General features: G+C 62.7%; 52 protein-coding genes and 5 pseudogenes (2 of these 57 only partly in view). 32 read left to right on the forward strand and 25 right to left on the reverse strand.

The annotated features are described in order from the left end of the window. The 3 genes from RMR04_RS00295 to RMR04_RS00305 form a co-directional block, all read left to right on the forward strand. Nucleotides 1-577: the end of an FAD-dependent oxidoreductase gene (locus RMR04_RS00295; protein ID WP_311909418.1), read on the forward strand. 1,067 nt of this gene lie to the left of the window's left edge; the window shows 577 of its 1,644 coding nt (coding positions 1,068-1,644); the start codon falls outside the window, past its left edge; its stop codon occupies nucleotides 575-577. Beyond that, on the forward strand, nucleotides 567-767 hold the full coding sequence (locus RMR04_RS00300; RefSeq protein ID WP_311909419.1) for a DUF2783 domain-containing protein: 201 nt from the start codon (nucleotides 567-569) through the stop codon (nucleotides 765-767). The genes RMR04_RS00295 and RMR04_RS00300 overlap by 11 nt, the downstream gene beginning before the upstream one ends. Before the next feature lie 623 nt (nucleotides 768-1,390). After that, nucleotides 1,391-2,308: a GGDEF domain-containing protein gene (locus tag RMR04_RS00305; RefSeq protein ID WP_311909420.1), complete on the forward strand. Its 918-nt coding sequence runs from the start codon at nucleotides 1,391-1,393 to the stop codon at nucleotides 2,306-2,308. Nucleotides 2,309-2,474: 166 nt separating this feature from the next. Here the strand turns inward: RMR04_RS00305 and RMR04_RS00310 are convergent, their stop codons facing one another. The 10 genes from RMR04_RS00310 to RMR04_RS00355 all read right to left on the reverse strand — a co-directional run bounded on the left by RMR04_RS00310 (nucleotide 2,475) and on the right by RMR04_RS00355 (nucleotide 11,340). Then, on the reverse strand, nucleotides 2,475-3,440 hold the full coding sequence (locus RMR04_RS00310; RefSeq protein ID WP_311909421.1) for an MBL fold metallo-hydrolase: 966 nt from the start codon (nucleotides 3,438-3,440) through the stop codon (nucleotides 2,475-2,477). A gap of 50 nt (nucleotides 3,441-3,490) precedes the next feature. Next, entirely contained in the window at nucleotides 3,491-4,681 is a 1,191-nt protein-coding gene (locus RMR04_RS00315; RefSeq protein ID WP_311909422.1) for an alpha/beta hydrolase family protein, read from the reverse strand. A gap of 92 nt (nucleotides 4,682-4,773) precedes the next feature. Next, nucleotides 4,774-5,304, reverse strand: a complete 531-nt coding sequence (locus RMR04_RS00320) for a VOC family protein (protein ID WP_311909423.1) — start codon at nucleotides 5,302-5,304, stop codon at nucleotides 4,774-4,776. A gap of 139 nt (nucleotides 5,305-5,443) precedes the next feature. Further along, entirely contained in the window at nucleotides 5,444-6,244 is an 801-nt protein-coding gene (locus RMR04_RS00325) for a helix-turn-helix transcriptional regulator (protein ID WP_311909424.1), read from the reverse strand. 183 nt (nucleotides 6,245-6,427) lie between these two features. Further along, nucleotides 6,428-7,267 carry an aldose epimerase family protein gene (locus RMR04_RS00330; RefSeq protein WP_311909425.1) on the reverse strand — a complete coding sequence of 280 codons (840 nt, stop codon included), beginning with the start codon at nucleotides 7,265-7,267 and terminating at the stop codon, nucleotides 6,428-6,430. After that, nucleotides 7,264-8,352 (reverse strand): mandelate racemase/muconate lactonizing enzyme family protein, encoded by a 1,089-nt coding sequence (locus RMR04_RS00335; RefSeq protein WP_311909426.1) that lies wholly within the window; start codon nucleotides 8,350-8,352, stop codon nucleotides 7,264-7,266. The genes RMR04_RS00330 and RMR04_RS00335 overlap by 4 nt, the downstream gene beginning before the upstream one ends. 96 nt (nucleotides 8,353-8,448) lie before the next feature. Then, nucleotides 8,449-9,249, reverse strand: coding sequence for a transporter substrate-binding domain-containing protein (locus RMR04_RS00340; RefSeq protein ID WP_311909427.1), 801 nt, complete (start codon nucleotides 9,247-9,249; stop codon nucleotides 8,449-8,451). Between the two features lie 29 nt (nucleotides 9,250-9,278). After that, nucleotides 9,279-10,007 (reverse strand): amino acid ABC transporter ATP-binding protein, encoded by a 729-nt coding sequence (locus RMR04_RS00345; protein ID WP_311909428.1) that lies wholly within the window; start codon nucleotides 10,005-10,007, stop codon nucleotides 9,279-9,281. Continuing rightward, nucleotides 9,991-10,638: an amino acid ABC transporter permease gene (locus RMR04_RS00350; RefSeq protein ID WP_311909429.1), complete on the reverse strand. Its 648-nt coding sequence runs from the start codon at nucleotides 10,636-10,638 to the stop codon at nucleotides 9,991-9,993. Before RMR04_RS00350 ends, RMR04_RS00345 begins: the two co-directional genes overlap by 17 nt. Nucleotides 10,639-10,656: 18 nt before the next feature. Beyond that, nucleotides 10,657-11,340, reverse strand: a complete 684-nt coding sequence (locus RMR04_RS00355) for an amino acid ABC transporter permease (RefSeq protein ID WP_311909430.1) — start codon at nucleotides 11,338-11,340, stop codon at nucleotides 10,657-10,659. 194 nt (nucleotides 11,341-11,534) lie between these two features. On the opposite strand from RMR04_RS00355, the gene RMR04_RS00360 reads away from it, so the two are divergent. From RMR04_RS00360 to RMR04_RS00385, 6 genes are all read left to right on the forward strand, one after another. Next, a complete protein-coding gene (locus tag RMR04_RS00360; protein WP_311909431.1) occupies nucleotides 11,535-12,272 on the forward strand; it encodes a FadR/GntR family transcriptional regulator in 738 nt (245 codons plus the stop codon). 188 nt (nucleotides 12,273-12,460) lie between these two features. Next, complete coding sequence (locus tag RMR04_RS00365) at nucleotides 12,461-13,198, forward strand: RraA family protein (protein WP_311909432.1); 738 nt, start codon at nucleotides 12,461-12,463, stop codon at nucleotides 13,196-13,198. Further along, on the forward strand, nucleotides 13,195-13,668 hold the full coding sequence (locus tag RMR04_RS00370; protein WP_311909433.1) for a nuclear transport factor 2 family protein: 474 nt from the start codon (nucleotides 13,195-13,197) through the stop codon (nucleotides 13,666-13,668). The genes RMR04_RS00365 and RMR04_RS00370 overlap by 4 nt, the downstream gene beginning before the upstream one ends. Before the next feature lie 169 nt (nucleotides 13,669-13,837). After that, entirely contained in the window at nucleotides 13,838-13,978 is a 141-nt protein-coding gene (locus RMR04_RS00375) for a YciI family protein (RefSeq protein ID WP_311909434.1), read from the forward strand. 85 nt (nucleotides 13,979-14,063) lie between these two features. After that, complete coding sequence (locus RMR04_RS00380; protein WP_311909435.1) at nucleotides 14,064-15,581, forward strand: aldehyde dehydrogenase (NADP(+)); 1,518 nt, start codon at nucleotides 14,064-14,066, stop codon at nucleotides 15,579-15,581. Nucleotides 15,582-15,710: 129 nt separating this feature from the next. Further along, nucleotides 15,711-17,387, forward strand: coding sequence for an IclR family transcriptional regulator domain-containing protein (locus RMR04_RS00385; RefSeq protein ID WP_311909436.1), 1,677 nt, complete (start codon nucleotides 15,711-15,713; stop codon nucleotides 17,385-17,387). A gap of 12 nt (nucleotides 17,388-17,399) precedes the next feature. Here the strand turns inward: RMR04_RS00385 and RMR04_RS00390 are convergent, their stop codons facing one another. The 3 genes and pseudogenes from RMR04_RS00390 to RMR04_RS32040 form a co-directional block, all read right to left on the reverse strand. Continuing rightward, on the reverse strand, nucleotides 17,400-18,176 hold the full coding sequence (locus tag RMR04_RS00390; RefSeq protein ID WP_311909437.1) for a transporter substrate-binding domain-containing protein: 777 nt from the start codon (nucleotides 18,174-18,176) through the stop codon (nucleotides 17,400-17,402). 410 nt (nucleotides 18,177-18,586) lie between these two features. Beyond that, nucleotides 18,587-18,817: pseudogene (locus tag RMR04_RS00395) on the reverse strand (tripartite tricarboxylate transporter permease); the annotation flags it as partial. Beyond that, complete coding sequence (locus RMR04_RS32040) at nucleotides 18,763-19,005, reverse strand: tripartite tricarboxylate transporter permease (RefSeq protein ID WP_410492126.1); 243 nt, start codon at nucleotides 19,003-19,005, stop codon at nucleotides 18,763-18,765. The pseudogene RMR04_RS00395 and the gene RMR04_RS32040, both read right to left, overlap by 55 nt. Nucleotides 19,006-19,017: 12 nt before the next feature. Here RMR04_RS32040 and RMR04_RS00400 point away from each other — a divergent pair, with 12 nt between their 5' ends. The 6 genes from RMR04_RS00400 (at nucleotide 19,018) to RMR04_RS00425 (ending at nucleotide 23,976) form a co-directional block, all read left to right on the forward strand. After that, the gene (locus tag RMR04_RS00400) at nucleotides 19,018-19,164 is read left to right on the forward strand and encodes a hypothetical protein (protein ID WP_311909438.1); all 147 of its coding nucleotides are present in this window, start codon (nucleotides 19,018-19,020) and stop codon (nucleotides 19,162-19,164) included. A 150-nt stretch (nucleotides 19,165-19,314) separates the two neighbouring features. After that, on the forward strand, nucleotides 19,315-20,229 hold the full coding sequence (locus tag RMR04_RS00405; RefSeq protein WP_410492127.1) for an amino acid ABC transporter substrate-binding protein: 915 nt from the start codon (nucleotides 19,315-19,317) through the stop codon (nucleotides 20,227-20,229). A 6-nt stretch (nucleotides 20,230-20,235) separates the two neighbouring features. Then, a complete protein-coding gene (locus RMR04_RS00410; protein ID WP_311909440.1) occupies nucleotides 20,236-20,964 on the forward strand; it encodes an amino acid ABC transporter permease in 729 nt (242 codons plus the stop codon). Further along, nucleotides 20,961-21,650: an amino acid ABC transporter permease gene (locus tag RMR04_RS00415; RefSeq protein WP_311909441.1), complete on the forward strand. Its 690-nt coding sequence runs from the start codon at nucleotides 20,961-20,963 to the stop codon at nucleotides 21,648-21,650. The genes RMR04_RS00410 and RMR04_RS00415 overlap by 4 nt, the downstream gene beginning before the upstream one ends. 20 nt (nucleotides 21,651-21,670) lie before the next feature. Then, nucleotides 21,671-22,399, forward strand: coding sequence for an amino acid ABC transporter ATP-binding protein (locus tag RMR04_RS00420; RefSeq protein WP_311909463.1), 729 nt, complete (start codon nucleotides 21,671-21,673; stop codon nucleotides 22,397-22,399). A gap of 281 nt (nucleotides 22,400-22,680) precedes the next feature. Next, entirely contained in the window at nucleotides 22,681-23,976 is a 1,296-nt protein-coding gene (locus tag RMR04_RS00425; protein WP_311909442.1) for an aspartate aminotransferase family protein, read from the forward strand. Nucleotides 23,977-24,388: 412 nt separating this feature from the next. On the opposite strand, the gene RMR04_RS00430 is transcribed toward RMR04_RS00425, so the two are convergent. Both RMR04_RS00430 and RMR04_RS00435 read right to left on the reverse strand, forming a co-directional pair. Beyond that, on the reverse strand, nucleotides 24,389-25,783 hold the full coding sequence (locus RMR04_RS00430; RefSeq protein WP_311909443.1) for an aminomethyl transferase family protein: 1,395 nt from the start codon (nucleotides 25,781-25,783) through the stop codon (nucleotides 24,389-24,391). Nucleotides 25,784-25,848: 65 nt separating this feature from the next. Continuing rightward, complete coding sequence (locus RMR04_RS00435; protein WP_311909444.1) at nucleotides 25,849-26,715, reverse strand: methylenetetrahydrofolate reductase; 867 nt, start codon at nucleotides 26,713-26,715, stop codon at nucleotides 25,849-25,851. 267 nt (nucleotides 26,716-26,982) lie between these two features. Here RMR04_RS00435 and RMR04_RS00440 point away from each other — a divergent pair, with 267 nt between their 5' ends. The 6 genes and pseudogenes from RMR04_RS00440 to RMR04_RS00465 all read left to right on the forward strand — a co-directional run bounded on the left by RMR04_RS00440 (nucleotide 26,983) and on the right by RMR04_RS00465 (nucleotide 32,864). Further along, a complete protein-coding gene (locus RMR04_RS00440) occupies nucleotides 26,983-28,140 on the forward strand; it encodes an ABC transporter substrate-binding protein (protein WP_311909445.1) in 1,158 nt (385 codons plus the stop codon). Nucleotides 28,141-28,235: 95 nt separating this feature from the next. Next, nucleotides 28,236-29,402 (forward strand): 4-hydroxybenzoate 3-monooxygenase, encoded by a 1,167-nt coding sequence (locus tag RMR04_RS00445; protein WP_311909446.1) that lies wholly within the window; start codon nucleotides 28,236-28,238, stop codon nucleotides 29,400-29,402. 129 nt (nucleotides 29,403-29,531) lie between these two features. Further along, a pseudogene (locus RMR04_RS00450) lies at nucleotides 29,532-31,277 on the forward strand (ABC transporter permease); the annotation flags it as partial. A 115-nt stretch (nucleotides 31,278-31,392) separates the two neighbouring features. Then, nucleotides 31,393-31,863 (forward strand): annotated as a pseudogene (locus tag RMR04_RS00455) (ATP-binding cassette domain-containing protein); the annotation flags it as partial. Nucleotides 31,864-31,950: 87 nt separating this feature from the next. Further along, nucleotides 31,951-32,154 (forward strand): ABC transporter ATP-binding protein C-terminal domain-containing protein, encoded by a 204-nt coding sequence (locus RMR04_RS00460; RefSeq protein WP_311909464.1) that lies wholly within the window; start codon nucleotides 31,951-31,953, stop codon nucleotides 32,152-32,154. Beyond that, nucleotides 32,151-32,864, forward strand: coding sequence for an ABC transporter ATP-binding protein (locus RMR04_RS00465; RefSeq protein ID WP_311909447.1), 714 nt, complete (start codon nucleotides 32,151-32,153; stop codon nucleotides 32,862-32,864). The genes RMR04_RS00460 and RMR04_RS00465 overlap by 4 nt, the downstream gene beginning before the upstream one ends. A gap of 285 nt (nucleotides 32,865-33,149) precedes the next feature. On the opposite strand, the gene RMR04_RS00470 is transcribed toward RMR04_RS00465, so the two are convergent. Both RMR04_RS00470 and RMR04_RS00475 read right to left on the reverse strand, forming a co-directional pair. After that, nucleotides 33,150-33,560, reverse strand: a complete 411-nt coding sequence (locus tag RMR04_RS00470) for a GntR family transcriptional regulator (RefSeq protein ID WP_311909448.1) — start codon at nucleotides 33,558-33,560, stop codon at nucleotides 33,150-33,152. Nucleotides 33,561-33,715: 155 nt separating this feature from the next. After that, nucleotides 33,716-34,375, reverse strand: a complete 660-nt coding sequence (locus tag RMR04_RS00475; RefSeq protein WP_410492128.1) for a GntR family transcriptional regulator — start codon at nucleotides 34,373-34,375, stop codon at nucleotides 33,716-33,718. 164 nt (nucleotides 34,376-34,539) lie between these two features. Here RMR04_RS00475 and dctP point away from each other — a divergent pair, with 164 nt between their 5' ends. From dctP to RMR04_RS00500, 5 genes and pseudogenes are all read left to right on the forward strand, one after another. After that, a complete protein-coding gene (gene dctP / locus RMR04_RS00480; protein WP_311909450.1) occupies nucleotides 34,540-35,559 on the forward strand; it encodes a TRAP transporter substrate-binding protein DctP in 1,020 nt (339 codons plus the stop codon). Between the two features lie 193 nt (nucleotides 35,560-35,752). After that, nucleotides 35,753-36,025, forward strand: a pseudogene (locus RMR04_RS00485) (TRAP transporter small permease); the annotation flags it as partial. A gap of 198 nt (nucleotides 36,026-36,223) precedes the next feature. Continuing rightward, nucleotides 36,224-37,533, forward strand: a pseudogene (locus RMR04_RS00490) (TRAP transporter large permease). Nucleotides 37,534-37,745: 212 nt separating this feature from the next. Beyond that, complete coding sequence (locus tag RMR04_RS00495; RefSeq protein ID WP_311909451.1) at nucleotides 37,746-39,140, forward strand: malonyl-CoA decarboxylase; 1,395 nt, start codon at nucleotides 37,746-37,748, stop codon at nucleotides 39,138-39,140. Nucleotides 39,141-39,202: 62 nt separating this feature from the next. After that, complete coding sequence (locus RMR04_RS00500) at nucleotides 39,203-40,729, forward strand: malonate--CoA ligase (protein ID WP_311909452.1); 1,527 nt, start codon at nucleotides 39,203-39,205, stop codon at nucleotides 40,727-40,729. A 371-nt stretch (nucleotides 40,730-41,100) separates the two neighbouring features. On the opposite strand, the gene RMR04_RS00505 is transcribed toward RMR04_RS00500, so the two are convergent. Continuing rightward, the gene (locus RMR04_RS00505) at nucleotides 41,101-41,943 is read right to left on the reverse strand and encodes a GntR family transcriptional regulator (RefSeq protein WP_311909453.1); all 843 of its coding nucleotides are present in this window, start codon (nucleotides 41,941-41,943) and stop codon (nucleotides 41,101-41,103) included. A 375-nt stretch (nucleotides 41,944-42,318) separates the two neighbouring features. Here RMR04_RS00505 and purU point away from each other — a divergent pair, with 375 nt between their 5' ends. Together purU and folD are read left to right on the forward strand one after the other, a co-directional pair. Then, nucleotides 42,319-43,185 carry a formyltetrahydrofolate deformylase gene (purU, locus tag RMR04_RS00510; RefSeq protein ID WP_311909454.1) on the forward strand — a complete coding sequence of 289 codons (867 nt, stop codon included), beginning with the start codon at nucleotides 42,319-42,321 and terminating at the stop codon, nucleotides 43,183-43,185. A gap of 2 nt (nucleotides 43,186-43,187) precedes the next feature. Beyond that, the gene (folD, locus tag RMR04_RS00515; RefSeq protein ID WP_311909455.1) at nucleotides 43,188-44,063 is read left to right on the forward strand and encodes a bifunctional methylenetetrahydrofolate dehydrogenase/methenyltetrahydrofolate cyclohydrolase FolD; all 876 of its coding nucleotides are present in this window, start codon (nucleotides 43,188-43,190) and stop codon (nucleotides 44,061-44,063) included. On the opposite strand, the gene RMR04_RS00520 is transcribed toward folD, so the two are convergent. From RMR04_RS00520 to RMR04_RS00545, 6 genes are all read right to left on the reverse strand, one after another. Further along, on the reverse strand, nucleotides 44,056-44,817 hold the full coding sequence (locus tag RMR04_RS00520) for an aldolase/citrate lyase family protein (protein WP_311909465.1): 762 nt from the start codon (nucleotides 44,815-44,817) through the stop codon (nucleotides 44,056-44,058). The genes folD and RMR04_RS00520 overlap by 8 nt on opposite strands. Nucleotides 44,818-44,825: 8 nt before the next feature. Further along, nucleotides 44,826-45,608 (reverse strand): 2-oxo-hept-4-ene-1,7-dioate hydratase, encoded by a 783-nt coding sequence (hpaH, locus tag RMR04_RS00525; protein ID WP_311909456.1) that lies wholly within the window; start codon nucleotides 45,606-45,608, stop codon nucleotides 44,826-44,828. 16 nt (nucleotides 45,609-45,624) lie between these two features. Next, nucleotides 45,625-46,518 (reverse strand): dioxygenase family protein, encoded by an 894-nt coding sequence (locus tag RMR04_RS00530; RefSeq protein ID WP_311909457.1) that lies wholly within the window; start codon nucleotides 46,516-46,518, stop codon nucleotides 45,625-45,627. A 744-nt stretch (nucleotides 46,519-47,262) separates the two neighbouring features. Next, entirely contained in the window at nucleotides 47,263-48,120 is an 858-nt protein-coding gene (locus tag RMR04_RS00535; RefSeq protein WP_311909458.1) for a shikimate dehydrogenase family protein, read from the reverse strand. Next, on the reverse strand, nucleotides 48,117-49,139 hold the full coding sequence (locus tag RMR04_RS00540) for an NAD-dependent epimerase/dehydratase family protein (RefSeq protein ID WP_311909459.1): 1,023 nt from the start codon (nucleotides 49,137-49,139) through the stop codon (nucleotides 48,117-48,119). The genes RMR04_RS00535 and RMR04_RS00540 overlap by 4 nt, the downstream gene beginning before the upstream one ends. 159 nt (nucleotides 49,140-49,298) lie before the next feature. Further along, complete coding sequence (locus RMR04_RS00545; protein ID WP_311909274.1) at nucleotides 49,299-50,021, reverse strand: FadR/GntR family transcriptional regulator; 723 nt, start codon at nucleotides 50,019-50,021, stop codon at nucleotides 49,299-49,301. A 243-nt stretch (nucleotides 50,022-50,264) separates the two neighbouring features. Here RMR04_RS00545 and RMR04_RS00550 point away from each other — a divergent pair, with 243 nt between their 5' ends. Further along, nucleotides 50,265-51,077 (forward strand): transporter substrate-binding domain-containing protein, encoded by an 813-nt coding sequence (locus tag RMR04_RS00550; RefSeq protein ID WP_311909275.1) that lies wholly within the window; start codon nucleotides 50,265-50,267, stop codon nucleotides 51,075-51,077. Nucleotides 51,078-51,227: 150 nt separating this feature from the next. Here RMR04_RS00550 and RMR04_RS00555 read toward each other — a convergent pair whose 3' ends face one another. Continuing rightward, nucleotides 51,228-52,712: a MocR-like pyridoxine biosynthesis transcription factor PdxR gene (locus tag RMR04_RS00555; protein ID WP_311909276.1), complete on the reverse strand. Its 1,485-nt coding sequence runs from the start codon at nucleotides 52,710-52,712 to the stop codon at nucleotides 51,228-51,230. A gap of 174 nt (nucleotides 52,713-52,886) precedes the next feature. Here RMR04_RS00555 and RMR04_RS00560 point away from each other — a divergent pair, with 174 nt between their 5' ends. From RMR04_RS00560 to RMR04_RS00570, 3 genes are all read left to right on the forward strand, one after another. Next, on the forward strand, nucleotides 52,887-53,678 hold the full coding sequence (locus RMR04_RS00560; protein ID WP_311909277.1) for a YggS family pyridoxal phosphate-dependent enzyme: 792 nt from the start codon (nucleotides 52,887-52,889) through the stop codon (nucleotides 53,676-53,678). Between the two features lie 82 nt (nucleotides 53,679-53,760). After that, nucleotides 53,761-54,663, forward strand: coding sequence for a dihydrodipicolinate synthase family protein (locus RMR04_RS00565; protein WP_311909278.1), 903 nt, complete (start codon nucleotides 53,761-53,763; stop codon nucleotides 54,661-54,663). A gap of 222 nt (nucleotides 54,664-54,885) precedes the next feature. Then, nucleotides 54,886-55,942: the 5' portion of an L-lactate permease gene (locus tag RMR04_RS00570; RefSeq protein ID WP_311909279.1), read on the forward strand. It continues 407 nt past the right edge of the window; 1,057 of the gene's 1,464 nt are visible here — the first part of the coding sequence; the start codon lies at nucleotides 54,886-54,888; its stop codon lies off the right edge, out of view.

Raw genomic sequence — 55,942 nt, forward strand, 5'->3', positions numbered from 1 at the left:
CCTCGAGCGCCGGGCGGCCGCCGTTCACAACACCAGGGTCGCATCCCGCAGTCTGAGCTTCGTCTCGCCAGCCACCGCTCAGGAACGCCTAATCCAGGAACAGGTCATAGCGTTGGCGCGCCGCTATCCTTTTGCGCGATCTCTCGTGAACACGGGCAGGCTGTCGGAGGCTTTCACGTATCCGCGCTCCGACTTTGTCGCAGACGGCGGGGGAGCGTCGGTGCCCAACGCGGCCTTCGTTTGCGGGGACGGCAGGGCGGGCACGCTCGTCGACATCGTGGGGGGAATTCCGAGCTTCGTTCTGCTCACGCGTGATGGTGCGCCACCGGCGGCCGTGGACCCGCTGTTAAGGGTGTTCACCGTCGGACCTGGCGAGGAAGCCGACATCAGGGATCCGGCGGGGGACCTCGGCGGACTGCTGGGTCTTGCCGGGCACGAGGGGGTTCTTGTCAGGCCGGATCTACACGTTGCTGGTTATCTCGACGACGTGGGGGCCGAAAACGTTGCCGTGCTGTTGGGGAGAGCGCTTGGCGCGCGGGCGCCCGGCATTGCCGAGGAACTTCCCAATGAACCTTGAAACGATCGCGATTCCAGATCCTGACGACTTCTACGAGGCCCTCTGCCGAGAGCATGGAGGGAAGACCCTTGAAGAGAGCGCCGCATTGAACATCAGGCTCGTCTTCTTGTTGGCAAACCAGATCAAGGATCGGAGCGTCTTGGTCGAGTGCCTAAAGGCAGCTGGTGAGTCCGGGAGCCGAAAGTCCTAGGCAGGTGGACCGGCCTGTCCACGACTCCAGATCATGCTCTTTGCGTTGGATCTGGATCCCCCTCGGCGACCTTGCTGGTCGCGTTGGCGCGGGTTTGATCATGGATGCGCTTAGCCATTTCGGGCGAGACGCCCCGAATGCGGGCTGCGCTCCTCTAGTTCATGCGAATTTGAATTGGCGGCACTGGGTCCGGCTTGGCGACCTGGGGTTCCTTCGTGCTCGGCCTGCCATGCTCAATGCAGGGCGTTGGCGGCGCGTCGGCGACTAGGACGCGCCCTTTTGCCGCGTCGTTGGCCGCAGCAGCGTGCAACCCTTGGAGTGGGCGTTTGATAAAATGCCCTGCCTAGGAACCCAGGGACCGGGCATCGACGGTCTACATCGGCGGTTTCCGAGTGACGTTGCATCACCTTTGCAAGCGCCTCGCCATGGATCGCCGGCCGCAGGCAGATCATAACTGCGACCGCATTGAAACTGCAAAGCTCACCATTTGGAAACGAAGCTCCTGCATCGTGAAGATTAGCAGGAACATACCCATGATCTTCTCGCGGCTTGCAAATGCGCTCCGGCGGCGGAACGCACCCCCACCACCAAGAGCGAGTTCCGAGGACGAGCCCTTCCGACAGATGGCCGAATGCAGCGCCGACATGATCCTCCGCCTAGGTCCGGATCATCGCCCGCGCTACATTTCGCCCTCTTGCGAAGCGATCATGGGCTGGTCGCCCGAGGAACTGATGGGCAGCGGTCCGGAGAAGGTCATCGTTGCCGAGGACTTGCATATCTTTTTCGAGGCAGTCGAAGCTCTGATGGCCGGAAAGGAGCTTGGCGGCGTCGATACGTTCAGATTTCATCACAAAGACGGACGGATACTTTGGGGAGAGGCCAGCAGGCGACTCTTGCGCGACCCGGCGACCGGCAAGTTGGGCGATATGGTCGTCATAATACGCGACGTGACTGAGCGGAAAGAGCTTGAAGAGAAGCTTTCCCGCATGGCTCTCGTCGATGTGTTGACGGGTCTTTCGAACCGCCGGGCCTTCGACGAGAAGCTCGACGCGGCTTGGCAGCAAATCCTCAGGAACGCTGGCCACATGTCGCTGCTACTCATCGACATCGACCATTTCAAGAGCTTCAACGACCAGTACGGACACCAAGTTGGCGATGACGCCCTACGCGCTGTCGCCGCTGCGCTGACCGGAGCTTTCCAAGGCGAGCCATGTACATTGGCTCGATATGGCGGCGAGGAGATCGCGGTGATCCTACCGGAAGTCGGCGCGCGGGGCGCCGCGTCGCTAGCGGAGCGCGCCCGGATTTCGATCGAGGCTCTTGGCATACCTCACGCAGGGAACATCGCCGGCGGGCTGGTGGTGACCATCAGCACAGGGGCCGCGACCGCCATGGCCCGAGCGGGAGGAACGGCGCGGATGCCCGAAGGTCTGCTCGCGGCCGCAGACATGGCTCTGTACAAGGCCAAACATATGGGCCGAAACAGAGTTGAAACGTCCCTTCTGCTTGCACCTGAAGGCGAACCGCAACCGCTCCAATGATCGCGCTTCGAAGGCGCGCGTCGCGATCGATACTGCGCTCATAGCCCGTCCACTCCGAGCGTCGCACACCGCCCGCGTCGTCTTTAGTTTGGCCCTGCCGGCGGCGGACGGCGCAGCTTCGCGCTACGGCCTGAGCATTCGTTGACCGTCGCCGCTGGCTGTCCGCTCAGGCCGATGCCAAGGTTTCAGGATGTACGGTCTTCCATAAAGCCTTGTCCCGTTCGGGCGTCCAGATCTGCGGGTGCTTCAGACCCCGAAGCTCGTCGTATGCCCGAGCCACGCCGAACGGTAGGATGTGATCGTAGACCGGCCAGTCGCCGTAGAGCGGGGTGATGCGCTCGCGCGCCAATTGGTAGCATCCCGGGAGGTCTGCCCCCCTATCAAGGCCTAGCTGTACGGTGCGCAGCAGCGTTACGAGGAAGTTCTTGTGGCTGTCAACGGCGTCGCTCACCGCCTGAAGCGTCGTGAGCGGGGCTCCGCGTCCCGGCACAAGGACCTTGGGAGAGAACGCCCGCAAACGCTCCAGCGTGTCGAGCCAGTCGTGGATGTAGGCGTCGCCGCAATAGATGCCCGTGCGGTTTTCGATGAGGTCGCCGCCGAAGAGAACGCCGCAGTCGGGGATCCAGCAGATGGAGTCGCCTGCGGTATGGCCCTTGCCGATATGCGTCAGGTGAATATGGCGTCGACCGACCCTGAGAGTCACTTCCTCGTCGAACAGGATATGGGGCTGGGTCAGACCGGGTATTTCCTCGAAGCCCTCGAAAAGCCGGGGCATGCGCTGCATCTCAGCCTCGAAGTCGCCCTGGCCGCGCTCGGTCAAGAGGGCGCCAGTGGCCTTGCTCGCCACGATGGCGGCATCGCCGAAGGCGGAGGCTCCCATGGCGCGCACGGCGTGGTAGTGGGTCAGGAACGCGTATCGTATCGGCTTGTCCGTGACGGTGCGTATGTCGGTGATCCATGCCCGCGCGGCCATCGGTGTCGCGCGAGTGTCGATGACGACGACATACTCGTCGCCCACCACGAAGCCGCAGTTGGGATCGTGCTGGCTTACATAGCCGTAGACGCCTTCGGCGAATTCGACGATCCGGGCCGTTTGGTTGGCGATGTCGGCTGTTGAGGCGAAGGCGACCATGACATTTCCTGTTCGTTGAGTTCGTCGCGTCGTTAAATGAAAAATTCCGGTCAGCCTGCAAACCCGTGCCTTCGGCTCCAGTCCCGGATGACTTCAAGGCACTCCCGAAGCAGCTCGGGTTGTCCGACGTAATAATGCGTGGCGCCTTTGATCACGACAAATTCCTTGTCCGCTGTGCCGAGGGCGTCGCGCACGATCGGATTATGCGTCGCCGGCACTGCATCGTCCGCGCTGTTTTCGATCTGCAGAACCGGAGTTCGGCGGATGCGGGATGCGTTGCGTGCCGCCGTCACGTGAGATCGGGTGAGGGACCACTGCGACAGCCAGGATCGAAGCGTCGAGAAACGGGCGAGGCCAGCCGGGGCTGAGTTGGCGATCCGGGGATCGCCGAGATAGGTCCACCCGGGACGCCGATCGTTGGGATCGAGCGTCGGGTCGAGCCAACGCACGTCGCACATCGTCCTGTGCACGACGAAAGCGCGCTCTCGCTCCCCGTCGTTCCGTTCGCGGAGCCGGGCGAGGGTGTCGACGGCCCAGGAAGTGATCCTGCCGTTGCGCTGCCGCTGCCGTTCACGGAAGGCCGCGACGAAGTCCGGTGAGAACGGTGGTCCATTCCGGAAGCCCTCCCGGTAGATGTCGAACTCGGGGTCGCGAGCGTCGGGATCGTTTTCTTCGATGACTGACGGATCAAGCCATTCGGTGAGCGTTTCGGCACGGCTGAGATGGGCGGCAATGAAGATCACCCCGTCTGCGGGCGTGAGGTCGGCACGCGTCAGGTCGTAAGGGTCGCCTGCCGGCGTCTCTGTGACCATGGGAGCCTCCGCCTCGGCTTGATAGAACAACGACAACGAGCCGCCTCCCGACCAGCCGACGAGCACGACCTTGCGATACTTCAGCTCATCCTTCGCGTAGCGGATATAGGCCCCCAAATCATAGGCTACCTTCTCCATGATCAAGGCGCTGTCGTTCTTCGCGTATCTGCTCCCGGCGCAGAGCACATGGATGCCCGCAGCCGCTAGGGCGGCCGGAATCGGCAATAGCTGCAGGGTCGAAGTGGGATGCATCAGCAGGAAGAGGGTATCCGAGGGGCAGTTTCTCGGCAGAAGGTGCTGTCCTTCAAGCACGACTTCGCCCTGATTGCCCGAGAACCCGTAGGTCTCGACCATGGCCAGCTTTTCCGGGAACCGTATGATGACCGGGATCCTGTCCCAGCTGGCCGCCGGCACCGCAATAGTTTGCATCGCAATCTCGTGGTTGATGGTTGGTGCCGGACGCGATCTGCGTCACGGGTCATCTTGGAGCCGGATCGAAGCTCGCGTCCGGCGCAGTGAGACTAGGCCCTCGCGGCGGCGCCCAGTCTTTTTTCCTTGAAACGGCTCCACGCTGCGATCTGGTCATGGGCGGTTCGCCTGGCCTCCTCGATGACGCCCGGCTGTTCGGTTCGCGTCGTCACCTCCAGGCGCAGGCCATTGGGATCGAAGAAATAGATCGACTGGATGAAGTCGTGATCGACGAGACCCTTCACGTCGATGCCCTTGGCCTGCAGGCGCGCCTTCATGGCGAGGACGTCGTCTACCGTCGGGACCTCGACCGCGAAATGCATGACCCAGTCGGGAGTGTTCGGGGAGGGTTGTGGCATCGCGTTCTCGCACAGGTCGAAGAAAGCGATGTAGGACCCGTCACGCATCTCGAAGAACATGTGGGCGTAGGGCTTCTCCTCGCCGGTGCTCGGCACCTTGTCGGCCTGCATGAAGTTGACGAGCGGGAGCCCGAGCAAGTCCTCATAAAACGCGCGGGTTTCCTCTGCGTCCCTGCAGGGGAATGAGAAGTGATACAGGCCCTTGATCGGCGGAAGGTCTGACATGCGGCTGCTCCTCTGGAGTGACTGGAAGCAGTCTGCCGTGGCCGCGGCACCGGATATGTCCTCCTTTCTCAGGGACAGGATTCGCCACAGGCGGTCCCTCGCCACGTCTCCTAGCGATCAGGGCCGTGGGGAGGGACCCTCATTCATCGAAAGTCGGCGTTCGTTTGAGGCCTCGCTCGTAAATCTCCTGCAGCTCACGCCGTGTCGAGATGTTCAGCTTATGGAACGCTCGCTTCTTGTAGGTAATGACGCTGCTCAGCTCGAGGGACACCTTGTTGGCGATCTCCTTGATCGCATCGCCGCGCAAGATCCCTGCACAGACCTCGGCCTCCCGGACGCTAAGACGGGGATCGGCAGCCCGGAGCGTGCGCTCGGTCGCGGCGTGCGAGGGCTTCAACGCGAGGGCCTCCAGCCGCAGGAGGCGATCGTGACTGCCGACGCAAGTGGCGACTGCTTTCGCCACCCGGTGGAAGCGTTCGAGCTCATCGTCCGCGAAACAACCGCTCGCCTCCCGACGATAGATGTTGAGGAAGATGACGTCCTTGTCGCGCGGGATGCAGGTCGAGATCCGTTCGATGACCCGGGGGTGGAGGTAGCAGATGCTTCTATAATCGCGATCAGGAATGTTCGACCAAGACTGACGTAGCGTGACGCTTTCCCCAGCCGGGACGCGAATGTCCATCATGGGATCGCGCCGCCAATACTCGTTGGCGTACCGCAAGGAGAGGCCGACCGGGCTCGTGTGATTGGCTCCAACGCCATCGGCGCAGATCAGGTCTACTCGACCAGCATCCGACTTGACGAAGGCTGAGAACATGTCCGCCTGGGCGACATGGCGAAGGCAGGCGAAAGCGCTTGCAGGGAACGTCTCGCGACCAATATCCGCAATGACGCCCAAGCACCCTTCATCCAAAACGCTTCCTGATTGAAACAAGGTCACGATTCCCTCCCCATGACGCGGGCCTGAAAAGGCCTTCTTCGTTTGGAGATCTTCTAGCATGTCGCCCTGTCGGCCGTAAGTCGATGTCCTCGAAGATGGTATGGCTCTCGCCCAAGGCGTCTTTTTCTCGACGCTCGATGCTAGGGACGGCCAGGGAGTCGGCTTGTGAACGGCGGTCTTTTGTTAGCCTATTTCCAGCCTGATCTGCGCCTGTAACGATTGGGCAGGCTGGATACGGGTCATGCCGCCTTCCTCCGCACCGGGACGGCGCTGCGGCTCGTTGAGAGCACCGGCAAGGTGGCTGACGGGTTCGATGCAGATGTAGGCCGAACCGGGTGCATGCAGTACGAGATGGTCCAGCCCGGATGCGGTGAGCATGACGCTCATGGTGGGATGCGAGAGTTCGACCTTCGTCCAGCTGGAAAGATAGGCGGTGGCTTGGCGGAGCGGTGCAACGACCTTTTCGCTGTGTCCGAGAGGCAGATAGTCTCCATCTATTGGCCAAATGGTCGAGGCGTCCGTGCGATGGGTGAAGGAGGTTGGAAAGTAGGGATGCCAGCCCAATCCGCCAGGCATTTCGTACGTGTCCTCGTTGCGGATCGCCAAGGCCACGGTGAGCCTCCCGGGCTCGAGCTCGAATCGCTGCTCGGCTGAAAACCGCCAGGGCCAGGCCGAATTGGCCTCGTGTGCCCATAGCAGCCTGGCTCGGTCGACATGAACCGATTCCGCGTTCCAGCAGCCCCTGTTGGCCATGCCATGCAAGGCGTTGGGCCAGGCGTCCGGGTGAACCGGGAGATGCCCCGCGCGGCCAAAATCGAACCGCCCCAGCCTGACACGGTTATGGAACGGAAGCATGGGATAAGCCCCACCTCTGGGCCATGCCTCAGGCTCAAAGCTCGTGTCCGTGATCGGCACCAGGATGTCGCCGAAAACATCGTGGTCGAACGACACGACCCGCCCGCCCCAGGACGGCCTGAGGACCAGTCGTAATTTTCCGGCTCGGAGAGTGACGTCGCCCATCATTGCACACGGTAACGCTGAATGACCTCAGGATCGGGGTCCAGGCCGAGGCCCGGTCCATCAGGCACTCGAATGACGCCCGCCTCCGGGATCGGCAAGGATCGATAGATCTGCGTCTCCGGCCAGACATAGAGGTACTCGAACAATGGCTCCGCCAGCAGTGCGGAGCCGATCTGAAGCGTCGCGAGATAGCCAGGACCGAAATAAGGGGAGTGCGGCATGATCGCGATGTCCTCGCGACTTCCCAGCATGGTGACGAGCTTCGCGATCTCGCTGAAGCCACCAACCTTGGTTACGCTAGGCTGCAAATATTTGACGCTGCCTGCCTCGATCAGGCTCTTGAACTGCCAGGCGGTACAAAGATTCTCACCAGACGAGAGCGCGACACGTCCGGAGAGTTGTGCCAGTTGTTCGAAATCCTCCGGCGGGAACGTCGGCTCCTCTAGCCACAGCGCTCCGATCTCCCCGAGCCAATCTGCCATCGATCGGGCTTCGTCCGTGGTCCAGCCGCAGTTTACATCGACCATCAATGCGGCGCCGTCGAGCACGGCGTGGCAAGCGGAGATCTCCGGGCGGGTGACCTCATGCAGTTTCACGTGGCGGAAGCCTTCGGAAATCGCTTGGCGCGTGAACCGTGATGCCGTCTCGGCATGACCGTAGCGGACGAGCGAGGCGTAGGCTGGCAACGTGTCGCGGCGGCGCTGGCCGAGCAGCATCGAGATCGGCAAGCCTGCGCTCTTCCCCTTTATGTCCCACAACGCGATATCGACGCCGGAAAGCGCGAAGATCGTAATTCCGTAGCGCCCGAACAGGCTCAGTCTACGCTGTAGCATGTCGGAGATGGCCGCCGGATCGTCCAGCTCGCAGCCGATGACCAACGGCAGCACGGTTTCATCCAGCATCGCCTTGACCGCCCCAGCGCAGAAATAGGCGAAGGCTTCGCCCCAGCCGACGAGACCGGAGTCGGTTTCCAGCCGCACCAGCACGATGTCGAGCCGGTTCCAGACGCTGGGCGTCATGCCTTCGCCGCGCCCCCCGTCGGAAAACGGGATCGCGAGGCGAAAGCTCTCTGCAGCGACAACCTTCATGCCTTTGTCTCCCGTCCGCGGGTCGGATTCGTCTTCGCGTAGCTGCCGCCAAAAACCTGTTTCATTTGCCTCTTCCAACCCGTGGTCGTCGCGATGTCAGGGGGCCGTCGCGGCTTCGACGACCCGCTTTGGCATCGCCATCCCGTGGGCTTGCTCGAAGAATTTCTGGAGCGTGCCGTCCGCCATGTTCGCCTTCACCCAGGCATCGACCCGGGCCTTGAGCGCGTCGTCACCTTTGCGCATGCCGATCCCATGCAGCCCCGTGCCGAGAATGACCTTGGGCTCGATCTTGAGTGCTGGGTCCTTCGTCATGATCGTCTGGTTCAGGCTCGTCGATTGGGCGATGAATTCGAGCTGGCGGGAGACGATGGCGGTCATGGCGGTCGACTCGTCCTCGAAGCGGACCACTTCCGTGCCGGCGGGAGCGATGGCGGAGACCTGAGTATCCATGACGGTGCCGCGTGCGACCGCGATGCGCTTGCCAACCAGATCCGCGGGCGCTGCGACCTTCGCACCGATCGGTCCCGAGACAGCCGTCTCGGTGCCGCCGTATGGCAGCGAGAATTCGATCACCTTCTTGCGCTCGTCGGTGATCGTCATCGCCGCGAAGACGAGGTCGACCTTGTTGGTCATGAGCAGCGGAATGCGATTTGCGCCGTTGGTTTCGACGATCTCCAACTTGAAACCGAGATCCTTCGCGAATTTCTCAGCGACCATGAGTTCGTATCCGGCGTAGCGGAGATTGCTGTCCTTGTAGGACCACGGCGGCACGTTGGGATCGAAGGCGATCCTGAGCGTGCCCGACTTGGTGATCCGATCGAGCGTCTGCGCCTGCGCGGACGGCACGAGGCAGGACGTCAGAACCGCGACGAAGGCGGCGAGAAGGATGCGTGACATGAGATCTCCCTGGGTGTTTTCGGCAGCTTTCACTGCTCGTGAGTGATGAAGTCGGCGAGTTCCGGAGTTTGGGGCTTGGCCAGGATTTCGGGGCCGCCCATTTCGTGGATCCGGCCGTCGCGCATGTAGACGACGCGGTCGGCCACGTTCCGGGCGAACTGCATCTCGTGCGTGACGAGGATCATGGTCATGCCGTCGGCCGCCAGCCGTTCCATGACGCGAAGGACCTCTCCCGTCAGCTTGGGGTCGAGCGCGGACGTCACCTCGTCGAAGAGCATCAGCTTGGGCTGCATGGCCAGGCTGCGAGCGATGGCCACGCGCTGCTGCTGCCCCCCGGACAACTGCTCGGGATAGGATGCGCGTTTCTCTGCCAGCCCGACCTTGCCCAGCACCTCCTCCGCAATGTCCAGCGCCTCCTTGCGGGATTTGCCGGCGACGAGATGCGGAGCCAGGGCGACGTTTTGCTCGGCGGTCAGATGCGGGAAGAGGTTGTAGCTTTGAAAGACGATACCCACGTCGCGTCGAAGCGCCTTCAGATCCACCTTCTGACGATGCAGTGCATGGCCGCAGACCCAGAGCTCGCCGCCCTCGATTGTCTCCAACCCGTCAATGCAGCGCAATGCGGTCGACTTGCCCGAACCGGACTGCCCGATGATGGCAACCACCTCGCCGCGATCCGCCGAGAAGGAAACGCCCTTCAGAATTTCAACGGAACCGAAGGATTTACGCATATCGACGAATTCAACGATTGCCGACATTGAACTTCCTCTCAAGTCTTCTGGATTGGACCGACAGCGGATAACAAATCAGAAAATAGAGCAGCCCCGCCAAGCCGAAGTATAGAAATGGCTCAAACGTGGCGTTGTTTATGACTTTCGCGTTGTAGGTCAGCTCGTGGTACCCAACGACCATCGACGATACGGACGTGTTCTTGACGATGATGACGAGGAAGCCGACGGTCGCTGGCGTCGCGATGCGTACGGCTTGGGGAAGGATGACGCGCCTCATGCGCTGCCACCGGCTGAGCCCCAGGCATTCCGCAGCTTCCCACTGCGGTTTCGCGACCGAAATCAGGCAGCCGTACCAGATTTGGCCAAGGTAGGCGCTCGCGAAGACGCTCATCGCCAGTGTTGCGGCAGCGAGCGGCGGAACCGAATCGAAGCCGAGCAGGAGCGGCCCGAAATAGGCGAGCCCCATCTGCACCAACAGCGGGATTCCCTGAAAGATCTGGATGTAAGCGATCGCGGCCATGGCCACGGTCCGAAGCGGCGATATCCGGGCGAGGGCGATTACGAAGCCCGCAACTCCCCCGCAGAGGATCGTAAGGAGGCTCAGCGTGATCGTGCCGAACATCCCGTTGAGAAGCGAAAGCAGGTACAGAGGCTGCATGATGTTTTGCCTGTCCTGCTAGAGCGCGGTGCCGAGCTTGCGCCGGCGCGGGAAGATCAGCTGGCCAAGAACCCAGAAGCTTCCTCTCAGAAGGAGGGTCAGCGCGAGGTAGATCGCGCCTAGCACGATGAAGACCTCGAAGTTGCGGTAGGTGAGCGACTGGACGCGGTTCGACACGCCGAACAGCTCCTCGACTCCGACGGCCGACAAAACCGAGGAGCCCAGCATCAGCAGGACGTAGAGCGAAACCAGGGACGGGTAGACGCGCTCCATTGCCGGCCTGAGGACGACATGAAGGAATATCTGGGCCTTCGACAGACCTAGGCAGCCTGCGGCCTCGATCTGACCGCGCTTGATGCTCTCGATGCCCGCGCGCATGACCTCTGTCGTGTAGGAGCCGATGTTCACGACCATTGCGATCACCACGCCGAGCATGATCGGGAGGCGAGCCCCGATGCTGGCGAGGCCGAAGATCAGGAAGTACGCCTGGATCAGCAATGGGGTGTTGCGGACGACCTCCACATAGCCGCCGACGACGAGGCGCAGCCACCGTGGCCCGCTCGTGCGCGCAACTGCGCACAATGTGCCGACAGTGAAGCCGGCCAGAGTGGCCCAGAATGTCAGGACGAGCGTGGTCCAGGCGCCCTGTAGGAGCATCGGCCAAGAGGCGAGGACGCTCCCGAAGTCGAATTCATACGCCATGTCGTTTTTCGCCCCAGCTCCCGACCGCGCCATGCGCGTCCGGAACCCGATAGGCGCCTCCTCCAAAATTTTGTCTGTTTCTTTTTCCCTAATCAATCTGACTGACCTGATCAAGTAGTCAGACTAATTTTCTTTGCGATTGACAAGGCGGCGCACCGGGATCACTCAGGAGGGCAAGTGGCAGGTAGGGAAAAATGGCGAGCAACACCGGCTCCGCGGAGGAAAAGCCCAATCTCGTGAGAGGGATCGCGGACCAGTTGCGGCGCGAGATCGCGAGTGGCGTCCATGGCGTGGGTGCGCGAATGCCAACGGAGCTCAAGCTGTCGGACAGCTTTCAGGTCAGTCGCTCTGTGGTGCGAGAGGCGATTGCGTCCCTGCGGGCGGAGGGACTGCTACGTTCCCGCCGGGGCTCCGGCATTTATGTCGAGCGAGCGGAGGCAGGGATTGGTACCTTCTCGCTCTCCGACCACACGCGGATCTCCACCATCATGGAGGTTTTGGAGTTTCGCATCGCGGTGGAAGTCGAGGCGGCGGCTCTTGCCGCCATGCGCAGCTCTCCTAGCCAGGACGAGGCGATCTTCGAACGGAATCGCGACATCCAGCGCGCACTGGCCGAAGGTCGCCCGACCAACGATGCCGACTTCGCCTTTCATCAGGCCGTCGCCGACGCCTCGGGCAACTCGCGCTTTCGCGATTTTCTCGACGTCATGGGCAACAACGGTATCCCTCGCCTCGCGATGAGGGGCGCGGCGTCTGACATCGCCGTCAGCCTTGAGCATATCGTCCCGGAACACGACCGGATCGCGCGCGCCATCGCGCACAGCGACAAGGATGCCGCGCGTGACGCGATGCGGTTCCATCTGGAGGGCAGTCTGCGCCGCTATCGCGATCTGATGCACGATCGCTCACCGGACGTCGAACGCCTTACGTGAGAAGGCGCGCCGTCTCGTCTGTCTTAATCCCACATTATGAGACCGATGGCAGCATCAAGAGATGTTTGTTGAGCTGAAGGCATCGCTTTTGGCGCCGGAAGGGCTAAAAATGGCTTACGTCGGACGGCGGCCGAGATCCAAGCCGGGCCCGTCTTACGATGTAGGATCGCAAAACCGAAGGGCCATCCATGTCCGACAAGATCGCCGTCTCGCCGGAGACACTCGACAAACTTAGAAAATGCGGCCAGGGGACTCTTACGACGCAGCTTTTCAGGCGCGGCTATCGTCAGCAGTTTCTGGTCGGGCTGACCCCCCTGAACCGCAAGGCCGGCTCCTTTGCCGGTGAGGCGTTCACCTTGCGTTTCATTCCCTCACGAGAGGACAAGGACTGGGATCTCGGCGATCTCAAGAAGCGCGGCGAGGACAACATCCAGTGGGAGGCCGTCGAGGCGATCGAGGCTGGGCAGGTCCTGGTGATCGACAGCCGCAATGACCCCCGCGCGGCTTCCGCCGGCAACATGCTGATGACCCGCATGATGCGCAAGGGTGTCGCTGCGGCGATCACCGACGGCGCCTTCCGCGACGGCACGGAAATTTCGGAGATGCCGTTCCCCGCCTATTGCCGCGCCAACACCGCCTCCACGCGTCCAGCCTATCATCGGGCCATCGCGATGCAGGAACCCGTCGGTTGCGCAGAAGTCGCCGTCTATCCCGGCGACATCATCGTGGGCGATTCCGATGGCGTGACGGTCATTCCGCGCCAGATCGCGGCGGAGGTCGCCGACGCTGCCTATGAGCAGGAGCGGCGCGAGAAGTTCCTTTTCACCAAGATCGATGCCGGCGCGCCTCTCTTCGGAACCTATCCGGCGGGGCCGGAGACGCTCGCGGAATATGACGCATGGCTTGCGGCGGGGAACGACCTATGAGCTCCGACACTCCGGCGGCCAAGGCCGAGGCGTTGATCCGCCACTATTTCGACATGTGCAACGCGGCTGACCGTCAGGGATTGATCGATTGCTTCACGCCCGACGGCGTCCACTATTTCCCGCCGGGGTTGCCCGGCGCGCCTTGGCGTGGCGCCTCCGCAATCGCCGACGGGTGGGTGCGCTGCGTCAGGGATCTCGGCTCGCGTTGGACGATCGAGAAGGTGCTCTGCGCCCAGGACGGGCACGAGGCCGTCATTGAATGGACGCATTGGAAGACGGCGCTGGGCGAGGCGTTGCGAGGGGACGAGTGGTACGTCTTCAACGACGACATCACGCGCATTCGCGAAATCCGCGCCTATTATGCGAGCCCGGTCGACAAGAGCACGCCCGTCAATCGGCTGCATGAATTCGACTACGAGGGGCGCGGCTACGCGCTGCAGCCCCCGAGCCCCGCTCCAAAGATTGCGTAGAGGTACAAGGCAGTGCATTTCGCCATCATCGCCCGGGACTCCAAGGCGGCGGACACGCTCGCCCGACGCTTGGCTGCACGTGACGAGCATCTTGAAGGCATCCACCGGATGAAGGCCGAAGGCACTATCGTCGACGGGGGGGGCGATGCTTTCCGAAGACGGTACAACGATGATCGGCTCCATCGTGCTTTGCGACTTTCCCGATCGCGCCGCTCTCGATGCCTATCTGGCCTCCGAGATCTATGCGCGTGAGGGAGTTTGGGACGACATGGAGATCGTCCCGTTCCGGCGCGTCGCCTGGAAGAGCTGAGGCGCCGGGCCCAAGCCTCAAACCGCGCTCCGCCCGCCGATGCCGGGCAATCTTGCGCTCGACATCGACAGACGGAAATTGCGCCATGACGCTCAGATTGACTGGCCGGCACTTGATTGCCGGCGAATGGAGGGATTCGGGAGGCACCTTCCTGTCCGCTCCATCGACTGGCGAAGGGCGCGTCTTCTTCGCCGGCACGCAGGAATTGGTCGATGCAGCTGCAGAGGGGGCGGAAGACGCTTTCTGGTCTTTCGGATATTCGACCCGCGAGGAACGCGCGGCCTTTCTCGAAGCCATTGCCGAGGAGATCGACCGCCGCGGCGTGCAGATAACCGAGATCGGCGTGGAGGAAACCGGCCTGCCGGCGGCGAGGCTCAAGGGGGAGCGCGGCCGGACGATCGGGCAACTCCGGCTCTTCGCCAGCCACATCCGCGACGGAGCCTATCTCGACCGCCGTCACGACCCGGCCCTGCCGGATCGCCAGCCTTCGGCGCGCCCCGACCTACATATGCTGCAACGGCCAATCGGGCCCGTCGCAGTCTTCGGCGCCTCCAATTTCCCGCTCGCCTTTTCGACGGCCGGCGGTGACACGGCAGCCGCATTGGCGGCGGGCTGCCCAGTCGTCGTCAAAGGCCACGGTGCCCATCCAGGGACCGGTGAGATCGTCGCCCAGGCGATCTCTGCCGCGATCACCCGGCTAGGCCTCCATCCCGGCGTCTTCTCGCTAGTTCAGGGCGGCAAGCGCGATGTCGGCGAAGTACTCGTGACGCATCCGCTGATCAAGGCCGTTGGCTTCACCGGCTCGCTCGCAGGCGGTCGCGCGCTTTTCGACCTTTGCGCCAGGCGGCCCGAGCCGATCCCGTTCTTCGGTGAGCTAGGCTCGGTCAATCCGATGTTCCTGCTACCCCACGCGGTGGAAGCCCGCGGTGCGGAAATCGGAAAAGGCTGGGCCGCCTCGCTGACCATGGGCGCGGGCCAATTCTGTACCAATCCCGGTGTCGCATTCGTCATCGAGGGCCCGGCGGCGGAAGCACTGATAGCCGCAACCGTCGAAGGGCTTCGGGGCGTTGACCGGCAAGCCATGCTGACCGATGGCATCGCGGCCGCCTACCGAGACGGTGCCCGCCGTGTCGGCGCCGCGGAGGGTGTCGAGGAGATTGTGGGCTCATCCTGCGAAACACGCCATGCCGCACCCCATCTGTTCGAGACGACTGGCGAGGTCTGGCAGCGTGATCACGCAATCCGCGAAGAGGTGTTTGGGCCCCTCGGGATCGTCGTCAAGTTGCAAGACCTCGCCGAGATGGAGAGCATCGCCCGCGGCCTGGTAGGCCAGCTGACCGCGACTCTGCACCTGGACGACGGCGATGCGGCCGCAGCGCGCCGTCTGCTGCCGATCCTCGAACGGAAAGCTGGCCGCGTGCTCGCCAACGGCTTCCCGACGGGCGTCGAGGTGTCAGACGCGATAGTGCATGGCGGCCCCTATCCGGCCTCGACCAATTTCGGCGCGACATCGGTGGGAACGTTGTCGATCCGCCGGTTCTTGCGACCGGTCTGCTACCAGGGCCTGCCGAGCGACATCATGCCGGCGGACATTGCCGGCTAGCATCGACGAGTGCCTGACGAGGATAGCCGCCGCTCGCCCACGGCGCTTGACCGCGAAACCACATGGTGGAACTGAAGGGCAGGTTGCCGGTGCACGATCGCCATTCCGGCTCACATGATGGATCGTTCCATGTCAGATCCCTCAAGCGGCATCAGGGAATGGGATCCCGACAGCGCCGGCACCCGTCAGAGCGTTCCGGGAACCCAGCTCATCGGCAAGGCCTTTCGTCTCATCGACCTGATCGGTGAGGCGCCCGGCTTGGTCAGCACCGCGGAGTTGAGCGCCGCCACCGGCTGGCCGAAAGCGACGCTCTACCGCATCCTCGCAGCCCTGATTGCACAGGGCTTCATCCGTTTCGACCCCGTCGCGCAGGGATACACGCTCGGCTATCGATTTCTCGAACTTGCACAGAACGTCTGGACGGCACCCGATCTCGCCGCCATCGCGAGCACCGAGTTGCAACGCCTGCGCGACATGACCGGGGAGACCGCCTATCTCGCCGTGCTCCATGAGGGCGCCGTGCTTTCCCTCGGCAAGTTCGAGAGTCCGCACGACGTGCGTTCGGCTGCCAGGCTCGGTATGCGCAAGCCCTTGCACTGTACGAGCCAGGGAAAGGCGATCCTCGCCTTCTTGCCGGAGGAGGAGGTCGATCGTTTGCTGGCCCGGGCCCCGCTAGAGCGCTTCACTCCACAGACCATCACCGATCCCGACCACTTGAGGGTGCAACTGCGGATCGTGCGCTCCCGGGGCTATGCGATCGAGGATCAGGAGATCCTGATTGGGAACCGCTGCGTCGGCGCCCCCGTCCTCGATGCAGCTGGCCGGCCCGTCGCGGCCATCAGCGTCGCGGGCCCGATCTACAGGCTGACAAAGGAGCGCGTCGAGCAACTAGGGCCCGAAATCGCCCTGGCGGCGCGCAACATTGGCCTCGCCCTGCGCAGCATGCCGATGAAGCCTGCCTTGCCCAGGACCGCTTCACATGCCCATCCGGCGGAGGCCCAACCCGCCTTCTATGGCGCCCATCCGGTCTGGGACGCATCACATGCGCGCCTTCTCTGGGCAGATCGTCTCGCGCCCTGCCTGTACATGACGGGCGAGCCGAGAACGGCTCCTTTCCGGCTGGAACCCTTCGAGCCGATCGACGGCGTCGCGCTCGCCCCCGGCGGAGAGGCGCTGCTGGTGATGGGCGCACGACTCGTGAAGCTCGGCGAGGGCGGGCATGTCAGCGAGATCGCGGCGCCGGAGCTTGTCGGAACACAGGCCCTCGCGACGGATCCCCAGGGCGGGATATGGGCGGCTGTCCAGCACGGCGATGATACGCGCATCGCCCGGCTGAACGAAGACGGCTCGCTGCAGACGGGCTGGACGCTGCGCGGCAACGTCGGCGCGCTCGCCTGGAGCCGCGACGGGCAGCGGCTCTTCGCAGCCGATGCCCAACGCGGCACCATCCACCGCATCGAGAGGAATGCGCCGTCGCCTCGTCTCGTCACCCGGATCCTGCGCGTGTCCGGCGAACCGCGCAGCCTCGCGGTCGATGCCGAGGACAGGCTTTGGGTCGGACTCTTCGACGGCTGGAGCGTCGCGAAATTGACCGAGGAAGGAGATGTCGAAAGCCTGCTGCCGCTGCCCGTGCCGCGGCCGACAGGGCTCGCCTTCGAGGCGCGGACGGGCGGCGCGATGTATGTCACCACGGCGCGGATTGGCCTTGCCCGCGACGTTCTCGAAAATGCGCCTTTGTCCGGCCGGCTTCTGATCGCGCATCCAGGCAAGGCGGGTGCGATCGCCTTCAGCGAAGGCGTCGCCTGAGGCCGCCGCCTCTCATGCCTTGCCCGACAAGATCGACGGCGGCAGGTCCACGCCGTGGAATTTTCTGTAGATCTCGTTGAGCTTGCGGTTGGCGAGGTTCTGCCTGACCCAGCCATTGATATAGTCCGTCAGTTCCACGTCGTTCTTGCGCAAGCCGATGCCGACATCGAACTCGGCGATGGTAAATTTCTGCTCGATCTCGCGCTTTGGATTTTGCTCCGCCACGCGGCTGATGACCGCCGGTTCCTGCACGACGATGTCGACCTGACCGCTGGCGAAGGCCGTCATATTGGTGGCTTCGTCATCGAAACGGACGATCTCCATCGCCTTGATCTCGAGCTTCGAAAGCGCCATGTCGCCGGTCGTGCCACGCGTGACGCCGACCCTCTTGCCGGAGAGGTCCTTCGGCTGCCGCAGGTCAAGGCTGCGGGGCGCCGCCACATACTGGACGGCGCTAGCATAAGGCAGCGAAAACTCGACGACTTTGCGCCTTTCCGCCGTGATCGAAAAGGTCGAGATCACCACATCAGCTTTGCTCGTGACCAGGATGGGCACGCGATTGGGGCCCGTGACTTCGACGATTTCAAGCTCGACGCCGAGGTCCTTCGCCAGCAGCACGGCCGTTTCGTAATCCGAGCCCGTCGGCTTCAGCGACGTGTCCTTGTAGCCCCAAGGCGGCCTACCGTATTCAAGGGCCACCCTGATCTTGCCGGACTTCCTGATCGAGGCAGGCACATCCTGCGCGCGGGCAGACATTGTGGGCAGGATGGGGATGGCGAGCCCGGCCAACAGAAATGTGCGACGATTCATTGATCATTCCCTCCATCAACCCCTTCCCGACGGAAGCGGCGGCCAGCTTTTTTGAGATCTGGCCTTGATCAGATGGAAGCTAACCCGGGCGATGCTCGGACAATAGCGCGATTGGGTTCGCCGCCGCCCGGGACTCTCACGTTGTGAGACATGACGGAATCGTTTCGTCGTCGGCGCATCAGCCCTCATGCCGAAAGGCTTCCTCCCGCTTCTTGAGCGCCGTCGGGGCAATGACGGTCAACAGCAGCACCAAGGCAAGCCTAGCCAAGCATGGTGGAGGTTATCGGGCGGGGCACGAAGATCGCCGGGCCTCCTTGGAGATGGGCAGCGCTCGCCGCAGATCCTTCTCCACCCCGGACCGATGATGAAGCCCCGCAGCTTCGGTGGGACTAGCAGTCAAGCTCCGGGAAGACATGGCCGAGCAGGCCCAACCGCGCCATCAGATGGAGTCGAAGGTCGCGTTGCTCAAGCTGAACACGCCGATTGCGAAGAACACAATGATGGCCGGAAAATGCAGGGATAGGCACCAGGATCATGCGCGCCCAAACCCCGATCAGAGGCAGGTTCAGCACGAGCAGCATGAGATTGCCGAGCCACATGGACACGATGATGCCCCAGAAGAGTTTGGGCTGCGGTCATCACCGAGGCACCCGTCCTCAAGTTTCGGCAGGCCGAAGGTGTAACGCGCGGTGCTGGAGTTGATGTCGGCCCACACGATGCCGACCAACAAGCCGTGCACGATCGTCGCGACCGCGCGTGGCAGCGAGCCGGCGGCGAGCACTATCGATCCGACGAGGCCGAGTGCCATGAGAGAGCATATATGACCGCCCCGAACTTCAGCGCCACATCAGCCAATGGCGTCGCAAAGGCGCCGCCAAGGATCGTCGAGACCGTGCTGGCTACCATTTGCGCGATCGACACATATTTGGGCAACAAATGTCATTTTTGGCAACTTGATGTTTATTGACGACTTGATGCCTTTGGGCAACTCTGACCCCAATGCATAAAAAGGGGAAAGGGATTGCCCATGAAACAGCTTCCAATCTGCGTGGCGTTCGCCTCGATGGTCGTCACCGGCTCAGCCATCGCAGTCGCACGCCCACTCAGGAATTTGAGCATCCGTCATCTTCGATTTCTCATCGCGGGGGTCCTTGCCGTCCCAGCCTTGGCTCAGGCCCAGGCGGAGGATCTGACCGGGACCTTTCAGAAGATCAAGGAAACGGGAATCATCGCTTTAGGGATCCGGGACACCGCGGTCCCGTTCAGTTACATCGACGACAAGCAACAGGTTGTCGGCTACACGATCGACATCTGCATGAAAGTCGTGGACGCCATCAAAGCTGAGCTGAAGATGCCGGACCTGAAGGTCCAAACGAACGTGGTTACTGCGTCCAACCGGATTCCGCTGATGGCGAATGGGACAGTCGACCTGGAATGCAGCAACACCACGAACAATCCCGACCGACAGAAGCAGGTGACCTTCAGCAATAGCCACTTTCTGACGGCCAGTAAGTTCGTGTCACGCAAGGCTGACCACATCGCGAGCATCGAAGGGTTGAAGGGTAAGGCAGTGACGTCGGTGTCTGGCAGCTCCAACATGGTGCAGCTCAACCAAGTCAATGCGTCTCGGAAGCTCGGCATCACGGTGCTGCCAGCCAAGGACGGCGTTGAGGCGTTTCTGATGGTGGAGACCGGCCGCGCCGCTGCCTACGTGATGGACGACGTGTTGCTTGCTGCCGTGATCGCCGGGTCGAAGGATCCGTCGTTGTACGAGATCGTCGATGATCCGTTTTCCAAGCCCGAGCCTTACGGCATCATGCTGCGCCGTAACGACCCGGCCTTCAAAGCGGTCGTCGATCGCGCCACGGCCACGCTCTACAAAAGCCCGGAGATGAAGGCGATCTATGACAAGTGGTTCCTGTCGCCGATCCCGCCGAAGGGTATCAACTTCAACGTTCCGATCCCGCCGGTACTGAAGCATCAGTTTGAAAGCCCGACCGATAGCCCCGATCCGGCCTCGTACCCGGGCTAGATCCCAGTGCAGTACAATTGGAACTGGAACGTCTTCTGGTTACAGTCTCCAGAAGGAACCGGCACGTACCTCGGCATGCTGTTGCAAGGCTTGCTGACCACCCTGTCAACAGCGGCGCTCGCTGGAACGCTGGCGCTGCTGCTCGGTTCGGCGGTGGGTATCCTGCGCTCCCTGCCCGGCCCGACCGGGCGCGTGCTGTCAAGCTGCTGGATCGAGCTGTTCCGCAACATCCCGCTGCTGGTGCAGCTTTTTCTGCTGTACTTCGTGTTGCCGGAAGTAGTGCCCGCGGCGTGGGGCGCCTGGTTGAAGCAGTCGCCGAACGCCGCCTTTCACACCGCCGTCGTGGGCATCGGGCTTTACATGTCGGCACGTGTGGCGGTGCAGGTGAGCGCGGGGATCGCGGCGCTGCCGGCGGGGCAAAAGGCGGCCGGGATAGCTTTGGGGCTTACGTTGCCGCAAACCTATCGCTACGTGCTGTTGCCGGTCGCTTTCCGCATCATCCTGCCGACGCTGACCAGCGACATGCTCAGCACCATCAAGAGCACATCTGTGGCACTGACCATCGGCTTGGCGGAGCTGACGGCCCGGGCGCAGGCGATGCAGGAGTTTTCCTTTCAGGTCTTCGAGGCCTACACGGCGGCCACCGTCGCCTATCTCCTTGTGAACCTTGTCGCAACGCTTTCCGCACGCTGGCTGGAACGTCGGACGCGGATCCCCGGATTTAGCCGAACATGAGCGGTTTCGATTTCGACGTCATCGTCCGCAGCGCACGTTACGTGCTGTTGGAAGGTCTGCGCTTCAGCCTGTCGCTCACGCTGCTCGCCGCGACGGGCGGACTTGTGCTGGGAACGCTACTTGCATTGATGCGGCTTTCTGGAAACCGTGTGCTGGGGCTGCTCGCGACTGGCTACGTCAACCTGGTACGGGCGATGCCACTCGTGCTGGTCATTTTCTGGTTCTACTTCCTGGTGCCCTATCTGGCACAATGGCTCACCGGGGCCCCGCGTCCGGTGCAGGTCGGCGCCTTCGTCTCGGCACTCGTCACGTTCATCGTGTTCGAGGCCGCATATTTTTCCGAGATCATCCGCGCCGGCATTCAGAGCATACCACGCGGCCAGTTCATGGCCGGGCAGGCGATAGGGCTGCGGCCGAGCCAGGTGATGACCTCCGTCGTGCTTCCGCAGGTGTTTCGGATCATGCTGCCGGTGTTGCTTACGCAGACGGTCGTGCTGTTCCAGGACACATCGCTCGTCTACGTGTTGGGCCTGATCGACTTCATGGGCGCCGCCAGCCAGGTCGCGCAGCGCGATGGACGACTGGTGGAAATGTACACCTTCGTCGCCGTCGTCTACTTCGCAATCTCCTTCACCTTCTCCCGTCTGGCGCGCCGGTTACAGGTCGCCATCTCTATTCCCCGCTGAGAGGCTGCATGTCCGACGCCGTGATCCAACTTCAAACCGTCAGCAAGTGGTACGGATCCATGCAGGTCCTGCATGAATGCAGCATGGATGTCGCGAAGGGTGAGGTCGTGGTGGTCTGCGGCCCTTCAGGGTCCGGCAAAAGCACGCTGATCAAGTGCATCAACGCGCTCGAGCCGTTCCAGAAGGGGCGGATCGCAGTGGCCGGGGTGCAACTGGGCGACAAGAGCGTGAACCTTCCCAAGTTGCGCGCACGGGTAGGCATGGTGTTCCAGCATTTCGAGCTGTTCCCCCATATGCGGGTGCTCGACAATCTGTGCCTGGGTCCGCGTAAGGTGCTGGGCCAAGGCGCTGCAGCCGCGCGGGCCAAAGCCGAAGCTCTGCTGGCCCGGGTCGGGATGGCAGAACATGCCGGCAAGTTCCCGGGACAGCTTTCCGGCGGGCAGCAGCAGCGCGTTGCCATAGCCCGCGCCCTGGCCATGGATCCGGTGGTGATGTTGTTCGACGAGCCGACGTCCGCCTTGGATCCGGAGATGGTGAGCGAGGTGCTTGACGTGATGGTGGAACTCGCCGGCTCGGGCATGACCATGATGGTGGTGACGCACGAAATGGGCTTCGCACGCAAGGTCGCGGACCGCGTGGTGTTCATGGACTGCGGTGAGGTTGTAGAGGACGCACCGAAGCAGACCTTCTTCGAAGGTGCGCAGAGCCCGCGGGCGCGGCAGTTTCTTTCCAAGATCCTGGCACACTAGGCGTGTCATGCACTCGCGATTTCCGAAAGTCGGAGGCGGGACGACATAAATTGGTGTGCTTCATGGAAGCGTCCGCATTCAGAGCCACGCGACATGACGCGCACATCCGTGTTGAGGATGCTTCCTCGTGATCGTCCCTGACAAACTTAAAAATACGAATATTATCAACGCGATAGATCAAATCTTGAGATTACGCGCGTTGAACTCGAATGCTTCGCGGCCTTGTGCATGCCCATGGGCGCCCGGCCGCTATCAGACGACAGCCGGAGAAGGAGCGCGGAATGAAAATCAGTAGCGAAGAGCAAATGCTAGTGGAGACGGCGCGGCGTGTCCTGCCAGGCGGAATTTTCGGCAACATCGCCAGTGAAATCATTATCCGCGATGGGCGTGCCGGCCGCGTCAGGGATGTGAGCGGAAACGAATATATTGACTATCTTCTAGGATCCGGTCCGATGCTTGTCGGGCATGCACATCCCGAAGTGAATGCTGCAGTAACGGAGCAGTTATCGCGGGGCACCACCTTCTTCGCTAACAACGAATACGGGATCATGCTTGCGGGCGAGATCGTCGATGCGTTGCCGTGTGCCGAACAGGTTCGCTTCGCGAGCTCAGGTTCTGAAGCCAATGCCCTTGCCATGCGTCTTGTTCGCGCATTTCGTGGACGCAGTAAGATCCTGAAGTTTGAGGGTGGCTTTCTTGGCATGAGTGATTACGCGCTCATGAGCACGGCTCCATTGAGGCCGGGGAACTCTGAGAGGCCGACAGCCGACTCTGCGGGTATCCCGGAGTCTGTTCAGAACGAGATGGTGGTCGCCCCCTTTAACGACCTTGCGGCCGCACAGCAGCTCATCCACAAGTATCGTGATGAATTGGCAGGTGTGATGTTGGAGCCGCTGCAACGTCTCCTGCCGCCAGTCCCGGGATTTCTGCAAGGACTTCGCGACATCACTGCAGAACTTGGCATTCCCCTGATCTTCGATGAGGTCGTGACTGGTTTTCGGCTCGCGTATGGCGGCGCTCAGTCCTATTATGGTGTCACCCCCGATCTTTGTACCCTGGGCAAAGCCATCGGTGGAGGTTTTCCACTCTCCGCCATCGCCGGTCGGGCTGACATCATGGCTCATTTCGACCGCAACAAGGTCGGATTGGATGGCTTCGCCCCCATGGTCGGCACCCTCAGCGGCAATCCGATCGCCGCCGTTGCTGGCTTGGCCACCCTCAAGATACTTAGGCAGCCCGGCACATACGAGAAGCTGCACTCAACCGGTAAAGCCATCTGGCTAGGGCTGGAGAAAAGTCTGCGCGAGGCCGACATTCCAGCGGTGGTCAAGGGCGAGCCCGTCATGTTCGACGCGATTTTCACAACCCGCAGCGATGTCAACAATTATCGCGAGTCGATCGACGTTGACCACGCTATTATAAGGCGGTTCAACGATCTTGTACGTCAGCACGGCGTCCTCAAAAGTGATGGCAAGCTTTACATCTCCGTGGCGCATGACGACAAAGATGTTCGCGACACCATCGCAGCTTTTAAGGCCTCGGCTGACATTGTCGCAGCCGAGCGGCTGGCGGCGTGAAAAGGTTGGCTAACAAGACCGTTTTCGGGGCAGGGATCTCGGGTGGCTTATGGCCACTCCTGTGTTCCAACGGTCTCGCCTAACACCGCCTTTGCAGATGGCAATACCGACCGCGTCGACTGGCCGATACTGCTGGCGATGCTGTGGCCGAGGGTAGGACCAGGCAGGACAGAAGGTTTCTTACCAGGCTCGGCGTTGCGATCGTCCCCGAGGAGACGCGCAATGCCTGTTTCGACAATGTCGTCTTCCGGCCGATCGACCTCGGGCGAGGCGTCGAGGTCGAGTTACATGCCCTATGGCGGCCCGAGAACCGAAATCCTGCCCTTCCAGCTATGCTCGCTCTGCTTGAGGGAATGGCCTCGACGCGCAATTGGCGAGAGCAAAAGCAAGACGAGTAGCGTCCCGGCCCCGATCACGTCGAACGGCGCTGGGAGGCCATCGCGTAAGGCCACGGCGCAACTTGCGCACGAACGATCTTTTGCCGATGCCGCTCGACGTGGCGCTTGCGTGACCCACCGTCCGGCTCGCCCCAGGTCACAGTGACGTCCAAGCCAGGAGTCGCCCGATCGCGTGCGATGTTGGCCAGGGACATGACCTTCCGTTCGTTGGCGCTGTATCCGCAAAAGTTCGAGAGTCCGATCAATTCGCCGCTCGCGTCGCGGACCTCGTCGTTCTGCTGGAAGCTGTAAGAAGCCATCGGGAAGCGAAGCTGCTTGTAGGGCAACTCGTCTTCGAGCTGGGACCGAAAGATGTCGACGACGTCGTCGACGTTCCAGACCAGGGTCACCGCCGTCCGGCGCGGGCCTTCGGCCGCGCGCTGGAGCGCCTCGCTCCCGATGAAGTCATGATCGAACTTCAAAATCCGGTCGTAACCCATGTCCCAGGGCGTGACGTAATAGTCCTCGATCCTCTGGGAGCGGAAACTGCCCCCGAGTTGGGAGCTGCTCTCCCAAGAGTTCGAAGGCAGCCACTCGCGGTAGGCCTTGAGCTCGGCGGCGGTATAGACGGCGGGCAGCGGGTAGGGCATCCAGCCGCCTTCCGAGTTGCCGCTGAAATACGCCAAAGTCCCTCCGGGCCGCAGTCCAAGCGAAGCTCCCGCCTTGAGCAGGGTCTCCCGCACCTTGGGGCCGTCCGCAATACGGCCCGCCAACTCGACGCCACGCCCACCGGCCATGCCGTGCCGCAGTGCCAACACGTCGCAACCCGCGATCCTGACCCGGGCGAAATTGAAGAAGGGGATGTTCGGCTCGGGCCCCTCGATCACGGCGGCGAAGATCTCGTCCGATGCAGGGCCATCCAGGCCGAAACGGAACTGGGTGCGGCCCTGCGGGTTGACCGAGGTGGGAAGGTCGCGCTCAATGGTCACGTCGTAGCCGCCGGTCGTGGCGTGGTACTCGACCCAGTTCTGCATGTGCATGCCGCTGACCAGCTCGAAGCTGTTTTCGCCCAGATAGAACAAGACGCACTCGCCGATCATGTGTCCGTCGTGATTGCACGCGACGAACTGCTTGGCCTTGCCCGGCACGAACTTTTCGAAGCTGTTGATGCCGATCCGGTTGAGCATTCGAAAGGCGTCCGGTCCCTTGAGGAAAAGCTCCGGCATATGATGTGACTGGTCGAACAGGACGGCGCCGTCGCGCCAGGCCTTCTGCTCATCGACCCAGTTGCCGAACTCCGCGGGCACCGGCGTCAAGCCGGACCGGTCCTTGCTGTGTGGTGCCGTGGTGTCGTTGTAGAAGTAATCGACGAGGTCGGGGATGCCCTTCAGAAACTCTTCGAGCGACGGCTGACCCTTGATTTGGTTCATTACGTTTCCTGCCTCTTATTTGATGTTACTTTGCTTCGACGAATGCCGCCGGACACGGCGTGCGGTCAACCGAGCGTCTTCACCCAGCGCGCAGTCCCAGCCAGCCCGCCAAATGGATAGAAGTGCAGCCTCACGTCGCCGTGCTCCTCTGCGCTGAGCCGGGCGCCAAGTTCCGCAAGCAGCCTATCGGGGCCGACCGGCGACAGCAGCTTCGCCAGCGATATGCCGTATTTCTGCAGGACCGCGGTGGAAGCCCCGACGCCGCACCGGGCGGCGAAACGAAGGAGCGATCTCACCGTTGTGGGCCCAGGGATGCCGACCCGAACCGTGGCCGTGACGCCATCGTTCCGCAGCGCTTCGAGCCAGCGCAGGATAGCCTCGGCGTCAAACGAGAATTGGGTGTTGACGACGCCCTCGTGGCCGAGATCGCGCAACATCGCAAGTTTCGTGCGCAAGTCGAGTTTGAGGTCCAACTCGGATATGGACGGATGCCCCTCGGGATATCCGGCGACGCCAATTCTCGACAGGCCGTACTTCGCCAGCAACCCCGACGCGATGACGGACTTCGCATCCGGATAGGGACCGGCAGGTGCGCGCAGGTCGCCGCCGACGACGAAGGCGCGGTCGATCGATGCTTCGATGGAAAGCCGGTCGAGGAAACTTTCCAGCTCCAGGGTGCTGGCGAGCCGGCGCGCCGAGATGTGCGGGACGGGTATGTGGCCGTACCTCCGGATCGATGCGGCCGCCGCAACGCGGGCGGCCATCTCCTCGCCGGGAAGGTAGGTGACGGCGATTCTCGTGGCGGGTGGCAAGTCGGCGACGGCCTCGGCGAGCGCGTTCCCGTCCCGCGCCGTCATTTCCAGCGAGAAGCCTTCGATCAGGCTGCCCAGAGTGCCGTAGCTTCGAGTGGGTTGAAGAGAGGAGTCGGTCATCCGAAGATCTCGCCATTGACGCCGGCGCAAGCCGCCGGGATCGTTATCACTGTCCATGTAGCGTGTGATAATCGATTTTCTGTTCCTTACAACGTTCCTTGTTTCTCGGCAAGCGACGCCAATTATTGCCAGAAACGGCCGAAAGATGGGTGAAAGGCGTGGATTCATCGAGCCTAGCGAAGGAGGGATTGCTATTTTCATCGATTTTTGTTGACGGGTTTCGGGCAGGTAGCTAGCCTCGGCCAAAATAACGATTGGGAGGTTGCTATGAAGATCAGGACCCTGTTCCTCGCTTTGGCGTCGGCGTCTTTGCCCGCGCTTGCGTCCGCCGCCGAACTGAAGATTGGCTTTGTCACGAGCGTGACGGGCTCCCAAGCGCCTGTCGCCCGCGATATGATCGACGCGTTCAACCTCAGCATCAAAAATCTGGGCGGAAAGATCGCCGGAAACGACGTGAAGGTGATCGTCGCGGACGATCAGGAAAAGCCTGACGTGGCTCGGCAGGCTGCCGAACGGCTGGTCGAGCGGGAGCGTGTGGACCTCGTGACGGGGCCGATCATCACGAACATGCTCCTGGCCGCCGCCAAGCCGGTCAGTGACGCAAAGCGGCTTTTCGTCAGCATCAACTCAGGGCCCTCGGATTTCGCAGGAGAGAAGTGCAGTCGCAATTTCTTCGTCCTAGGGTTCGAGAACCAGACGATCGGCCGGGCGACCGGCATGGCGGCTAAGGAGCTCGGCTTCTCCAAAGTCGCCATGATGGGTTGGAACACCCCGGGGGCGCGCGACCTCGCGACAGGCTTTAAGCAAGCCTTCCCCGGTACGGTGGTCAAGGAGATCTACACGCCGCCCTCCCAACAGGATTTCGCCGCCGAGATCACTTCGCTCAAGGCCCTGGACGTGGACGGACTCTACTATTTCTACCCCAGCCAGGTCGGGGTGAACTTCCTGAAGCAGCTCACCCAGGTCGGTTACGCCATGGATCGCGTGGTCGGGTCGTATCTGGCGCTCGATCACATCATGTTGACACAGGTTGGACCCGAGGTTGCGGGAACCAACGTTGTCAGCCTGTGGACCGAACAGCTCGACAATCCTGAGAACAAACGTTTCGTAACCTCCTTCCGCGAGACGTACGGTAGGACGCCGAGCGCATTCGCTGCCCAAGCCTACGACCTGCCCGTAATCCTCGACGCCGCCTTGCGACGCAATGGCGGCAAGACCGAGATGAATGCTCTACGGGAGGCGATGAAGACGACGCCGTTCCCGTCGGTCCGAGGAGCGTTCAGCTTCGCCTCGAACCAGTTTCCCATCCAGAACTTCTACGTCACGAAGATCGAGCGGTCGAACACGGGGTTGAGCTACGCGGTGAAGGCCACCTTGCCCAACCTGAAGGACGAGTTGGCCGAGAAATGCCCGATCAAGGATTGAGCCGCCGATCGGCGCCGGGTGCGGCGACCTCGACCGAACGACATGGAAACCTCCGGAGCCCAGGCTGGCACCCGGGCTCGCGGAACTGACGAAACATGAAGACTCAAGTCGCCATCATCGGCGCCGGGCCTGCCGGTTTGCTTCTTGCTCAGCTGCTCAAATGTGCCGGCATCGAGAGCATCGTCGTCGAAAGCCGGAGCCGGGCCTATATTGAGAATCGGATCAGGGCTGGCGTCATCGAGGCGGGGACGGTGGACATCCTGCGCGAGGCCGGCGTCGCGGACGGCGCGCTCGGGGAGGGCATCGTCCACGAGGGTACCGCTCTCCGCTTCGAGGGCCGAACTCACCGACTCGATCTCATGGATCTGGTCGGGCGCGGCATCACGATCTATCCCCAGCACAAGCTGGTCGGCGATCTCGTATCCGCAAGGCTAGCAGCCGGCGACCCGATCCTATTTGAGACGCCCGTCGTCGAGCTCAACGACATCACGTCGGACACGCCGACCATCACGGTCGAGCGGGATGGTGCCCGCGAAACCATCGCGTGCCGTTTCGTCGTCGGGGCCGACGGCTTCCATGGGCCTAGCAGGCAGGCCCTGCCCTCGGGGGACCTGCGAATCTGGGACCAGGACTATCCCTACAAATGGCTCGCCCTCATGGCTGAGACGCCGCCTCCAAGTCATGAACTGATCTACTCGGCGCACGAACGCGGCTTCACGCTGATGTCGATGCGCTCCCCAACGGTCAGCCGCATCTACATTCAGGTGCCCATGAACGTCGATGCGGAAGCGTGGTCGGACGACCAGGTCTGGTCGGAGCTCGATCTCAGGCTGCGCGACGGCGAACCGGTCCCTCTGCGCGAGGGCGCGATCACCCAGCGCTCGACCATCCATCTGCGGAGTTTCGTCGCCGCGCCGATGCGACATGGCAGCGTGTTCCTCGCGGGCGATGCGGCCCATATCGTTCCGCCGACCGGGGCGAAGGGGCTCAATCTGGCTGCGGCGGACGTTGCGGTGCTGGGCGACGCGCTGAAGCGGTATTTTGGGAATGGCGACCGATCGGGCATCGACGGCTATTCCGACCGATGCCTTCGTCGCGTTTGGCAGGTCCAGCGGTTCTCGGCATGGATCACGCACGCCCTTCACGTGTCCGACAATCCTTTCGAGCAGGCTTTGAACCTCGCCAGCCTCAGGCACATCGTCGAAAATAGACACGCGGCGGTGTCCTTCGCGGACAACTATACGGGACTTCCGCTGAATTGAGCCCCGGCCGGCGCCACCTGCCGCAGGCCTGGGCTCTGCCGGTGCACGGCATGTGATGCCGAGGAAAAGTCATCTATGACATTGCCACTCCTTATCGAGCAGTTGCTCAACGGGCTCCAGTCCGGGGTGATGTTGTTCCTGATAGCTTCGGGCCTCACCCTGGTCCTGGGCATCATGAACTTCGTCAACCTGGCGCACGGCTCGTTCTACATGATCGGGGCTTTCGCGGCTGTATCGGTTCAGCTTTGGACGGGGTCGTTCGTCCTGGCCGGCCTGGCCGCGTGCCTTTGTGCCGCCGTTGCCGGGCTTGCAGTCGAATATATCTGCGCCCGGCGGCTCTATTCGCGCAGCCATCTCGACCAAGTCTTGGTGACGTTCGGGCTCATTTACGTCTTCAACGAGACCATGCGGCTGATCTTTGGCCCCCAGCCGTTGGCGTCGCCGATCCCGCCCTTCCTCAACGGCCACCTGACCCTGCTGCCCGGGCTCCAGTACCCGCTGTTCCGCTTGACCGTGATCGGCGTCGGGCTCGTCGTGGCAGCCGGCATGTCATACGTCGTGATGCGTACGAGGTTGGGGATGCTCATAAGGGCGGGAGCCTCGGATCGCGGGATGATCGCCGTCCTTGGCGTGAACATCACGTGGCTCTACTCCCTCGTGTTCGCTTTCGGCGCGGCGCTGGCGGCATTGGCGGGCCTAATGTCCGGGCCGCTTTACTCCGTAAACGTCGGGATGGGGGAGAACATCCTCATCATGGCCCTGGTCGTGATCGTGGTCGGCGGGATCGGCTCGCTCAAGGGTGCCTTCTACGCCGCGATCGTCATCGGCCTCATCGACACGCTCGGACGCCTTTTCCTGCCGTCGGCCATCGCGACGATCGCGATCTACATCTTCATGGCCGGGGTTCTCTTCGTCAGGCCAAAGGGCCTGTTCGCGTCGTCGGCACCTCCGCAGGTCGATGCGCGCGACAACGGCGACCGGGTGACGATCCTTTGGTCGCTGTCGAAATCGCGGCGACGGGCGACGGCGATGGTCGTGTGCCTGTGCATGCTCGCTCTCGCTCTCGTGCCGACACTTTCGGCCTGGCTCGACGATCCGTTTCTCCTGAGGCTTTTCCTCAGGATCGTGATCTTCGCGCTGATGGTCCTGAGCCTCGATCTCGTAGCCGGCTTCGGTGGGTTGGTGAGCTTCGGCCATGCCGCCTTCGTCGGGACCGGTGCCTACGCGATCGCGATACTCGGCTGGCACCTGGACCATGGCCAGCCTCTGCATTGGGGACCCATCGTCTTCGCGGGCACACACGAAGCGTTGGTCGCCTGGCCGTTGGCGATCGCAAGCGCGGCCACGATGGCCCTGGTCATCGGCGCCATCGCGCTCAGGACCAGCGGCCTGTACTTCATCATGAGCACGCTCGCCTTCGCCCAAATGTTGTTCTACCTCGCCAGCACCCCGAACATTTACGGGGGCGAGGATGGGCTGCAGATGTCGCAACGCTCGACCTTGCCGTTCGTCGACCTCGGCGACAGGCCAACGCTCTACTATCTCGCGCTCGGCCTGCTCGCCCTCTGCCTCTTCATATGCTGGCGCCTGGTCAACTCGCGCTTCGGCATGATCGTGCAAGCCTGCAGGCAAAACGAGCGACGCGTCAGGGCGCTCGGCGTCAGGACCTACTTCTACAAGCTTCTGCTCTTTGTCATATCGGGGGTAATTGCCGGAATCGCGGGCGTACTATTGGCCAACAGCGAGCTGTTGGTCAGCCCGGCGGACCTGTCATGGACACGGTCGGGAAACATCCTGATCATGGCCATATTCGGTGGGTTGGGGACGCTGTTCGGCTCCGTGGTGGGGGCGGCGACCTACCTGATGCTGGAATTCTCCCTGAGCGAGTGGACCCAGCATTGGCAGATCGTGTTCGGGCCCATGCTCATCCTCTTCGTACTGCTGGCACGACGCGGACTCTTCGGATTGGTCCTCGGGCGGGGGGCGGAACATGACGGCGAGCATTCTGGAGGCCCGGGGGCTCACCAAGCAATTCGGTGGCCTCACCGCAACCGACGACGTGACGCTGAAGATCCAGGAGCGGTCGTGTCATGCCTTGATCGGCCCCAATGGTGCCGGGAAGACGACCTTGCTTTCCCAGCTCTCCGGCGAATTGAGGCCTACGGCGGGCCGCATCTATTTCGAGGGGAACGACGTCACGTCGGCCGATCTCGGCGGGCGCGCTCGGTTGGGCATCCTGAGGTCCTTCCAAATCACAAGCGTCTGCGACGATTTTACGGTTTTCGACAATGTCGTCGTCGCGAGCCAGATCAAGGCGGGACATGGCTTCCGATTCTGGGAGGCGCCACGACGCGTCCCCGCGCTGGCCGACGCGACGCGCTCCGTGCTGGAACGGACGGGGCTAGCCGACTTCGGGAATGTTCAGGCGGGCGTGCTGTCGCACGGTCAGCGGAGGCAGCTGGAGCTGGCGATCGCCATGGCGATGCGACCGCGCGTCCTTCTGCTCGACGAGCCGATGGCGGGCATGGGGCCGGCGGAGGCCGAGCGCATGACGGACCTGCTTGCTTCCTTGCGTGACGACTACACACTCGTCCTCGTCGAGCACGACATGGACGCCGTCTTCAGTCTGGCCGACACGGTGAGCGTGCTCGTGAACGGACGCCTCGTCGCTTCCGGCACCCCTGAGGCGATCAGGTCCGACGCCGCGGTGCGAGAAGCCTATCTGGGGCATGAACAGGAGGACGCCGCATGACGGAGAGCTTGCTGCGGCTGGAGGCGGTGCAGGCTTCCTACGGCCAGTCGCGCATCCTGTTCGATGTTTCACTGACGGTGGGCCGAGGCGAGATGGTGGGGTTGCTCGGCCGCAATGGCATGGGCAAGACGACCACTGTGCGCGCGGTCACCGGCCAGCTCCCGGCCTCGGGCGGGGATATAGTCTTCAAGGGGAAATCCATCCGGTCGATGCCCTCGCATCTTCTGGGACGAATGGGCATTGGGCTCGTCCCCGAAGGACGGCGCATCTTCCCAAACTTGACCGTTCGGGAGAACCTCGTGGCTGCTGCGGCAAACCGCTCGGGGCGGCCCGATCCTTGGACACTTGAGCGTGTCCTGGCTCTCTTTCCCCGACTGGCGGAGCGACTCGGCAACTGGGGCTCGCAACTTTCTGGGGGCGAGCAGCAAATGCTCGCCGTCGGTCGCGCCCTAATGATCAATCCCGACCTGCTGATCCTCGACGAGGCGACCGAAGGGTTGGCTCCGATCGTGCGGGACGTCATCTGGAGCGCGTTGCGACAACTCAAGTCCGAGGGTCTCTCGATCCTCGTCATAGACCGCAACCTCCGGCAGATGATGGAAGTCGGGGACCGGCATCACATAATCGAGAAGGGACGCACGGTATGGACCGGGCCTTCACAGGCCTTCCTGTCCGAGCCCTCGCTCAAGGGGCGCTACCTGAGCGTCTGAGTAGCCCTTCGGTGCTTGTTCAAAGGCCGTTGATGGTTGCCAGCAGCACGGTGCGGACTGCACGAGTGCGCGCGGGGTCACCCGAGAGTCCCGCTGCCGCCAAGCGGCAAATCGTAGCTGTCATGTTTTCCCGCGAGAATGGCGTTGAAGCACGCCGGCCGGGGAGCCATATCAATACGAAACGTGCCGGCTTCTGGTACCACTTGGAAGTCATTGCAAAGTGCAAACTAGAAGTGGTCCTTTCGCCGGTTCCGGGGGCTGGGCGGCGAGCATTTGTCGTTAGCGCTATGTAGCGCGGTCGAAGGACGCGATGAAGTCGGCGAGGCGCTCTCCCTGGATCAGGATGTGATCCCTAAGCACCCGCTCCGCCTTTTCTCCGTCTCCGGCGCGGATGGCATCGACGATGCTTTGATGCTCGGACAGTGAATTCGCGACACGGCTGCGGGCTCGCAGCTGGAGACGGCGATAAGGCTTGAGGCGGGTGTGCAACTGGCGGGCCTGTTCCGCCAGAAACGCGTTCCCGCAGGCCTCGTAGATCATCAGGTGGAAGCGCTCGTTGGCGTAGTAATACGCGTCGGCGCTCTCCTGGGACGCCTCCTTCACGTAATCCTCATGCGCCTTCTCAAGCTCCTGCTGCTTCGCTTCCGTGATCCGGCGAGCGGCCAGGGCCCCGCACAGGCCCTCCAGAGCGGCCATCACCTCGAATCGCTAGACCACGTCCTTGAAGCTTAGAGAAGCGACGAAGGCGTCTCGGCGGGGGTGCAAATCCACCAATCCTGTCGGCGAGCTGCATGGTGGCCTCGCGAATTGGGGTGCGCGAGACTTCAAAACGGGTGGCCAGGCTCTGCAAATCACTCTGCTGCAACCCTGTTGAGAGAAGCGATTAGATCGGCGAAGCGCTCCCCTTGCACGGCAACGTGAGAATGAAGGCGCGCCGCTGCTGCCTCGCTATTACCTTCGAGCAGCGCCGCAACGATGCTCTCGTGCTCGGTCTGCGACGTGCGCATACGGTTGCGGACTCGCAATTGCAGCCGACGGAACGGGGCAAGGCGCTTGTGCAGGGCCAGCGCCTGTTCCGCAACGAAGCCGTTGCCGCTCGCGACGTAAATCGCCCGGTGGAAGCGCTCATTCTCGTAATAATAGGTGTCGGTGTCGCCGAGCTCGGCCGCCTTACGGCAGGCCTCGAGCGTGCGCTTCAGTTCAGCCTCGTCATCGGGCAGGAGCCGGCGCGCGGCGAGCCGCCCGCAGATGGCCTCCAGCTCGGCCATCAACTCGAACATATCGATGAGCCGCTTCGGGTCGGGCGCGCTGACGATAGCGCCGCGATGGCGGCGGATCTCCACTAGTCCAGCAACGGAAAGCTGCTGCAGCGCCTCCCGGATCGGTGTGCGCGACACGCCGAACCTGTCCGCCAGCGACACCTCGTCCAGCCGGTCGCCGGGCTTGAAGGCCCCGGTGGCGATCTCTTCCTCGATTTGGTCCCGTAAATGGGTGGAACGGCTCATGCTCATGCTTTTCATGGTGGTGAGTTTTACGACAATCGGCAAGCGAAAAAGAGCACAAGCAAGATAATTGTATGCAATCAGCTTGACATTGTTTGTTACTAATGCATCTTTGCATGCAATTGAGGGCAAATCCAACGCAATCGCCCCGTCAGTCCCAAGGAGGAAATGCGATGCAATTGACCCGCAGACAGGCATTGGCTGGCGCGCTCGCCCTGCCGGCCTTATTGCCCTTCACTCGATCCGCGCACGCTGCCACCACACTCAAAATCTCCCATCAGTTTCCGGGGGGCACCGCCGAACAGGGTGATTTCCGCGACCGCTTCTGCCGGCTTTTCGCGGCGGAGGTTGAAAAACGCGCCAACGGAGCGCTGAAATTCGATGTCTATGCCAACGCTTCGCTGATGAAGACCAATGCGCAATTCTCTGCGCTGCGGCGCGGCGCGCTGGACATGTCGCTCTATCCAATCGCCTATGCCGGCGGAGAACTGCACGCCTGCAATCTCGGGCTGATGCCCTGCCTGGTGACGAGCTATGAGCAGGGAGCGGCGTGGAAGGCAGCCGAGATCGGCAAGGCCCTTTCCGGCATCGTCGAAAGCAAGGGCGTCCAGTTCATTTCGTGGATCTGGCAGGCTGGCGGCGTCGCTTCGCGGCGGACGCCGGTGCTCAGCCCCGCCGACGTCAAGGGCGTCAAGATCCGCGGCGGTAGTCGCGAGATGGACCTGATGTTCGCGGCGGCCGGCGGACAGGTTTCGACCATGCCCTCCAATGAAATCTACATTGGCATGCAGACCAGCTCCCTGGATGCGGCCGTGACATCCTCCACCAGCCTGATTTCCTTCCGCCTGGAAGAACTGGCGAAGTCCCTGACCGCGGCGCGCAAGGGCTCGTTCTGGTTCATGCTCGAGCCCCTGCTGATGTCAAAGGCTATCTTCGATCGCTTGCCGCCCGACCAGAAGGCGGTGCTGCTGGACGTCGGCGCCGAGATGGAGGTTTGGGCCATGGCTCAGGCGAAGAAGGACGACGAGGCCGTAGCCGCCATCTATGCGGCGAAAGGCGTGCAGGTCTCCGATTTCACCGCGGCGAACTTGGCCGAATGGCGCCAGGTGGCCGAGGCCAGCGCCTGGAAGGACTACGCCGCGCGATCGAGCGAGGCTGCCGACTTGCTCAAACTCGCACAGAAGGTGGCCTGACATGAGCGCCGCCACTCAACACGATGCCATTCTGGCCGTCGAGGCAAGCGATCCAATCGGAAGCGCCAAGGGCTTGCCTCGACTGATCGCTACGATCAACGCCATCGCTTTCAAAATTTCGGCGCTCGCCCTCGTCGCTGCGGCGCTCGTCCTAACGTTTGGCGTCGTGGTGGGACATCTCACCAAGCGCTCTATGCTCTGGCAGGACGAGGTGACGATTTTCCTGATCGCGGGCGCGATTTTCCTGTCCGCCGCATCCGTGCAGGCAGCGCGTGGCCATATCGGCATCGACTTTCTCGATCACTGGATGCCAGCGGCAGCCGGCGCGCGGCGCAAGCTGGTCGACGCCGTTGTCTTCGGCTTCTGCGTGCTTTTCGCTTGCAAGACCGGGCTCTTGCTGCACGAGGCTGTTGCGGACGGCCAGACATCCCATTCCGCCTGGGGTCCGCCGATGTGGATCCCCTATTCGGTCCTCATGGTCGGCATGGTGATGCTCGCCGTACAGGTCGGCCTTCAGGTCGCGGAGCGTTCACTTCCGACATTCGGCTTGGTCCTGCTCGCCGTGCTGGCCTTCGTCCTGTGGGATCGCCCGCCGACTCCCTTGGTCACGGGCATTCCACAATGGGCAATCGGAGTGACCTACTGCATCGCCACGTTGATCGTGATGTTTTCGGGCATGCCGATCGCATTCGCACTCGGTGTGGTGGCGGTGGTCTTCATGATCTTGTTCATGCCGGCGGCATCGGTCGACACGATCGCGCAGAATTTCTACGAAGAGCTCGCCAACGTCATCATCCTGGCGATCCCGCTGTTCATCCTCAAAGGGGCGGCGATCGGGCGTTCCAACGCCGGCAAGGATCTTTATTCCGCCTTGCATGCGTGGCTCTACAAGGTTCCCGGCGGTCTGGGCGTGGCCAACACCGTCGCCTGCGGGCTGTTTGCTGCGATGGCCGGCTCGTCGCCGGCCACCTGTTCGGCGATCGGCTCGGCCGGCATCCCGGAAATGCGTGCACGCGGCTACTCCGGTGGCTTCGCCGCTGGGATCATCGCGGCCGGCGGAACGCTGGGTATCCTGCTGCCACCTTCAGTGACGATGCTGCTTTACGCGGTCGCCGCCGAAGTCTCGCTGGGAAAGCTGTTCCTGGCGGGTATAGGGCCGGGCCTGCTGCTGATGCTGATGTTTGCGGCCTATTCGATGGTGCATTTCCAGAAGGAGAAGCGCCAGGCCCTCTCGGAGGCGCAAGCCACGGGCGTGCGATCGGCGATCCTGCATGAAGAGCACTACACGACCGCCCAAAAATTCAGAATGATTGCTTGGGTGGCTCCCTTCGTCACCATCCTGGCCGGCGTGATGGTCGTGCTTTACGCCGGTTGGGCGACGCCTTCCGAAACGGCGGGCGTCGGAGCTGTCCTCGCCCTTGTCGTCATCGGCGGCATGTATGGCATCTGGCGGCCGTCCAAGGTGATGCCCATCGTCGCAGGGACGCTGCGCGAGTCCACCATGCTGCTGATGATCATCGGCATGTCGCTGCTCTACGCTTATGTGATGAGCTATCTCCACATCAGCCAGGCGACCGCAGCTTGGGTGATCGGCCTGCAGCTTTCGAAATGGGTGTTGCTGGCGGCGATCCTGTTCTTCGTTGTGGTGCTCGGGTTCTTCCTGCCACCGGTCTCTATCATCCTGATGACCGCTCCGATCATCCTCCCCCTCTGAAGGCCGCCGGCTTCGATCTGATCTGGTTTGGCGTCGTCATGACCATCGTGATGGAGATGGGGCTGATCCACCCGCCGGTCGGTCTCAACATCTTCGTCATCAAGAATATCGCCCCCGATATTCCGCTCACGGACATCATGTGGGGCACCTTGCCCTTCGTGCTGATGATGGCGCTGGCGGTGGTTCTCGCCTGCTTCGTTCCTGGCATCGCCACCTGGCTGCCCGACGTGATCATGGGAGCCTCCGTGCCTGTCCGCTGATCCTTCACACGAGGTGCGCGCCATGAACGGGAGCTTCATCCAGGATTTCCCGGGATCCATCGCCGAGCGCGGCCGAGGCGTTTCGGCGTCGACCGCCAGGCATTCTTCCAAAAACTCATGGCCTATGGCGCTGCCGTCGCGCTGATCGTCGTCTGGTTCCTGTTCGTCGTTCTGTGACGCCTGCCTGTTTGCCCGAAGCTAAGGAGATGTCCATGAAACTCTCTCGATCCGTGTCCCGGCTGGAGGCCGCGCCGGCCTTCCTCAGCGACCTCATCGACACGCTGACGGAGCGGGGACGATCCTTGCTCCGACACAGGGATGTCAGGAATGCCACCACCAAGGACGCGCTGCCGGAGCTCGGCGAGTTGCTACTGTCGCGTCGGGGCGAGGCTTCGGGCGTGGTGCTGGCGCAAGCCCTGGTCGCCGGCTATGTCGCTGCCGATCCCGTGAAGCGCCTGGAGTTCCTGACAGCGCTGGCGGACCGCTTCGGGCCGGATCGGCGCCGCATCGAGATGGCGATCGAGGCGGTTCGCAAGAACGAGGTGCCGGACGCCTTGGAAGACCTGCATGCTGCCGCAGAGCCCCGGCGACAGGAGTTGATCCGACGCCTCAACCTCGCCCCGGGGGGCACCTCCGCCCTCGTGCGGATGCGGGAAGAGCTTCTCCGGCACCTGGCCGATCATCCGGAACTGAGGCGGGTCGATGCCGATTTCAGCCATCTCTTCTCGTCCTGGTTCAACAGGGGGTTCCTGGTGGTTCGGCCGATCGACTGGACCACGCCGGCCAACATCCTCGAGAAGATTATCCGCTACGAGGCCGTGCATGCGATCCGGAACTGGGACGATCTGCGCAACCGCCTCGAACCCGAGGACCGCCGTTGCTACGGCTTCTTCCATCCCCAGCTCGTCGACGAGCCGCTCATCTTCGTGGAAGTGGCCCTCACGCGGAGCATCCCCGGCGCGATCGGTCCGCTGCTCGACCTCGCCCGCAAGCCGACGCCGGCATCCGAGACCACGACCGCGGTGTTCTACTCGATCTCGAACACCCAGAAGGGGCTGGGCGGCGTCTCTTTCGGCAACTTTCTGATCAAGCAGGTGGTGGAGAACCTCAAGCGCGAGCTGCCGGATCTCAAGACCTTTGTCACGCTGTCGCCCGTGCCCGGCTTCGCAGCCTGGCTTGCGCGCGAACGCAGGGCGGAGGCGCCCGCCTGCCTCGACGCGGCGGCACGGGAGGCCTTCGCGACGCTCGACGAGCCTGCCTGGCACGAGGATCCGGCCAAGGTCGAGAAGGTCAAGGAGCCCCTTCTGCAGGCGGCCGCCTATTACTTCCTGAAGGCAAAGGATTCAAAGGGCCGACCGATCGATCCCGTGGCGCGGTTCCATCTCGGAAACGGCGCCCGCTTGGAGCGGTTGAACGCTTTCGGCGATCTCTCACCCAAGGGCCTGAAGCAATCGCATGGTCTGATGGTGAACTATCTCTATGCGCTCGACGAGATCGAGGCAAACCATGAGGCGTTCGCCGAAAACGGCAAGGTTGCGGCCTCTGCGGCCGTCCGCAAAACCCTGCGCGCCGACCTCCCATCCCGTGACCTGGTGCCGACGCCATGACCGCCACCTCTCTCGAGACCCTCATGAGATCCAACATCGATCCTCGTTTTGGAGCCCTTGCCATGAACGCGAACCTGTTTGACCGGCTGGAGCGCTCGATCGCCGACCCCGCCAGGGCGGCTATCATGACCCCTGCGGGCGAGACCATCAGCTATGCCGAGCTCATCTCGCTGGCCGGCCGTCTCGCAAACGTGCTGGTCGCCCGTGGGGTCAAGCCGGGCGATCGCGTCGCAGTCCAGGTCGAGAAGTCCGTTCCGGCCATGATGCTTTATCTCGCGACCGCGCGGGCCGGAGCCGTCTACCTGCCGCTCAACACGGGCTATACGCTTACCGAGCTGGAATACTTCATCGGCGACGCCGAGCCCTCGCTGGTCGTCTGCGATCCCGGCAAGCGCGAGGGTATCGCCGCCATCGCCGCGAAGGTCGGCGGCTGCGTCGAGACGTTGGACGCAAGAGGGCAGGGCACGCTGACCGAAGCGGCCGATCTGGCCCCGGAAGCCTTCGCGACAGTGCAAAGAGCGGGGGACGACCTGGCCGCCATTCTCTACACATCGGGGACGACGGGCCGCTCCAAGGGAGCAATGCTCACGCACGACAACCTCGTCTCGAATGCACTGACCCTGAAGGAGGTCTGGCGCTTCACCGAGGGCGACACGCTCATCCATGCCCTGCCGATCTACCATACCCATGGCCTGTTCGTGGCCGGCAACGTGACCCTCTTCTCCGGCGCGTCGATGATCTTCCTGCCGAAGTTCGACGCCGACGAGATCCTTGCGCTGATGCCTCGCGCGACGGCCCTCATGGGCGTGCCGACCTTCTATGTCCGCCTGCTGCAAAATCCTGGTCTGACTCCTCAGGCGACCGCCGGCATGCGCCTGTTCGTGTCGGGTTCGGCGCCGCTGCTGGCTGAGACGCATCGCGAGTGGAGCGCTCGCACCGGCCACGCCATTCTCGAGCGCTACGGCATGACCGAAACCAACATGAACACCTCGAACCCCTATGACGGGCACCGGGTGCCCGGTGCCGTCGGGCTACCCTTGCCAGGAGTCACGGTCCGTATCACCGACCCCGAGACGGGGACGGAGCTGGCGCGGAACGAGATCGGCATGATCGAGGTCAAGGGGCCGAACGTGTTCAAGGGCTACTGGCGCATGCCGGAGAAGACGGCGGCGGAGTTCCGCCCGGACGGCTTCTTCATCACCGGCGACCTCGGCAAGATCGACGAGCGCGGCTACGTGCACATTGTCGGCCGCGGCAAGGATCTCGTGATCACGGGTGGCTTCAACGTCTATCCGAAGGAGATCGAAGACGAGATCGACGCCATTGCCGGCGTGTTCGAATCGGCGGTGATCGGCATTCCGCATGCCGATTTCGGCGAGGGCGTCACGGCCGTCGTCGTCCGCTCCAAAGAGGCGTCGGTGGATGAACGCGCGATCCTGGCCGGGCTCGACGGGCGGCTCGCGAAGTTCAAGCTGCCCAAGCGCATCGTCTTCGTCGACGAGCTTCCGCGCAACGCCATGGGTAAGGTGCAGAAGAATGCCCTGCGCGAAATGTTCAGCGGCCTCTACCAGAGATCCGCCAAGGCTTAGTGAAGACCCGGGGGCGGAGGCAACCGCCTCGGGGCCGATGGTTTCGGCGCCGACCCCCCTGCGTCTCGACGACCATTCAGACCGTTTAGTCGGCCGCCAACTCAAGGGCTGGTCATTTCACCGCTGATTTGTGGTGCCGCGCTTTCGGCCGTGATCGCTCAGACCGACTCTTCTGCCCGGGCAGCGGCGAGCGTGTTCCATGGAGTCGCTCTCGCCAAACCTGCAAAGGGTGTGAATCGAGGCACCGTTGGACCCCCGATAGGTGTTGAAGTGATCCTATCGTTTGGTTTTAAAGTAGCCGCAAACTTTATTAAATCTCGCCGATCGGCATAGTCGTGTTTCGGCACCAGAGGGTCAAACTTCGAGCAAGTTCAAACGTCTGAGCCTGCGCCTGCTGCGCGCCTGCGCTTCCGTGCGGGTTGCCCGAGAGCGAGAAGTGCGCCGGCGCGATCTTCCGACAACGCATTTTGCAGATTACGTCCGGTCCGCAAAATATGCTCGCGCAGCCTGTCGCGCGCATAGTCCCGGTCACGAGCAACCGCGCCTTGGGCGATCTGATTATGCTCCTGTTCGACGTTGGCGTCGCCGCCAGTTCGTGTGAGGAATATCCGTCTGTAGCGATCGTTCAGGTTATGCAGGGTCGTGCAAAAATTTAGCAGGATCGGCATGTCACACCCCTGGATCAACGTCAGGTGGAATTCCCGATGCGCATCCTCCCAGGCTTCGAGGCTCGCCGTATCCGACGCCTCGCGATGAATGCGATTCAGCCTGTGCAAGGCCCTCGTTATCCCGCTTTCCCAAGCGAGGTCTCCGTTCTGCATTGCCATGTCGAGCGCAAGGCATTCGAATTCGGCGCGCAGTTGCGTGATCTCTCGCAGGTTCGACAGCGAAACCGGCGCCACCGTGTAACCCCGATTGTCGTGAAGTTCGACCAAGCCAACGGAGGTCAACCGGGCCAGCGCCTCCCTCATGGGGCTCAGGCTCACGTCGAACGTTTTCCGTGCCCTGTCGAGGTTGATCTTCGAGCCCGGGGGAAGCTCGCCTTGCAAGATGGCCTCCCGCATCCGAGAGACGAGGCGCGATGAGATCGTGTTCTTGCCGCTCTCCTCGTTCCCGCCAGGGGCTACCAAGGCGGCGCGGTGCTCCCCGTCGGCCGGAGCTGAAGGTGCAGCCTTCGTGCGATCTGCCTTCGCCAAGTCGTCCTCCGATCGCATGGCTCCACGGAGCCGGGACCAATTCCAATGACGCTGTCGGCCACCTCGACGCAGCGATGGGGAATCCACCGCTCAACATCCTCGTTTAGCAAACCCGGCACCGTTTCGACAGCCGAGCCAACCCCTCGTCGAGCATTGACCTAACCAACGCCAATTCCGGTTGACAGATAATCGATTATTGAACAAAAAGAAAGCGTTGATCTGCCGTCCTGCTCGGAAGCGGGGAGTACGGCATGCGCGCAATTGTCACTGAAGTGACGCCCGTCACTGCTCAAGAGCGTCGTTCTCATTGACGGGTGTTGGCTTAAAAATCGATTGTCTTGCGCGCGCCAGCCTCATTTGCTTCGGCGACACGCACGAGTATGCGGGGAACAAATGGCTATCTCGGACACATACCTTCTCACCCTATCGTGCCGAAACCGCCCGGGCATCGTGGCGAGAGTCGCCACGCACTTGTTCATGCACGACGCGAACATCCAGGACGCCCAGCAGTTCGACGACGAGGAGACCGGGCGCTTCTTCATGCGCGTACGCTTCGGGCTCCTATCCGATGCGGCATCGCTGGACGATCTGCGCGAGAGCTTCGCCGAGGTCGCCACGACGTTCGGCATGGATTGGACGATTCGTTCACGGCGAGACAAGCAGCGTGTCGTCATCATGGTGTCCCGGTTCGATCATTGCCTGACCGACATCCTTTATCGCTGGCGGATGGGCGAGCTCGACATGGACATCGTCGGCATCATAGCGAACTATCCGCGCGAGACTTACGCGGCCCACGAGTTCGGCGATATCCCTTTCGACTACCTGCCGATCACCAAGGATACGAAGCCTGAGCAGGAGGCGGCCGTCTGGCGAGTCGTCCAGGAACGGAAAGCCGATCTCGTCATCCTCGCGCGATACATGCAGATTTTGTCGGACGATCTGGCAACGAAGCTCGCCGACCGCTGCATCAACATCCATCACTCCTTCCTGCCCGGTTTCAAGGGTGCGAAGCCGTATCACCAGGCGTTCGAGAGGGGCGTCAAGTTGATCGGGGCGACGGCCCACTACGTCACCTCCGACCTCGACGAGGGACCGATCATCGAGCAGGACGTCGAACGGATATCGCACGTCGACACGCCCGACGATCTCGTGCGCAAAGGTCGCGACATCGAACGCCGCGTGCTTTCGCGGGCGATAGCCTGGCATCTAGACGGTCGGGTCTTGCGCAACGGTACCAAGACCGTCGTTTTCCGGGACTAGCCATGTCAGCTTCCATCATCGACGGCAAAGCCATAGCCGAAGGGCTGCGGGCGCGGCTGAAAGAAGACGTCTCGGCTTTCGGCGCAAATGGACGTGCGCCCGGCCTCGCCGTCGTACTCGTCGGAAGCGATCCGGCCAGCGCCGTGTACGTCCGAGCCAAGGCCCGGCAAACCGCCGAGGTCGGAATGCTATCGTTCGAGCATCGACTTCCAGGGGATGTGCGGCAGGACGATCTGATCCGATTGGTCGAGACGCTAAACCGCGATCCGGCGGTGGACGGGATACTCGTCCAGCTCCCTCTGCCAGCTCACATCGATGCGACCGTGATCCTTTCGACGGTCGATCCAGCGAAGGACGTCGACGGCTTTCATCCGGTCAATGCGGGCCGTCTGGCCACGGGCGATACGCGAGCCTTGTCGCCCTGCACGCCGCTCGGCTGCATCCATTTGCTGAAAAGCGTCCGAGCCAACCTGGCTGGAGCGCATGCCGTCGTTTTAGGCCGCTCCAACATCGTCGGAAAACCGTTGGCGCAATTGCTTCTGGGCGAGAACTGCACGGTCACGATCGCCCATTCCCGCACCCGCGACGTCGCGGGCGTTTGCCGCACGGCGGACATCGTCGTCGCAGCGGCCGGCCAGCCGGAAATGGTCCGGGGCGACTGGATCCAGCGCGGCGCGCTCGTCATCGACGTGGGCATCAACCGCATTGCGAGAGAGGGTGGATACCGGCTGGTTGGCGACGCCGCTTTCGACGAGGTCCGCGATCGGGCTGGAGCCATCACGCCCGTCCCCGGCGGCGTCGGTCCGATGACGATCGCCTACCTGCTGCAAAACACGCTGAAGGCCGCACGGCAGCGTTCGTGCGACGCCGTTACCTGAACCGGGCCGCGACGGCCTCTGTTCCGCGCGCAAGGATTCCGGCATCGATCGCCACTGCGGTGAACGACGAGCCCGCCTCGATGCAACGGCGCGCGAAGGCCTCGTCCGGCGTCAGGATGCCGGCGGGCTTTCCTGCAGCTCGGATCCGGCCGATGGCGGCGACGACCTCGGCCTCGACCGACGGATGGCCGGGTTCGCCGGCATATCCGAGACTGGCGGCGAGATCGGCGGGTCCGACGAACAAACCGTCGACGCCTTCGACGCCAGCGATGCGCTCGATCTGTTGCAGGGCCTCGACCGTCTCGATCTGGACGAGTACGCAGAGCTCTTCGGCGGCGCGCTTGGCGTAGCCGGGTATCCGGCCGAACCGGGTCGCCCGCGTCAGCCCGGACACTCCGCGCACCCCCGCCGGCGGATAGCGAGTGGCCGCGACGGCCGCGGCGGCCTCCTCGGCATTCTGGACATAGGGAATGAGAAGCGTCTGTGCTCCAAAGTCCAGGAAGCGCTTGATCAGCACGACATCGTTCGACGCCGGCCTGACCACCGCCGACACATCGTAGGGCGCCACGGCCTGAAGTTGGGGCAGGACCGTCAGGGGGTCGCCGGGCGAATGCTCGGTGTCGAACAACAGCCAGTCGTACCCCGCGCCTGCGACGGCCTCCGCCGCATAGGACCCCGGAAGGGAGCACCAGAGCCCGATCTGCTGGCGGCCGGCGAGCAACTCATGCTTGAAGCGATTGCGAGGCAGTTCCAGGGCGGCCATCACACGAACGAGACCGAGATCGCGCCGATCGGACCGTAGTCGGCGGTCACCACGTCGCCGCGCTTGATATCCACCGGCCGGGTGAACGAACCACCAAGCACGATCTGACCCTTCTCGAGTCTGGCACCGACGGCGTGCAACTTGTTGACGAGCCACGCGACCCCGGCGGCGGGATGACCCATGATCGCGGCGGATACGCCGGATTCCTCGATGATGCCGTTGAGTGCCAACGTCGCGCCGATCCAGCGGATGTCGACGTCCATCGGGCGGATAGGGCGCCCGCCCACGACGATCGCCCCGAACGCGGCGTTGTCGGCGATGGTGTCGACGATCGCGCGCGGTACTTCGGTCCGGTAGTCGATGATCTCCAGCGCCGGCACGACGAACTCGGTGGCGCGTAGGACGTCGTAGATCCGACAGTTGGGGCCCTCTAGGTCCTCGCTCATCACGAAGGCCAGTTCGACCTCCAGCCGTGGCTTGATGAACAGGTCGGCGCGGATTTGCGCGCCGTCATTGTACAGGGCGTCGTCGAGAATGCGTCCATAGTCCGGTTCGTTGATCTTGGACGCCATCTGCATGGCGCGGGACGTCAGGCCAATCTTGTGACCGGCGACCCGTGCGCCGGCGTCGATGCGCGCCTGTGCCCAAATGTCCTGCACACGGTAGGCATCCTCGATCTCCATGTGCGGGTAGGTGCGTGAAAGCTGAGGGCAGGGGACGCGGTCCCGTTCGGCCCGCAGGATCGCGGCGGCCGCCTCGCGCCGTTCGTCTTCCGTCAGCATGGCTAGGTCCTTCGTCTCAGCGAATGGGGGGCCGCGGCAGGATCGCCTCGCCCGGTTCCATGACATAGGTGTAATCGAGCGAGTACCAGGGAACGGCCGCCATCGACTCCACCGGATGCGGCTCCTCATGCCGCACGAAGTCGCCGATAAGCGATCGCGTCACGCCGAACTGAACGTCCGAGTCGATATGAGGGTCGTTGGGATCGTAGACCTGCGAGATCAGCACCTTGAAGCCGGGCTTGAAGATAAGCGCGTGAAGGTGTGCGGGCCGCATCGGGTGGCGACGCTGCGCTCGCAGAAGCCGCCCGACGACCCCGTCGGTCGGGATCGGATAGCCGATCATCATCACGGATCGGAACCAGAAGCGGCCGTCCTGATCGGTGGTGAACTTGCCCCGGAGGTTCATCTCCGCTTGCTCGGGATCTTGGTTTTCGTAAAGGCCCACCGGCGAGGCGTGCCAGACGTCGACCTCCGCGCCAGCGATCGGTCGTCCATCGCGGTCGATCACCCGTGCGGTCACGAAAAGCGGGTCGCCCTGAGTGTCGGATCGTAGAATCGAGCCGCCGTTCTCTACGCGCGGAGAGTCGAGGCGCCAGAACGGACCGAGCAGAGATTGCGACGTCTCTGTGTTTCCGCCATCGCCGTTGTTGAGCAGGCAGACGAGCGAGGAAACGCCCAACGAACCGGCCATCAACATCATTTCATTGTGCGTGTCAGAGGCGAGCTGGCCGATCTCGTTGAGGACTGCGACCGCTTCGCGGAACTCCGCCTCCGTCAACCTTACGTCCCGGACGAAGCCGTGCATGTGATGAATGAGGGACACCAGTATTTCTCGTAGGCGCGGATTGTCCGTGCGCCCCATGACGTCCAGGGCGGCGGCAGTTACGTCGGCCTCGCTTGCAATGCGCATGTCTCACTCCCTTGGCGAGACCATCATTTTTAATCGATTATTTGTCAAGGTAAGTCATTCTGAGCCAGCCCGTGTCCCGCGCCGAATCCCTCATTCCTTGGCGTCATGGGATCGCATGGCCGCGCAGGGCGGTTTTCTTCGGGAATCAGGCCGTAATGGTTCCGTGGATTAATCGATTTTGCGCGGCGGCCGAAATCATTCCTCCTCGAAAACGGGGACACCTCCACTCAGATCCACCAAGCCAGCGCTTCCCCGGCTATCGAAAGGTGGCGCCGACGTTGAGATTGCCCGCAAAGGGCGGCTCTACGGTGAAGGCAAAGATCACCTTTACCGTTTGGCACCCATCTGGTGGGTCTTGAGCCAAGCTCATTGGAACAGTTAAACGCGCCATCGACCGCATTGTCCGGTCGTCACATTGGGTGCCAAGCACCACGGCCAGCGGATTTCCACCACGCCCTTGCGCGAAAACCCTCGACGGTTTTTTGCAGTTCACGACAAGCGTCGTACCCCCAATCGCAAGCATCCTAGCCACTGAGGGTAAGGTTCGAACTTTCGGCTCGGTATCGATGCGCCGAACCTGGGATGATCAAAGCAGCTGCCTGGCAGAGATAATCGAGTCCTGTACGGACAGCGCTGCAGGTCGATCACCCGCATGGCCCACCCGCCCGACACTCGCATGCAGGCGGTTGGTGAAGGCCCGCGATGATGTCGAGCGCGTCGCAGGCGGCGTGCCGTGGGCTCAACTCATCCTTCCGTAGACGTCTCGGCGGCCGCCCCGGTCAGAGGCGCTCCCTTGATGAAAGCAAGAAGCAGATCAAGCTGGCCGTCGAGCATCTCGCCGCCATCGACGGTTCGGCAGCCAAGGGCCGCGGCGTTTTCCAGCAGGGGCGTCTTGAGGGGATCGGTGATGACGTCGGCGACGGTCTGGTGCGGCGCGAGCCGTTCAGCCGGGACGGGCAGGGGATCCGAAGCCTTCAGCCCGCAGTGGCTCGCGTTGACGACGATCTGCGCGTCCGCAGCCGCGTCGACTGCCGCGATGGCGGTGCGGCCGGGAAAGTGAACGTCCAACAAACCAGCCAGCGTGCTTTCGGCGGCGGAGTTCACGTCGTTGTATGTCAACCTTCGTGCTCCTCTGAAGAGGAGAGAGACCGCGATCGCCGTGGCGGCAGCCCCGGCGCCGACCATATGGATGTGGGCGCCCGTGATGGCCGTGCCAGCTCTCTCGATCGCCCGTGACATGCCCTCACCATCGAAATTGTCGCCTTCCCAGATGCCGTCGGAGGCGCGTCGCGTCGCGTTCACCGCGCCAAGCATCCGGGAAGGCGCGGACAGCCGGCCGCAGAATGCACTCAGCGTTCGTTTGTGCGGCAGGGTGGCGAGAATGGCGTCGACGCTCGGCGAGCGGCGAAGCGCCGATACGACGTCGGGGAGGTCGTCGGGCAAGACTTCGAGGGGCACTAGTATCCCGTCATGTCCTTGCGCTGCCATCAGAGCGGACATCCGGCCAGGTGCGAGGACCTGCGCGATCGGTGTGCCGATCAAGAAGCTGAGGCGGGTTCGGCCAGTGAAAGGCACGGGAAGATCAGGACGAAGCGTGCTCATTTTGCGCCAACCGCTTCGTCGACCATGTCGAACATCGAAAAGCGCGGCCGGAAGCCTAGGATCGCTCGCGCCTTCGCGTTGCTGCCGTGGGTCCGCCCCAGTTCGATCGGCAGATGGGCTTCCATCACCCGCCGGCCGGTCGCCTTCGCCAGATGGGGGACGAACTCGGCAAGGCTGACCGGATGGTCCGGAGCGAGATTGAAGGTCTGGCCGACCGCTTCAGGCCTGTCGTGTATCAGCGCGAGCCCGGTGACGATGTCGCGGACGTCGATGAGTTCCTGCGTGTGTGGATGGCCGTTCTGGTCGTAGGCGAGGAGCAGCGGCTCATCGTCGGCCATCAAAGGCGTCAGGATGTCCAGCACGGACTGGAGCTCTGCGGTGGAGTTGGCCCCCGCATGGTGTGTCGCCGAGGCTTTGAGGCTGCGCACACGGGCGTTCACGTAAAAGGCCGGACCGGAGTATTCGCCGTTCGGATCGATCAATTCGGCGGCTGCCTCGGTATGGGAAAAGACGGCTATGCTGGTGTCGAGGCCGGGGACCGTCTTGCCGAAGAAGCGGACCATGTCCTCGCCAAGCATCTTGGTCATCCCATAGAAGGTATAAGGCTCGCGGGGATGGTTCTCGTCGGTCGGCCGGTAACGGGCGAAACGCGTCGGGTAAACCTGGTCGCTCGAAGCAAAGACGAGCCGCAGCGGATTTTGCACAGCCAGGGCCGCCGCGGCTTCCAGGACATTGCGAGTTCCCACAACGTTGGCGTCCCAAAGAAGATTGCGTGCCTGGGGCTGAAAGGAAATGACGGCTGCCATGTGATAGACGGACGTGGCACCCGCCATGGCCTGCTCGACGTCGCTGAGGGAGGCGAGATTCCCGACATGGCAGCGAATGCCCGCCGCCTGCGTCGCCACCAGATTAGGATCGCCGGGCAATGCCAGCGTGGCGACCTCCTCGCCTCGCGCAATGAGGGCCCGAGCCAAATGACCGCCGACTCGACCGGTGGCTCCGGAGATGAACGTGGTCATGCTTTCAGCGACTCCGTCTTGTCATCAGGTATGATCTATTGGATCTACAGATCATACCTGTGAGGCGTGCGCAAGCTGCGCGTGGCGGTGGCGCTCGGATTCCAAGCCAGTGCTGGGTAGGCGAACAATGGACGGCGCGGTCGTTCGAGTGGCTTTCAATCAGCTGGACGGCTGCTCGCCGATGAAAACGCGCTGACGCGACGCCCGGATGTGCTCCTGCATGGCGGTTCTGGCTGCCGCCGGATTGCGCGCCTCGATCGCCGAAACAATCGCGCGATGTTCGGTGATGGTCGGCGTAAGCCGCCTGACGGCATCGTCGGCGGACAGCATCGCAGCCACCTTGAGCCCGATCTCCACAGGCTTCGCGATCGCCGCGATCGTCTGGATGTAGTAGGCGTTGCCGGCAGCCTTTGCGATTGCCGCGTGAAAAGCGAGATCGTGTTCCGGGCCAAGATGACCCGAGGCGACGATGGCCTCCAGCTGTCTCGCACTTTCCTCAATGAGCTTGAGCGCCTTCTGATCGGCTCGAGCTGCCGCCAACGCGGCGATCTCGGGTTCGACCCCGAACCGGAACTCGTAGCAGGCCTCCAGGTCGGCGATGGAGTGCGCGGGCGCCGCTTCGAAGATCGTGGTGCTTCGCCCTTCGAGGACACGATTGCCCGTGCCTCGCTTGGACTCGATGAGCCCGTCGTGCCTCAGGCGGGTCAGGGCCTCCCGGAGCACGGTCCGCGATACCCCGTAACTCTGCGCGAGTTCATCTTCCCGCGGAAGCAGGTTTCCACGTGCGAATTCGCCGGACGATATCTTGTCGCGGATCGACCCATAGACTTCCTGGCCGAGGCTGACCTGGCCCCGCCGTGGTCCGTCCTCCTTCGCTACCATTTCTATCGCACCTCTTCCCCGGAAAGCCGGCTCCAACCCTAGCCTACTTCGAACGAACTAGCCCAGGCCATTAGATTATACCTGTCACGTTGACAGATCATACCAGGGCCGGCTAGCGTCTCTTCGAACGGCGCTCTTCACAGGACACCAAGTGACGCGATCACAGTCTCCGTCGTTGCACCCGCCTCCGTTGCCTGCATCGCCGGCTCGCTTGGCATTTTTTGATCCATGGGAGGATTCGTGTTGAGCTTCACGTTTGGTCGACGTCGGTTCGCCGCCGCCTGCTTCGCGCTCGCCGCCGCGGGTGCGGCATCGATCGCCCACGCCGATGCGTGGGACACTATCGAGAAGGCGAAGGCCATACGAGTGGCCATCGACCCCGCTGCGCCGCCCTATTCATCGCTGGATTCGCTGGGACAATATGCGGGTTCCGAAGTCGAGGTCGCCAAACGGCTCGCATCCGATCTCGGGCTGGCTCTGACGATCGTTCCGACCGCGCCCGCCAACCGAATTCCCTACCTAATCACGGGGCAGGCGGACGTCGTGATATCGACGCTGTCCATCACGGATGAGCGCAAGAAGGTCATCGAATTCTCCGCGCCGTACAGCGGTATCCAGATCGTCGTCGGTGCGCCAAAAGCGGCCGGAGTCACGTCCCTGGCCGATCTGGTGGGAAAACGCGTCGCCGTCACCCGCGGCTCGACGAACGACACCGAGATAACCAGCAATGCGGTCCCGGGCACGAACATCATACGCTTTGAAGACGACGCAACATCGATCACTGCGGTCCTCAGCGGCCAAGCCGATGCCTACGTGACCGCACCGGCGCTGCTTTCCACTGTCCGGGAGCGTAATCCGGCGCTGGGAATGGTGTCCGTCATCGTCCTAAAAACGAACGTCACAGGCATTGGCGTGCGCAAGGGCGAAAACAGGCTTCTTGAGAAGGTCAACAGCTGGGTCAAAGGCAGACTCGCTGACAATTCGCTCGACGGCATCTATCGGAAAGCCTTCGGCGAGCCTTTGCCGAAGGAGGTGGCCGAACAGACTGGGCGTTGATCCTGCGAGCCAGAGAGGGTCGTGTCGCTCAACAGCCTATAAGAGCTGAGGTCACCCCACGGCGCGGGCAAGGGGGAGCTTGACCATCTTCTGGCGCGCACTTTGCTTGGATCATGCCCCCAAGGTCGGAGAACTCGACGATAGCCCATGTCACGCCTGGGTAACTTGAAGGGTCTCGGCGACCACGTCCCCCAGGATCTGAACGCCTCTCTCGATGCTTTTGAGATCAAGCGCGGCATAGCCCATGACGAGCCCCAGTCGATCCGGATGCGCCTCCGGCGATTTGGGGTCGTAGAGCGAAGCGATAGAATGTATGCCGATCCGCGCCTGGCGAGCGTTGTTCACGAGCGTGCCTTCCATCCGAGCGGGCAGGGTCCGGAACCAGACGACGATGTGAAGACCAGCGTCGGCTCCCTCGATTTCAATCGCGTCTCCAAATTTTAGCCTAAGGGCGTTCAGTAGCGTCTGGCGTCTCTCGCCGTTGGACCGGCGGACTCGGCGAACATGACTCTCGTAAGCTCCCGCTTCGATGAGGGTTGCCAACGCATCTTGCTCGGTCACTGGCGTATGCCGGTCCGTAAGCTGTTTCGCCGTCGCGAACAGGTTTTGAAGTTCCGGGGGGACGACCAGATAACCGATACGAAGCATGGGAGAGAGCGTCTTCGAAATCGTCCCCAGGTAGATGACGTTGCTCCCCTCCTGAAGGCCGTAGAGCGGCGGCACGGGCTTGATGTCGTACCGGTACTCGCTGTCGTAGTCGTCTTCGATGACGTAGGCTTCGTGACGGCGGGCCCATTCCAGCAATTGGTATCGGCGGGAGACCGACATGACGCCACCGAGCGGAAATTGGTGCGACGGCGTCACGTAGGCTAGGCGCGCGTCGAAGTCGGTCAGTGCACCCACGTTCAAGCCATCTCGGTCCGCGTTTATGGGGATTGGCGACGCGCCCGTGCTCGAGAAGATTTGCCGAGCCATGGCGTAACATGGGTTTTCGATCGCAAACCGGTCGTCGGGGTTCAGGAGCAACCGGGCGCACAGGTCCAGTCCCTGCTGCGATCCGGCGACGACGATGATCTGTTCAAGATCGCAGCGCAGCGTCCTGGCACGCCAAAGGTAACCTTGGAGCGCCGTCCGTAACCGACGGGAGCCCCGCGGATCGTCATAGGCCAGCCGCTCGGGGGTGGCTGCCATCGCGCTGTTCACGGCACGCTTCCAAACTCCGATTGGAAAGTCAGCCGGGGCTAGGTCGCCATAACGGAAATCGGCGATCAACCTGCCGCCCCGAGTGTCCAGCCAAGGCGCAAAGTTCGCAATGCGCTTCGCGAAGTCGGATGGCCGCTTCGGAGATGCACGGTTCGACTGCATCGCTGGCCGCAAGGGCGCGACCGCAGCCAACGCGACCCGGGGGCGTGACCCTTGCCGCACCTCGATGAAGCCTTCGGCGAGCAACTGCTCGTACACAACTGTCACGGTCGTGCGAGAAACGCCGAGCTCTACGGCCAACGTCCTCGAAGATGGAAGCTGACCCTGCTTTCCGAAAACGCCTCCTAAGATCTGATCCTTCAAGGCCTGATAAATTTCACGGGCACGCATTCGCTGCGTACCGGCCGCAACCACGTCAACGAACTGGCTCATAATTTTCTCGGCAACTGGACGTTCTCAAGTAGCCAGTATGCTCGTTACTACGGCGAAATCCAAGCGTGAGGCGGTCCTGCGGATTGGGTCTCTCTCGGTGGCTGGGGCGCCACGCCGGCGCCGAATGCAGACGTTCGGCACTTCCGGGCGACGAGTTGAGCGAAAGGACGAGCAATGACTGGGAACGCCGTCGATCCGCCGCTGTCCGAGGACGAAATCAAGCGCTTCGGCGAGGACCCACGCGCCACCTTTCGCGCGAACCTGGCAGCGGTCGAGGAGCGTATGGATCGGGCGTGCCGACGGTCCGGCAGGTCTCGGGGCTCGATTGCACTCCTGCCGGTGACCAAGACCGTACCTGCCCATATCTTGCGGCGCGCCTACGACGCGGGGATCAGCCAGTTCGCAGAGAACAAGGTTCAAGAGGCCATTTCCAAGCGCGCCGAGCTGAGCGACCTGTCGATCGAGTGGAGCATCGTCGGGCATCTCCAGACCAACAAGGTCAAATTCGTGGCGGGATTCGCCCGAGCGTTTCACGCCCTCGACAGCTTGCGCGTCGCCGATCTCCTGAACGAGAGGTTGGAGCGCGAAGACCGTCGACTGGACGTCTTCGTTCAAGTGAACACTTCGGGCGAGGAGAGCAAATACGGCCTTCATCCGGATGCGGTGGACGCTTTCGTAGGCATGCTTGATCGATTCCCACGACTGACCCCGCGAGGACTCATGACGCTGGCCGTATTCAGCCCCGACATGGAGAAAGTCAGGCCCTGTTTCCGGATGCTGCGTCGCCTGCGTGATCAAATCGCGCTTCTAAACCCGACGATGAGCGAACTTTCCATGGGAATGTCCGGCGATTTCGAAGCCGCGATCGAGGAGGGCGCAAACGTCGTTCGCGTAGGACAGGCCATCTTCGGTGTCCGCCCCACTCCCGACGGGCATTACTGGCCCGGCCTGGCGAGCAACGGCTGACGCCTCTCGTTTCGCTATACGGCCAAGGGTTCCGGGCCGACTTCCCCTCTGTTTCAGCCAACCCACACTCAGGATCGTTATCATGGTCGTTCTCGCAGGTTTGTCCGCATTCCCCATCACTCCCGCCGACACCGCAGGTCGCGTCGACACCCATCTGTTGCGCAAGTTCGTGGCTCGCCTCGTGGAAGCTGGGGTCGATTCGATCGGACTGCTCGGAAGTACGGGAGCTTACATGTACCTCGACCGCGCCGAGCGACTGCGCGCTATCGAGGCCGCCTTGGAAGAGACGTCCGGTCGGACACCGGTGGTCGTCGGCATCGGTGAGCTCAGAACGGATAACGCGGTCCATCGCGCGCAGGACGCGAAGGCCGCGGGAGCCTCTGCAGGCCTGCTCGCGGCCGTATCCTACACCCCCCTGACGGTCGACGAGGTTTACGAGCATTTCGTGACCGTGGCCCGGGAGAGCGGCCTGCCGCTCGTGATCTACGACAATCCCTTCACCACCCACTTCCGCTTCACGCCCGAACTGGTCGCCCGACTTGCCCGCGTCCCGGGCATAATCGCGATCAAGAGCATCGCGGGATCACCGGACGAAACATCAGCCCACCTGCACCTGACGCGAGAGAACGCGCCCGAAGGCTTCAGCCTTGGTTACAGCGCCGATGCCAACTCGACGGAGGCGATGATCGCGGGTGCCGACACCTGGTACAGCGTCATCGGTGGGCTATTTCCGGGAATATGCGTCGAGATCGTCAGAGCGGCCCAGCGGGGCGACGCCGCCGAAGCTCGGCGCCTCAACGCGCAGTTGGATCCAGTCTGGGATCTCTTCAGGCAGTTCAGCAGCATGCGCGTGATCTATGCGTTGACTGACATTCTGGGGATTGCCCACATCGTGCCGCCGCGCCCGATCCTTCCCCTAGACGCCGACGCCAGACGGCGCATCGCGGAAGTCGTCGCCCACCTTCCCGCCGGCATCGCCAAATGAGGGCGCATGACTGAAGCCTAGGCAATCCAGATCGGTCCGAACGTAATGCGCTCGGACCGACGCGAAGCTGCACCAAGGCCGAGAAAGGAAGACCGCTGACCGCGTGGACGTGCCTAAGGACAGCTGAGCACAATGCGCGCATCCCCGCGCAACATTCGGAATCCGTGACTTCGAACTCGGATGCGGCGCCGCCGACAACGCCGCAGGAGGCGGATCGAGATCGTGAACTACCTATTATGGGCCCTTCCGACCCTTGCCGTGGTCGGTGCGGTCGCACATGGTCGCATCGGCATTCTCGTCGCCTCAATAATTGGGGTCATATCGGCCTCGATCGTCGCCCTGACGGCCGCGCCGCAGCCATTTTTCATCCACGATGCCCTCGCTTCGATCGCCCGCGGGGCATGGATCGGTTGGGTGGTGGTGCCTTACATCCTGGGGGGCTTGCTCTTCTGGCAGCTGGCGATCCAGACCGGCGACCCCGACGTGCAGACGCGGTCAGTTTCGGAGTCCGCTAGGGCCCGGCGCCGTTTGCTTTTCGCCGCCTGCTTCCTGATTGGTCCGTTCGCCGAGTCTGCGACCGGGTTCGGCGTCGGGATCGTTGGAACGATGGTGTTGGTGCGACGGCTGGGGGTGCAGCCCATCTACTTGCTTGCATTCAGCTTGCTGAGCCAGACGTTGATCCTTTGGGGAGGAATGAGCAGCGGGATCTTGGTGGCCGCCGCCTTCGCACGAACCGATCCGACGCGGATGGCCGTGAACGTAGGTTGCATTCTCGCCGTTCTGAACATTCTTTGGCTACCGATCTTCTGGCGTATGGCGGATCGCGCGGGCGTCGCCGGCGGTTGGCGCGAACGGATCAACGAGGTGCTCTGGCTTTGCGGGAGCTTGGCATCGGTCATCGCCGCCACGGCGTGGTTTGGCGCGGAGGCCGCGATGCTGGCCACCTATGGCCCCATCATCGTGGTGCGTTACCTCTTGGACGAACGTCCGAGCGGTCGGCAGATCCGCCTTGCCATTGCGAGACTGGCACCGGTGGCCCTTCTCATCGCCCTTCTCGTCGTCATAAGGCTTTCTCCACCCCTGAGAGACCTCCTTCAGAACGCGGCCCGTATCCAGCCGTTTCAGGGGGCACCGGTTTGGTGGCCTCTTTTCCACGCGGGCTCATGGCTGATCGTCGCCGCCATATTGACGGCGGTCCTGCGTGCTCGCACGCATACGCTTGGCACCGAAATGGCCGCGGCTTGGCGGACGGGTCGCCTCGCGGTGCTCACCGTGATCA

The organism is Bosea sp. 685 (assembly GCF_031884435.1).
GTDB lineage: Bacteria > Pseudomonadota > Alphaproteobacteria > Rhizobiales > Beijerinckiaceae > Allobosea.

Coding starts and splice junctions, on each gene's coding strand:
- RMR04_RS00545 (WP_311909274.1), bottom strand. CDS start 50,021: ATGGTAGCGAAGGAGGACGGACCACGGCGGGGCCAGGTCAGCCTCGGC.
- RMR04_RS00330 (WP_311909425.1), bottom strand. CDS start 7,267: ATGATGGGCGACGTCACTCTCCGAGCCGGAAAATTACGACTGGTCCTC.
- RMR04_RS00320 (WP_311909423.1), bottom strand. CDS start 5,304: ATGTCAGACCTTCCGCCGATCAAGGGCCTGTATCACTTCTCATTCCCC.
- RMR04_RS00425 (WP_311909442.1), top strand. CDS start 22,681: ATGAAAATCAGTAGCGAAGAGCAAATGCTAGTGGAGACGGCGCGGCGT.
- RMR04_RS00535 (WP_311909458.1), bottom strand. CDS start 48,120: ATGAGCACGCTTCGTCCTGATCTTCCCGTGCCTTTCACTGGCCGAACC.
- RMR04_RS00495 (WP_311909451.1), top strand. CDS start 37,746: ATGAAACTCTCTCGATCCGTGTCCCGGCTGGAGGCCGCGCCGGCCTTC.
- RMR04_RS00465 (WP_311909447.1), top strand. CDS start 32,151: ATGACGGAGAGCTTGCTGCGGCTGGAGGCGGTGCAGGCTTCCTACGGC.
- RMR04_RS00430 (WP_311909443.1), bottom strand. CDS start 25,783: ATGAACCAAATCAAGGGTCAGCCGTCGCTCGAAGAGTTTCTGAAGGGC.
- RMR04_RS00560 (WP_311909277.1), top strand. CDS start 52,887: ATGACTGGGAACGCCGTCGATCCGCCGCTGTCCGAGGACGAAATCAAG.
- RMR04_RS00380 (WP_311909435.1), top strand. CDS start 14,064: ATGACGCTCAGATTGACTGGCCGGCACTTGATTGCCGGCGAATGGAGG.
- RMR04_RS00440 (WP_311909445.1), top strand. CDS start 26,983: ATGAAGATCAGGACCCTGTTCCTCGCTTTGGCGTCGGCGTCTTTGCCC.
- RMR04_RS00350 (WP_311909429.1), bottom strand. CDS start 10,638: ATGCAGCCTCTGTACCTGCTTTCGCTTCTCAACGGGATGTTCGGCACG.
- RMR04_RS00540 (WP_311909459.1), bottom strand. CDS start 49,139: ATGACCACGTTCATCTCCGGAGCCACCGGTCGAGTCGGCGGTCATTTG.
- purU (WP_311909454.1), top strand. CDS start 42,319: ATGGCTATCTCGGACACATACCTTCTCACCCTATCGTGCCGAAACCGC.
- RMR04_RS00335 (WP_311909426.1), bottom strand. CDS start 8,352: ATGAAGGTTGTCGCTGCAGAGAGCTTTCGCCTCGCGATCCCGTTTTCC.
- RMR04_RS00530 (WP_311909457.1), bottom strand. CDS start 46,518: ATGCGCATTGCAAGCGAGGCCGACGTAACTGCCGCCGCCCTGGACGTC.
- folD (WP_311909455.1), top strand. CDS start 43,188: ATGTCAGCTTCCATCATCGACGGCAAAGCCATAGCCGAAGGGCTGCGG.
- RMR04_RS00310 (WP_311909421.1), bottom strand. CDS start 3,440: ATGGTCGCCTTCGCCTCAACAGCCGACATCGCCAACCAAACGGCCCGG.
- RMR04_RS00300 (WP_311909419.1), top strand. CDS start 567: ATGAACCTTGAAACGATCGCGATTCCAGATCCTGACGACTTCTACGAG.
- RMR04_RS00385 (WP_311909436.1), top strand. CDS start 15,711: ATGTCAGATCCCTCAAGCGGCATCAGGGAATGGGATCCCGACAGCGCC.
- RMR04_RS00460 (WP_311909464.1), top strand. CDS start 31,951: ATGACGGACCTGCTTGCTTCCTTGCGTGACGACTACACACTCGTCCTC.
- hpaH (WP_311909456.1), bottom strand. CDS start 45,608: ATGCTGACGGAAGACGAACGGCGCGAGGCGGCCGCCGCGATCCTGCGG.
- RMR04_RS00345 (WP_311909428.1), bottom strand. CDS start 10,007: ATGTCGGCAATCGTTGAATTCGTCGATATGCGTAAATCCTTCGGTTCC.
- RMR04_RS00475 (WP_410492128.1), bottom strand. CDS start 34,375: ATGAGCATGAGCCGTTCCACCCATTTACGGGACCAAATCGAGGAAGAG.
- RMR04_RS00445 (WP_311909446.1), top strand. CDS start 28,236: ATGAAGACTCAAGTCGCCATCATCGGCGCCGGGCCTGCCGGTTTGCTT.
- RMR04_RS00505 (WP_311909453.1), bottom strand. CDS start 41,943: ATGCGATCGGAGGACGACTTGGCGAAGGCAGATCGCACGAAGGCTGCA.
- RMR04_RS00340 (WP_311909427.1), bottom strand. CDS start 9,249: ATGTCACGCATCCTTCTCGCCGCCTTCGTCGCGGTTCTGACGTCCTGC.
- RMR04_RS32040 (WP_410492126.1), bottom strand. CDS start 19,005: ATGGCACTCGGCCTCGTCGGATCGATAGTGCTCGCCGCCGGCTCGCTG.
- RMR04_RS00435 (WP_311909444.1), bottom strand. CDS start 26,715: ATGACCGACTCCTCTCTTCAACCCACTCGAAGCTACGGCACTCTGGGC.
- RMR04_RS00360 (WP_311909431.1), top strand. CDS start 11,535: ATGGCGAGCAACACCGGCTCCGCGGAGGAAAAGCCCAATCTCGTGAGA.
- RMR04_RS00375 (WP_311909434.1), top strand. CDS start 13,838: ATGATCGGCTCCATCGTGCTTTGCGACTTTCCCGATCGCGCCGCTCTC.
- RMR04_RS00500 (WP_311909452.1), top strand. CDS start 39,203: ATGAACGCGAACCTGTTTGACCGGCTGGAGCGCTCGATCGCCGACCCC.
- RMR04_RS00470 (WP_311909448.1), bottom strand. CDS start 33,560: ATGGCCGCTCTGGAGGGCCTGTGCGGGGCCCTGGCCGCTCGCCGGATC.
- RMR04_RS00315 (WP_311909422.1), bottom strand. CDS start 4,681: ATGCAAACTATTGCGGTGCCGGCGGCCAGCTGGGACAGGATCCCGGTC.
- RMR04_RS00355 (WP_311909430.1), bottom strand. CDS start 11,340: ATGGCGTATGAATTCGACTTCGGGAGCGTCCTCGCCTCTTGGCCGATG.
- RMR04_RS00415 (WP_311909441.1), top strand. CDS start 20,961: ATGAGCGGTTTCGATTTCGACGTCATCGTCCGCAGCGCACGTTACGTG.
- RMR04_RS00565 (WP_311909278.1), top strand. CDS start 53,761: ATGGTCGTTCTCGCAGGTTTGTCCGCATTCCCCATCACTCCCGCCGAC.
- dctP (WP_311909450.1), top strand. CDS start 34,540: ATGCAATTGACCCGCAGACAGGCATTGGCTGGCGCGCTCGCCCTGCCG.
- RMR04_RS00400 (WP_311909438.1), top strand. CDS start 19,018: ATGACCGCCCCGAACTTCAGCGCCACATCAGCCAATGGCGTCGCAAAG.
- RMR04_RS00370 (WP_311909433.1), top strand. CDS start 13,195: ATGAGCTCCGACACTCCGGCGGCCAAGGCCGAGGCGTTGATCCGCCAC.
- RMR04_RS00555 (WP_311909276.1), bottom strand. CDS start 52,712: ATGAGCCAGTTCGTTGACGTGGTTGCGGCCGGTACGCAGCGAATGCGT.
- RMR04_RS00305 (WP_311909420.1), top strand. CDS start 1,391: ATGGCCGAATGCAGCGCCGACATGATCCTCCGCCTAGGTCCGGATCAT.
- RMR04_RS00365 (WP_311909432.1), top strand. CDS start 12,461: ATGTCCGACAAGATCGCCGTCTCGCCGGAGACACTCGACAAACTTAGA.